The following is a 57,671-nucleotide window of genomic DNA, read 5'->3' on the forward strand; positions in this document are numbered from 1 at the left end:
AAGATGTAATTTTGTCACACTAACCATTTTTAGTTACCCAAATCCAAGGGGGTCAATATGACCGGAATGAGGGGTCAACATCACCGGAATATCTAGTAATTCCAAGACTTAAACCATTTAAAACAAAATCAAGTTTTTGATCTAATTTAAAGTCGGTTGTAATTTTTGTTTGAGTTTGTTTTTCCAAACCATTACGTGCTAACTCATAAACAGAGTTTGGCTGCGCAGCAGCATGTGGTGAATAATATCCCCAAATACCATATGACTCATAAAAAGGAACCATTGCATCTGGTGCAGTAAAATATGCAGCTTGCCAAGGTCCGCTACCACTAAAACCCCATGGTGTTTGTTTAACACCGTTAGTTCCAAAAAGATTAGAACTAAATTTAGTGGTTTTGGTTAACTGAAAATCAAGGTTACTTCTAACATTAATTCTATTATAGCTGAAACCCGGAGTATATCCTTGTCCGTTTTCAACTGTTTTAAATAAGTCACCTTCATTTAAAATATCAACTGCAGCAAAATATTTTGCAAGTTTCGTTCCACCAGAAACATTGGCACTTGCATTATACGACATGGTGTAATCTTTAAAGAGTACATCTTCCCAATCGACATTTGGGTATCTTTCTGCCTCTGCTGCGTTGGCTGGATAACGAAACTTGTTGATTTGTTCCATTGGATAATAATCTGCCCAACTAGCCTCTGAAACAGCCATTTCCCTTTCTATAGCAAGGTTACGTAGCATTAAGGCATCATAAGAATCGTATTTCGCAGGTAGTTTTGATGGTATTTTCATAGTTGCATTACCACGAACCTGAATACTTGCTTTACCTTCTTTACCTCGTTTAGTAGTAATCAAAATAACACCATTTGCCCCCTTAACACCATAAACTGCAGTAGCAGAAGCATCTTTTAACACAGAAATACTTTCAACTGAAGAAATATCCACATCACTCATTGAACGCTCAACTCCATCTACCAGAATATATGGCTCACTATTATTCCATGATGTTCTTGTACGAATAATAATACTAGGATCTTCTTCTCCAGGTTGACCTGAAGATTGAGTAGTAATTACACCAGGAAGTTGTCCTGTAAGAGCTGCAGCCACATTAGTTACACCTCCGGAACGCTGAAGCGTTTCACCTGTTGTTTGTGTAATAGATCCTACTACACTCTCTTTCTTCTGCTGGCCATAACCAACCACAATTACATCCTCCAAAAGTTCAGTTTCTGCAGCTAAAACAACTTTAAATGTTGTTTTACCGGCAAGAGCTATGTTTTGGGTTTGTAATCCAATAAAGGAAATTACAAGTGTTGTAGCATCATTAGGAACATTTAATGAAAACTCTCCATTAAAATCAGTAATAATACCTACAGTTGTTCCTTCTACAACTACTGTTGCTCCAACAACAGGTTCATCTTGTTCATCAGTCACTACTCCTGTTATAAGCCTTGTATCCTGCCCATAAACGGAAGTAGAAAAAATTATAACCATAAAAAAGGCAATGCTTTTTAACAGGTTACTCCCATATTTATTCAATAAGGGTAATTTTTGAGACAATAAATAATTCATATTTTTCATTTCATCCTCAAATTATAATTGCTAAATCATTCAAAGTTTTTACAAAGGGATCTACACTCTTCCTTTTTTAAATACTCATAAACACCAACACCTCTTGGTTTATTAACAACTTCAAAAAAAGAGAATTGAATACAACTCCTTCCTTTTTTGAGATTAAATTTTTTCATACGCTTTAATTTAGATTTATAATTAACATTATTATTTATATGTAATTTTCATTCTTATATCATCATATCTAAAGTCTAAAAGAATTATAGTGTACTTTTAGCACACGTCGCATCAGGTCCTAATTTTGTTCTTTTTAAACCACCTGCATCAATTACTATTTTTTGTAAGACTAATCCTGGTGACAATACATGAAACTTGAGTGTATTATTTCCTGATTCCTTTATTTCATGTTCTGAAAGACAAATATTTAAATTATCAGTAACTACTCTACCCCAATTAAAAGTTGATTGATCATGTACATTAACCACCTCTGGAGTTTCATCATTTAAAGACATTCCATACTTTAATCCTTCACCTCCTTTAAAATTTAATGTAGGGGAAAAATAAGCGTACACTTTTACTTTGCCGGGACTCTTCATCCATACATTATATTCCAAAAATGTACTATCCAACACTAATGTATCATTGTAAAGCCTTGGTATTATGGTAACTCCATCTCCTGTTAAACCTATATCAGGTATGGTCATCCAGTTAAAGTTATTATCAGTAAGGCTAGAAGTATAGTCAGATGCTTCAATAGATATGTAACCATTACTTTCTACAAATCCTTTCATTTGGCTTTTTACCTCCTGAGAAGGATTAAATATCTTAACCCCAACTTTATATTCTTTATCTTCAGCATTTACTGTAATAACATTACTATTATTGCCTTTTGGTGCCTTTGACCAGTCGATTGTTACATATATTCTTTTCTCATCAATTACTTTTCCTTCCGAAACAGAAGTTTTAATCCAATCAGCAGCTGGTTTTAACTTAAAGTCAAATTCCTGACACCCTTTGTTAAAAATCTCGAAGAAATAAGTCTGATTTTTGAACACATCAAATTCTGGCAACTCATATGCATTAGTGCTATCATTTATTTCTGTACCCTCAACATATATCTGAGGTTCGATATCTGATTTTACCACTAAACGGTTAACCTTTGGCATAATTTCTTTACGAGGGGTATTCCATGATCTGTATCCAGTTTTTATCTCATTCATCATATGATTCCACTTACCACCACTGATGTCCTGATGATATTGCAGTTTTAGTATAGAATCTCTTTTAAAGTAATAGGCAACACTATCAGCCATTAAATTCGTTGCAGATCTTTTTTGATGATAATAGATATTGTTTTTAGCCTGTACATGATACAGGTTATATAAATTCGATAAGGCTTCTACAGGATATTTTACCAGCTGAAAATAAGCATCTTTATATTTATCGTTTAACTTACTTTCTACATCAAGAACTTCTTTACATAATTCATTTAACTCATTTGTTACACATTCAAATTCTTTATAATTAACTGATGAGTATGTAAACATATTTAATTGTTCCGGTTTAATGCGGGAAGAATATTTTCCGTAACGATCAAGTATAGATCCTATTTGTACAGAATATTCTTTACCAAATTGCTGAGCTGCCCATTTTTTAGTATAACTTTTTAGTTTAGAGATATCCATTTTATCCGGATCCCATGCTAAATCTAAATAAAACTGAATTGGCAATTCCATTGGTTTTAAATCACCTACATTTACTACCCAAAGTTTTTCACCACCATAATCATAGGTTAATTTATTCTGCTCCCATATTTTTGGCAGATGATTGGTATTGATCCACTTATAACTTCTCGGACCACCTACATAATCAAAATGATAGTACATTCCACTTCCACCTTTTCTGACTCTTTCTTTTTCGGTTGGTAAACGACGTACATTACCCCAGTTATCATCACAATATAAAAGTGTGATATCATCATCTACACGCATGCCTTTATCGTAATATTCCTGAACTTCTTTATATAATGCCCATACTTGAGGAACTTCATTTGCAGGCATTCCCGTTTCTTCTTCAATAATTCTTCTTTGATCCTGTACAATCTGAGTTAAAAGGTCAATATTACGATCTTCGCTCATTGGCTCATCTCCATCACCACGCATTCCTACAGTAACCAAACTTTCTTTACCCAAATTGCGCTGTATGCCCTCTCTCCAGAATTCCTGTAATTTCTTTTTATTGGTAACATAATTCCAATCACCTTCTCCATACTTACTCCATTCTTTATGCGACCTCATCATTGGCTCATGATGCGAATAACCAATTACCACTCCATATTCATCAGCTAAAATTGCATTTTTAGGATCATCATCAGCAAAAGCTTTTCCCCACATGGCTGGCCATAAATAATTACCTTTCATTCTAAGGATTAACTCAAACACCTTATCATAAAACTGAGCATTAAAACCGCCAAAAGTTTCACGTACCCAAGGACCTAATGCTGGTTCTTCATCATTTAAGAAAATTCCACGATACTGTACTTTAGGTTCTCCCAAATTATAGCTCCCGGCTTTAACATAAACTTCCTGATGGGATTCAACAGGTACATCTGCCCACCAATACCATGGAGATACACCCATCTGTTTTGACAATTCAAATAATCCAAAAATAGCCCCTCGCTTATCGCTACCCGCTACAACTATTGCATTATCAACACCTGGAAATGGATTTTCTACGGTTACAATTAATGAATTTTCCCATTTACCTTTAATCTCATCCAGGTTGATTTTACCTACTTCTTCTAATTGTTTTAAGAACTTACATTCACCAACAACTCCAACAAGAACAACATTCTTAGAATCTTTCGGAACGGTATTAACCACGTTTAGCTTTGTGCTTGTAACATTTAATACATCCTGTTGAAACAGATACAACACCTTTTGAACACCTACACTTGATGATGAGTCAATTAACAAAGAAGCTGTTGCATCCTCTGAAACGATTGCAAACTGATTGTCTTTATTATCAAATGACACAAACTTTAACTCGCCATCATCCTGAATAACATCCTTGCTGCAACTGGAACAACTATTAAATAACATTCCTAAGTAGGCAGTAAGTACTACTACTAAAACAAAAGCCCTACTTTTTCCACCTAAGAAAATCTGATTTGCCCTTTTCATAAAAATCTCAAATATTGTTTTTATTAAAATTGTTTGCTTATTATTTCACGAAGACTAAAGTATTTGCTTTGTAACACAAGGGAGGGTAATTTTTTGTATTAATAGGATACATTTTTACATCTTGTTATATTTTTTAACAATTGCATATTCCTGCTTCATATTTTTACTCTTTTGTCTTATTTTTTCCTCCTGGAACTTCTGAACAGAATAACAACTAAAGCACTATATATCTATATTTTACACTAAATAATACATTAATTTTTAGAATTACCTTAAAAAAATAACCCCTTTATTTAAGAATGAATAAAGGTCCCTTATTTCAGAAAAACATAAAAATAACCCTAAAAAAAACAGAGAAACATACCCCAATTGACAAAATCCAATACTAATAAATAGATCTACATACTATGAATGAAATATTAACTCCAGATCAATTACACATCATTACCAATCATATACATCTACGCTTAAATAGGTAGAGTTTATAAATAAATTAAAATGTCACTCATACAAAAGAATCGAACATTTACCTTTAGAATAGGATAACGTTACAATGATAACAGCAGTTAATGTATAGAAACAAAAAAAGGACGGTAATAAAAATTACCATCCTTTTTTCTTTAGAATCAAAACTATTATCTATTCCCCGTAACAAATAATTTCTTGCCATCTACAATATAGATACCTTTATTTAATCCATTTGTAGCTTCTATATATTTAACCTTACTTTTAACTAACGCACCTGTTAAGCTATATACATTCACCAACCGATCTGGATCTTGCATTACTTTAACATTTTCTATAGCATTCGGAATGTCATTTAATGCCATTATGCTATTCACTATAAATTCTTCAGTTGCTGTTATATTAGATGAATTACCATCCCAAGAAGCTGGAGTCTTGATTCCCCAAACTTTATTAGTTTCAAATCCATCTGTTGAGAAATTAAATATTACTGTTATATTTTCAGTAGCAATATTTACGCTTTTATAAATACTTTTTGCAGATAAATTATTTCCAAAATAAACAACCCTAAGTACTGCTGTTTTTCCAACATCTCCAGAAGAAAAAGTTAAATCAAACTTAAGTCCAACATATGAAGTTAAATCCCAATACCTATCACCATTAACACCTTCATGAGCATAGTCTGAAAGAGGGACAAAAACATTTCCTCCAATTTGTGCAACGGGACTAGTAAATGTATAAGTAGTTGTCGTTGATGGATCCTCAGTTTGGAATGTTATAGTTTGCAAATCCACCTGTGCAAATGTAACCATACTAATCAGGCATAATACCCATAATAGTAAACCTTTTTTCATAATATAAATTTTTAAGAGTTAAATAAATTAAGAAAGACATTGTGTCTTATCTTATCAACAATTCAAATTTATTGAGGAGAAATTCGAAGGAGGAGTATATTTTTATATAAAGTGTGTAATTTTTAACAACTTAAAACAAATCATGCTTTTTTTTTAATAAATAAATGACTACAGTTCAGTTTTATCTACTTCAGTGCAATTTTTTACACCATCTTTTAATCATTAGTATCAAAAACGTATGATAACTACAGACGAATTTTATAAATCCATACAAAAATCTCCATTTATAAAAGTCATTATCTAAAAATTCCCCCTTTATATCTAAAAAAATAACCTTCATTTTGTCTAATTCCATTTTTCTTTACCTCCACAAAAATCAAATGCGGTCTCTTGATTATTTAAAGGAGCTTTCAACACCTTAATAAATCTTTGAAAATGAAATCGATTAAAATTATATTCTGTATTACAATATGTTTAACAGCCTTGTTTTCTTGTAAAAACACTCCTGTTACAAACACGATTAGCATGGAAATTACAAATCCAATACTACCAGGATTTTACCCTGACCCCAGTATTTGTAAAGGAGCTGATGGTTATTATATGGTAACATCTACCTTTGGATATTTTCCTGGCATTCCAGTTTTTTATAGTCCGGACATGGTTCATTGGGAGCAAGTAGGAAATGTACTCAACCGCATAGATCAATTACAAGTAGATAGTTTAGGCATTACCGATAAAGGAACCTACGCTCCTACAATTGAATATCACAACGGTACCTATTATGTAGCCTGTACAGAAGTTGGTAACAGAGAAAACTACATTGTTACAGCTAAAGATCCCCGAGGTCCGTGGTCAGCCTTAAACGTATTTCCTGAAGTAATTGGTTTTGATCCATCCCTTTTCTTTGATGAAGATGGAAGAACATATATAATATATAATAGTGAAGCACCTGATAACAAACCACTATATACAGGACACCATACCATTCGCATCAACGAAATTGACATTAACAAAATGGCTGTGATCAGTGATAACGCAATTCTGGTAAACGGCGGTGTGGATCTATCAAAAAAGCCTATTTGGATTGAGGGTCCACATATGTATAAAGTAAATGAGTATTATTATGTTTTTGCCGCAGAAGGTGGTACTTGTGAAGACCATTCGCAGGTTATTTTCAGATCTAAAAATGTAATGGGACCTTTTGAGCCATGGGATCAAAATCCAATCTTAACACAAAAAGGGTTAGATCCAAATAGGATTGATCCTGTTACTTCAACTGGTCATGCTGATATGATTCAGGATTTAAATGGAAACTGGTGGGCCATATTTTTAGGTTGCAGACCATACACTGGAGATCATTATAATTTAGGACGTGAAACATTTATGGCGCCGGTGAAATGGCAAGATGGTTGGCCCATTATAAATCCGGATTTTGAACCGGTTCAAAATAGTTATGTATTTAGTGGTGCTTTTCCAACTTCTGAAGACTATACCCCTTTAAATGGAGCTTTTTCTATTTCTGAAAACTTTAAAGCCGATTCGCTTGATTTTACCTGGCTAACGATTCGTGCCTCAAACAATAATTGGTACAATATTGATACAACTGCAGAAGGTTCCTTAAATATGGATGTATTACCATACAAATTAATATATACAAACACGCCATCCTTTATAGGAAGACGTCAACAACATAAAAAAGGCTTTGCTTCAACTCAATTATATTTTAATCCGGAAACTGAAGCCGACAAGGCCGGATTGGTAGTATTTCAAAATATTGGACATTATTACTTTTTATGCCAAACGATAAAAGAAGGTAAACCAGTAGTTCAGTTATTAAAAGCCGAAGGTGATTCATTTGTAGAAATTAGCTCTGAAACTATTGCTAATACTGATCATATCCAGTTAAAAATTGAATCAGATGTGGATGTGTACAGATTTTTCTATGCTGAAAAGGAAAATAATTGGAATGAGATTGGTCCTGAATTAGATGCTAAATTTTTAAGCACCAATACCGCTGGTGGTTTTACCGGGTGTTTATACGCCATGTATGCCTTTACGGATAATGAGAACAAAGATCTTAAAGTTAAATACCATTGGTTTAAATACTCTGGAAAATAAACTTATAACTACTTCTCTAAAACTCTTAATTATCATCTAATGTATTCTAAAAAAAATCTAAACAACCTAAGCGTCAATACACTTACGCTACTCATATTTATTTTAATTAGTGCACCAAATACTATTGCACAATCTGATATTTGGGTGGGCACATGGAGTTGTGCTCCTTATGCAGCAGGTTCGGGCAATACTCCTCCATCACCTTATATTAAAAACAATACTTTACGACAAGTGGTTCGTGTTTCTATTGGAGGAGAAAAGATACGAATGAAATTCTCCAATAAAACCTGCTCTACCCCGGTTACCATGAAATCTGTTAAAATAGCAGTATCAACTGGAGGTAGTTCTATTGATGCTTCTACAATTAAAGAATTAAAGTTTGATGGCAATAGTTCTGTTACTATGGATCCATACGGTTCCATTTATTCTGATCCTATAGATTTTTCGCTTACTCCAAGTATGAGAGTGGCCATTACAATTTATTATGGAGAAGCAGATTCAAATACTGACATTACCAGTCATGTTGCCTCACGCACTGACTCTTATATTCTTGCAGGCGATCAGTCGTCTTCTGAAAGTTTTAGCGGAGCTATTGTCACAGCACACTGGTTTCATATTAACACCATTGAAGTGTTGTCACCCTCAACTTCTGGATGTGTTGGAATTATAGGAAACTCCATAACTGATGGCTATGGTCTTTCTGGTGGATTGCAAAATCGTTGGACTGATATTTTCTCAGAAAAGCTTTTAAACAACGATCAAACAAATGATGTAGGTGTACTTAATTTAGGAATCGGTGCTACTTTGGTTTCAGGATCAAGTCCCACAGCAGGAATTAACAGATATAAAGATGATTTACTAAAACAGTATGGTCTACGATGGATTATCATCTTTTATGGAACTAACGATATTGCGTATGGTGGAACTACTTCAGGTATTATTAATGCTTATCAAACAATAATTGATGATGCTCACTCCCGAAACATAAAAGTATATGGAGCAACCATTACTCCTTTTAAAGGAAGTGGTCATTACTCTGTTGTCCATGAAAACATGAGAACTACTGTTAATAATTGGATTCGTACTTCAGGTCAATTTGATGCTGTTATTGATTTTGATAGCGCAATAAAAGATCCTGCTGACCACGAAAAACTTATTACACAATACTCAAACGATTGGTTACACCCAAATACAGCAGGATATGCCTTTCTTGGTAACTCTGTTGATGTTAATTTATTCACTAATATTGAAAATAATTATCCTCTTATTGCTGATGCTGGTAAAGATCAAACTGTTATTGATTACAATGCTACGGGTAGTCAAACTGTTGTTTTAGACGGATCCAACAGCTTTGATTTTGGGAATGATATTGCTAAATATGAATGGAGCATTGATGGAAATATAATAGCAACAGGGAAACTGCCTTTAGTTGATTTACCTTCTGGCATTAATACAATAACGCTTACTGTAACAGATATTGATAATAATACTGCAACTGATGAAGTCGTTATTTCAATCAACGAAGGATCAGGAATATGGCTAGAGGCAGAATGTGGTACTGTTGGTTCCTTATGGGACATTAAATCTGACAACAATGCCTCTAATGATTCATATGTAACTATTAAAAATGGAAACAACAGTACATCCAATGCAACTTCGGATAATTCAGGATTATTGAGCTACACTTTTAGTGTAAACACAGCAGGTACCTATACCTTATCTACTCGTGTGTTTTGCCCAAGTGCAAACGATGACTCCTTCTGGATTAAAATGGATAATGGTAATTTTAGTATGTGGAATGGCATTTCAGCTCCTTCATGGAAATGGGTTAACTATCCATCTACTTTTTATTTAGCAGAAGGCGAACACACGTTAACGATTGCTTATCGTGAAGATGGGGCATTTTTAGATAAACTGTGGATTACAAACAATCCTACAACAATATTAGATTTAGGTGGTACCGCAACAAACTGTGGTACAACAGCTGTTTTTAAAGAAAAGACAGTACCTGTTAGAATTTACCCAAATCCAGTTACAGATCATGTTCATATTGAAGCTGAGAGTTCAAATTTTCAACTAAACATTTATGATAATGCAGGTTGTAAGCTAACAAGTGAAAAAATAATTTCAAATAGCACAAACTTGAACATTTCAGATTATTGTTCTGGCATTTACTTTGTAGAGATCATTCAAGACAAAAAAACTATTGTTCATAAAATATTAAAGAAATAATCCTACTCTCTAAATTTGGATTATTGATTCCCTTGTCCTTTTCTTGAATTTTAAAAATTTGAGAAAAGGACCTTTTTTTTGTAAAAAAAAATGCCAAAACCTAAACTTAGATTTTGACACTTTTTTCTTTAAAGCAAAATACAGAAACTATTTAACTAATGAATATTTCTCTAATATTTGCTTCACTCTATCCTGTTGGTTTGGAAATAAACTTTTTAATTCTTCGATTGGACCTAATTTCTCTGAAACAATAAACCTTGCACATGTAGAATTATCACCCAAACAAAATTTTCTTTTATATCCAGCTGCAGTTGCTGGCATATTTTTCATTTTTACATTAAAAAATGGACATCCCTCCAATTTTTCACACTTCTTTTCCATAACTAAAATATAATTTTCCTCTTTTAATTACGGGGGGAGCACAAATGTAGAATGTTTTGAATTATCGAGTCAATTGTTTTGATAAACCATCAAGATTCAATAATGAAATATGCTTTTGCGTTGATATTAAGAATTATTAACTTCCCTTTAATAACGTAGCATGTAATTATATTTTCCGTAGTCATTTTTGTAGGAATCTCCTATCTACTTTAAATAAAAAGCAAGTAAGTATTATATCAATAAATAAAGATTTATATATTTGAATATCACTGAAAATCCGATACATGAACGATATTATAATTATTGAAGAACTACAAAAACAAATATCTAAAAAACTTAAACAGTTAGACAAAACTGTTTGGTTTTTAAAAGGATTTCAATGTAATACAGATGGAAATGTTACCCATATTAGCATTCAAAAAACCAGACTAAAAGGACAATGGCCTGAAGCTATTTTTAAACTAAAACACCTTGAGTATTTAAATATTCAGGATAATGAATTGAAATGTATTCCGGAAGAAATTTCTGCGTTACAGAATTTAAAGTGCTTAGATATCAGACTAAATCAACTTAATACATTACCTGAATCACTTGTTGAATTACAATATTTAGAGAAGTTATACTTAGGAAATAATGAGTTTAAATCCATTCCAGAATCCATTAAGGATTGTAATGCATTAAGAGTAATTGACTTTACCGAAAATCAAATTACTGATGGATGTGAGAACATTCTAAAGTCAGATTCAATTAAAAACATCTATTTAAAGAGCAATCAATTAAAAACATTCCCTTTTAACCTAATTAGGGATGGTCAGATTGAAGAATTAAATCTACAAGAGAATTTAATCAGCTCAGACCATCCACAACCGGTTAACGTAAAACGCTTTTATATTTAACTGTAGTTAATTAACAACCACAAGCTTATCTTTTTTTGAAACCAATTCTCCAAAACAAGAAGTTTCAATCTCATTTTTATTTAATAATAGCTCAACTTCAGAAGCATGTTCTGGTTCAACAGCTATCAGGAGTCCTCCACTTGTTTGCGGATCGCACAACAGTAGTTTCAATGATTCGTCATCTAACTCAATTTTATGACCAAAACTATCCCAGTTTCTATGCGTTCCTCCCGGAATACAATCTTTTGCAATATATTCCTCTACCACTTCAAAACGTGGTATTTGGCGGTAATTAATTTGAGCGCTTAAGTTACTCCCTTCGCATAATTCACATAAATGCCCCAATAGACCAAAACCAGTAACATCAGTCATTGCTTTTACTCCTGGTATTTCAGCTATGTCAGCACCAATACTATTTAATTTACTCATTGAATCCGGTGCTATATTCTCATGAGCTTCTTTAAGTAACCCCTTCTTTTGAGCGGTAGTTAAAACTCCAACACCTAATGGTTTTGTCAGATAGAGTTTACAACCTTCAGTTGCTGTATTGTTTTGCTTTAATTTAGTTAATTCAACTTTTCCGGTTACTGCCAAACCAAATATTGGTTCCGGGCTGTCAATACTATGACCTCCGGCTAATAAAATACCGGCATCTTTACAAGCCTCTCTGCCACCATCTAAAACCTGCTGAGCAATTTCCGGTGCTAATTTATTAATAGGCCAGCCTAAAATAGCAATAGCCATTAATGGTTTACCACCCATAGCATACACATCACTAATGGCATTTGCGGCTGCAATACGGCCAAACTTAAATGGATCATCAACAATAGGCATAAAAAAGTCGGTTGTACTAATAACAGCAGTCCCATCTCCCATATCATAAACCGCAGCATCATCTCTGCTATCATTTCCTACAATAAGATTATGATCCTGAATTGGATTGATATTGCTCACCAACATTGAATCTAAAACCTTTGGTGATATTTTGCAGCCACAACCCGCTCCATGACTATATTGAGTTAATTTAATATCTTGCATCACAATAAATTATTTATCAAAATATTCTTCAACTATATTTTTAATATACGCTGCATTGGTTTCAGGGTCTGCATCAGACAGTTCTATTTTAAATACTTTATTATTATCACGTCGTAACATGCCCCTCATATAACTTTTATCGTAATAATTTAAAGTAAACATAGCCACCTGAAAATAATCATTCTTCTCCAAGGCCTCTAATGCAAGGTTAGTTACATAACCTCCCAATCTCTTAGAGATATTTAAGATCCCTTTTTTTAGCAACTCATTATTAACACCTGCATAATCCTTCACCAAAATATTTGCTCTCATTTCTTTAGGAACTTCAAGGAAGAACAAATCTGCATTACGAATTTGAGTGTATAAATTCATAGGAAGTTTTACCTTACCTATATTGTGACTTTCGTCCTCTATATAAATAGGTTTATTGTAGTCAAGCTTTCTCCACTTATCGAACAACATATTCTCGAAGTGCTCTACCGAAGGCTGCTCTTTCTCGCCTATTGCACCAAAAGCAGAGCCTTTATGGTTCGCCAGACATTCCAAATCAACAACCTGACAACCGGCATTTGCAAGACTCTTAAGAATATAGGTTTTTCCGCTTCCTGTATAACCTCCTAACACCTTTAGTTCAGCTTGAATATCAAACGAACTCAATACATAATTCCTGAAACTTTTGTATCCTTTATCAATTACCAAAACATCATTAAATCCATTTTCTTCAAGATGTTTTGCAAATGAATGACTACGCATTCCTCCTCTCCAACAATGAACTACAACTGTTTTATTTGGAGCCACTTTCAGAGCCTCATCAACATACCATTGTAGCTTAGGTGTAACATATTTATACCCTAACTCAATTGCATCTTCCTTACTTTGTTGCTTGTAAACGGTTCCAATATGGGCACGTTCATCATTATCAAATAAAGGAATACTATAAGCTCCGGGAATATGTCCTTTGGAATATTCTCCAGGTGAACGAACGTCAATAATAGGAAGTTCTTCATATTTTTGATAGTACGTTTGAATATTTATGTCTGTCATGGAACAAAAATAATGTTTTTTAAGCCACCATGATTTCTGAAATAAAAGAATTATTTAAAATAACCAATAAGGATCCCGATCCTGTTTTGAATATTTTTCCTCATAAACATAATTACTTATTCAATTACCATTGAAAAACATAGGATAATGCCGTAACTTTAATTTATGGCTGATTTATCTGATATACAAGCAAGGTTTTTTGAAACAATTAAAGAAAAGTTGGATTCAAATTTTTCTTTGGTTCATGAAGTTTCTGAAAAATTGGGCATTTCATATGATAGTGCCTACAGAAGATTACGAGGTGAAAAAAAACTATCTCTGGAAGAAGCCATTCTTCTTACTCAACATTTTGGTATTTGTTTAAACGACTTGTTATTACCACAAAACAACACCTTTGTTTTTAAATCATACCATGTTGAACCAGGCAAATTCAATGGCGTATCCTGGTTAGATTTTATATTAACAAATATTCAAAAGATAAATCAGGCTCCGGAAAAGCAAATAGTATATGCAGCTAAAGATCCACCAATATTCCAGTACTTGCAATTCCCCGAAATTGTTTCCTTTAAATTCTTCTTTTGGGAAAAGACCTTATTTTACGCTCAACATTTGGTAAACAAAAAATTTAAAGCAGGAGCAATTTCTGATGAAATGAAGAAACGGTGTAATTTAATTACTGCGCTGTCGCTAAAAATTCCAACTATTGAGATTTGGAATGAAGACACCTTTAGAATTTTAATGCGCCAGATTGAATATTATTGGGTTTCCGGCTATTTTGAATCTCAGGAAGATCTGGAAATATTACTTGATAAGCTTGAACAGTGGCTAATCCATAATAAAAAAGAAGCAGAATTAGGTTATAGATTTCTTTATGATTCAGAACCTAAAGGTATTGAAGGATCTTATATTTTATACGAAAACGAAATTGTTATTAATGACAACACCATACATGTAACTGTTGGCAATAAATGCTACACCTACTTCACTTATAATGTACTCGGACTCTTGTGTTCTGACAGCAAGGTGTTTTGTGACGGGGTATCAAATTTTCACAAAACGATTATGTCTAAATCTAATTTAATCAGTTCGGTGGGCGAAAAAGAAAGAAATAGATTTTTCAACAAACTCCACCGAAATATTGAGCTATTCAGAGAGACGCATAACCTTTAAATTTTAAAGTCATGGCACCATTAAACTCATCTTATCTCGTTTTTTATATTGCAATAGCTTTTGCTTTAATTTTTGTGCTTTCCTTTTTCATTTTAAACAGGCCTGTTGACCATGATAAAATTAAAAAAATCATTTACAGCCGTTTTATAGGAGCATTTCTACTTGGCGCATTGCCATTTATTATTGTAAAATTCATAGGTAACGAAGGAAATTTTTATATCACAACACAGTATTCCTTAAACAGAATGATTATTTCATTAATTGTTGTTATACCTTTTATTTTATTCTTCAACCATGCTCTATCACAAAGACCCAGCCATCAAAGATTATACCCTATAATCAGAGCACATGATTGGAGTATTAATTTATATATGATGAATTTGGCTAGCTGGTTACTTTACTTATTTGCCTACGAATCTCTTTTTAGAGGATTATTGCTTTTTACCAGCATGGAAATATATGGTGTTTACGTTGCCATTGGTATCAATACCTTACTTTATGTGATTGCTCATATTCCTAAAGGAAAATTTGAAACACTTGGAGCCATACCATTGGGAATTGCATTTTGTATTGTAGCCATCTACACTGGGACCTTTGTAACAGCATTTATACTTCATTTTACAATGGCTGTTTCAAATGATATTTTCTGTTTAAATAGAAATCCTGACATGAAGTTATCACATCATCAACATATCTAATAAATAAATCCTCAATGATGTATTTTAATATAAAAAATAGATCATTGGGGTTATTATTTTGCCTAAGTAAACTTCAATTCTTTTAAAGGAACTGCTGAATCCACTGCTGATATTTCATTTTTAACAGCCTGTGAAACCATCGGTATACAGATTGATTTTGGTAGGATTTTTAACAACAACCAATTTATCTTTGTTATCAATCCTGGTATTACTACTGATTTATGACGGAACAAAGCATCAATACCTATTTGGGCTAATTGGGTTGGCGTTTGCAATCCTGCTTTTACCCACCATCCTTGTTTTTCAATTCGATGACTTACTTCACTATTGGTTTTTATTGGTCCGGGTAGTAAAACACAAACATGAACCCCAAAACATTTAAGTTCTTCAGCTAAACTCTTTGAAAAAGAATAAACAAAGGCCTTTGATGCAGGGTAAACAGATTTATAGGCTATGGGACAGCACGATGCCATACTGGCCACATTTAAAATGTAGGATGAAGTTTGATTCTTAAGTTTGGATATCAACAATCTGGTCAGCATTACTAACATTCTAATATTAACCTGTAAAATAGAGTCTATTCTTTGAATGTCTGTCTGATCAAAAAACATAGAACCTCCAATACCGGCATTATTAACCAAAATATTTACATTCAGATTTTTTAGTTTATCGGCAACTGTTGCTAACGATTCCTCCTGAAGAAAGTCTACTTCAACACAATGAATCTTTACGCCATATTTTTTAGTAAGAAACGCTCCAAAACCAAATAGATCCTCTCCTTCTTTAGCCAATAGAACCAGGTTTTTATTTCTTCGGGCTAATTCTACAGACAAAGATTTACCTAAGCCCTTTCCTGCTCCTGTTACAACTGCATATGTATCTTTTGGTTTCATAATTTTTAATTTAAACAGGTTTAAACCACGCAATATTCCGGATGATGATGCTCGGGCATTTGTCTATTTAATATTCTGTAGCTCAATGTCCGAGGAATCATTTTCATTAAGTTATAAACCATCTTATTAACAAATCCAGGAATGCATATCACATTGCTTTTGCTTAAAGATTTAATACTATAAGCCACAACGGCTTCCGGGTTCATCCATAATAACTTTTCTTTGAATCCCTTTTTATCATTTTCAACACCCATTTTTGAATGAAATTCGGTATGAATAAATCCCGGACATAAAGCCTGAACCATAATATTAGAATGTAAAAAATCAATATGTAAACATTCTGTAAACGAAACCATAAAGGCTTTTGATGAACAATAAAAGTAATTTAATGGTGCCGGAATAAATGCCGACATTGATGCCACATTTATAATAGATCCTTTGTTTGCCTTGAGCATTTTTGGTACAACCTCATGTACAATTTTTGTTGCTGCAGAAACCAGAACATTCAACATATTAACCTGATTTTCGTAATCTTCTTCAAAAAAACCTTCCCTACTACCATACCCAGCATTATTAACTAACAGATCAACATGAGAACAATTTTTAATGGTTTCCAACAGATCATTAAATTGAATTTCATTATTAAAATCGGCAATACATATTTGCACCTCAATATGATACTTCTGCTCTAAATCTGATTTTAACTGGAAAAGTATCTTTTCTCTACGACCGGTTATTAATAAATTCCAACCACACTTGGCTAAGTATTTTGCATAAGCTTTACCTAAACCACTCGTGCCTCCTGTTACTATTGCAAATTTTGTTTTCATGTGTCTTAAATTAGTTTTCTTTTGCCACATGGAACTCGCCTAAATAGTCATCGTTATGAGCAAGCAAAGACTTCTTCAGGCAAGTTTCATTTACTTATTTTTCAATTGACAGAGCAAGGTTTTAAGAGCCTTTCTTAAACTGATCTTTCAAACGTAAAAGATTCTGATAAAAGACCTTTTTTAATACAGGTTCCTGAACCCACTGAGGAAATAATGGTGGTTCTGCAGAAAAAACCTGAAATTGAATTTGTACTTTCCCCTCATCTAATTTCGTTAATTTCCACGTAGCATCATAATTTTTTATTCGAACAGTATTTTTTTTCTCAATATCATTATAAGTATCGCTACTCATCCTGATCACACAATTATCGGGCCCTGTTTGCGTAACAGAATACTTCGCAACCAAATCTCTATCTGAAAATGGCCAGGGAAGATTAATAACTATGTATAATAATTCCTCATCTTTATGAACCACTAACCGGACTTCTTTAATACCTTTCATCCATAATTTTACAGTTTTAGGATTACTTAAAAACGAAATAACCTCATCCATTGAACCATCCACAACCATAATTCCTTTTCGCTCTCTTACACTTAACGATTCATTTACTTTAACCCATCTTTCGTGTAACGCAATTCCATTATCTTCCTTTACACATACCCATTCAGAAACATATAATGAAGAGGCATTTAATTCTTTTATCTTCATATTCATTGTATTATCCGATAAAAGCATTCGAAATAACATATAAACTAAAAGTACCATCTCACTAATTTTTAATTTAACAACACAATCCTATTTACATGTTAAAGGTATTTGCATATCTCTTGCAATTGAAACGGATATAAGAACATGAAGAACCGGATTTGCAGCACAATGCACTAAACAATTTGGACCTACAATTACTATTTGCATTAAATACTAAAGTCTCGTAAATTGAATCAATTATCAATTGATATTTGCAAATAATGAATTAGGCTTAATGCACTATTTAGTATAATTCCATATATTTTAATAGGAGTTATTTTCCTATTAATCTGATGTAATTTGAACTTACTTTTATCCTTTATGTTCTTTACTTAACAACACAAACAAATTGATCTCAAAATACTTACTAATGAAAATAAAGATTCTAATTGCTGCTTTAATTCTTTTTTCCTCATTTGCCATTAAAGCTCAAAGTGTAAAAGAAGTTAATTATGAGCAGTTTAAACCGTATTTAAACAATCCATCCGACACGGTATATGTTATTAATTTTTGGGCAACCTGGTGTAAACCATGCATTGAAGAACTTCCTCATTTTATGACTGTTGCTCAAGACATGCGCCACAAACCTGTTAAGTTTATTTTCGTAAGTCTGGATTTTCCAAAATATAAAGAAAGTAAGCTCATTCCTTTTATTAAAGAGAATGTAATTAATGAAGAAGTATTACTACTAAACGATCCAAACAGTAACTTTTGGATTAACGATATTAATAAAGAATGGTCAGGTGCTATCCCTGCCACAATCATCTATCGTAAAAATCAGAGAAGTTTTTTTGAAGGTCAGGTATCATACGAGGAGCTCACTGAAAACATTGAAGGTAAATTATAACAATCACATTTATTCAACATATCAAAAACAAAATTCATGAAAAAAGCAGCTGTATTACTATTCGCATTTGTATTAAGCATATCTGCATTTTCACAAGGATATGCTCCTGGTGATGAAGCAATTGATTTTAAACTAAAAAATATTGATGATTCTTATGTGTCATTAAAAGATTATGATTCTGCGAAAGGTTTCATTGTTATTTTTACTTGTAATCATTGTCCTTATGCTGTAGCATACGAAGATAGAATTATTGCACTTGACAAAAAGTTTAAAAAGTCAGGATATCCTGTAATTGCAATTAATCCTAACGATCCTGTTGCCTATCCATCAGATTCTTTTGAAAAAATGAAAGAGAGAGCCAGTGAAAAAGGCTTTACATTTCCGTATTTATTTGATGAAACTCAAGAAATAGCTAAAACCTATGGAGCAACCAAAACTCCACATGTTTTTCTTTTGCAGAAAGAAAAGTCAAAACTGGTTGTAAAATACATTGGTGCTATCGACGATAATTATCAGGACAGCGAGGCTGTTAAAGAGAAATTTGTAGAAAACGCTATTTCGAGTATTGTTGACAATAAAGATGTTGCTGTAAATTCAACGAAGGCTATTGGATGCAGTATCAAATGGAAAAAATAAATCAGACTCTTTACTATTTTTAAAATTGTTTATACAAAAAAGCCCGTTTTTCAAATTTCGAAAAACGGGCTTTCCACTTTCTATCAAACTATAGAGCTATTGGTATTCCTTTATAAAAATCAAGTATCTTAATTCGAAGTATATATGAATATTTTGCTTGTAATAAATCAGACTGTGCTCTGATAAAATCTGTTTTAGCTACATTATAGTCAACTGAGTTCACCAATCCCACATTAAACTTTTGTTCTGTATATCTAAATGATTCTTTATATGATTCTACAGCTTCGTTACTAGACAAATAATTATTGTATGCTGCTAATGCATCAGCGTAAGCTTGCTGAATTTCTTTTCTTAAATCAAGTTTTTGTTGTGCCAATGAGTATTGAGCATCCAACACTCCAACTTTAGCTGTTTTAACTCTATTTCGGGTTTGAAATTTATTGAAAATAGGAATACTCAACGATGCACCCACATAAGTATTTTTATTATCACTAAACTGATCTGAGAATGGTCGGTTATAATCATACTTATCATTCAAATACCAGTTTCCATTGCTGGTAAAACTATAATTTAAACTAAGGCTGGGTAAATAACCACTTTTGGCAATTTCAACATCCAACTCTTTACTTTCAAGACTGTATTGAGATGCTTTTATTTGAGGCATAATACCCATTGCTGTATTAAATACACTTTTGGGGTCTTCCAGATTTATTTGTTCTACAGCTGGTATTTCCGGAAAAACAACATCGAAATTTGAAACATCCTCCAAATCTAAAAGTTGAGCTAAATTTAAAAGTGAAAGTGCCAGGCTATTTTCTTGCTGAGTAACATTTAAAGCTTCTTTGGCTGCTTGCGATTTAATTTCAAGATAACTTCCCATTGCCTGACTACCTGCATCAACAAGTTTCTTGGTTCTATCTACCTGTTGTTTACTTACATTATATTGCTCTTTTGAAACATTAAGCAATTCTTTATCAAATAAAACTTGCAAGTAATAACTGGTAATCTGTAAAGAAATATCATTACGAATACGTTCTGCTTCAGCTTGTAAAGACAAAAGATCTTTTTCACTCTTTTTAATAGCGTTTCTCTGAGAAAAACCATCAAACACAGGCAACGATCCTCCGACTCTTAAGGATAAGCTATGAATTGGGTCTGTTGTAAAAACATAATCATTACCATCTCTAACTCCTGTTTCTCCAAAGTTAAATCCGTAATTTGAACTGGCATTTATATCAGGAAGTCTGTTAAGTTTATTTTGGTTCAACTCATTTTTTTGAACTTCAACACTAATCTCTTGTCTCTTAATTGTTAAATTATTTTCGAATGCATGATTGATACATTTTTCAAGACTCCATGCATCCTGAGCATTTGCACCAACAAAGCTGATACTTAAAAGACATAAAATGATTGAAATATTTTTTCGTAACATTTGAATTTTATTAGGCATTATTATTTCCGCATTAAGTTAACTAAATCTTCTTATGATTGTGGAACTTTTATTTTATCATCCTTAGTCAATCCTTGCTTAACTTCAATCTGAATACCATCTGAAAGGCCTGTTTCAATGAATTTCTTTTCAAAAATTTGGTCTGCCACTTCCACTTCAATAAAGGCAGTATCATTACTAAATTGAAGTAGCTTTTCATTGATTGCTAAAACTCTATCTCTCTTATCTAAAACAATATCAGCATTGGCACTATAACCAGCTCTGATAAACTGACCTTCTTTTAGGTTTACATCAGCCTTAATCTCAAATTGAATAGCACCATTTTCTTCAACTCCCTTTGGTGAGATATACTCAAGTTTGGCATCAAATTTTTCATTTTCAATGGCCCCGATTGACAAAACTAAATCCATTCCTTCTTTAATTTTACCAACCTCTGTTTCATCCACTTTTCCTTCAAAAATCATTTCGCCCATATCGGCTAAAATAGCAACCGTTGTACCATCGTTAAAAGTGTTACTTTTAATTACCGAGTTTCCAACTTCTACAGGAACATCAAGCACCATACCTTCAATTGTAGCTTTGATGATAGTATTGGTATGAGCACCCATTTTTTTTGTAACCCCCTCTTTAATCAATTGTAGATTATTATCGGCTGCTTGTAAATCAACTTTAGCATTGTCGTATGCCATTTGTTCTTCCAGGTAAACAGACTCTGCAATAACGCCACTTTTATATAATTCTTTCTTTCTATTAAATTCAAGTTCAGCATTTTTAAATCTGATCTGTGCCTTTTCCAATTGACTTTCTGCATTATTCACCTGAACCATTTCTGGAATAATCTGAATTTTGGCAATCAAATCACCTTTTTTCAATTTATCACCTGGTTCTACATAAATCTCTGTAATAATGCCTGACTCCTGAGGTTTAATTTCTATTTCCTGACGAGGAACAACAGATCCTGTAGCAACAGTTTTCTTTACAATATCTGTAACTTTTGGTGATTCAGTTTGAAATACGACAGGAGACTTCTTACTTTGGTTATATAGATAAAATACTACCCATGCAAAAACTGCAACCATAAGTAGACCTAATACTATTTTAAAAAACTTCTTCATTTGTTTATTTTTTAGATTTTATCGTTAATGACTATTTCTTAAACATTTAATTATTCATGCCTTAAGGCTTCTATCGGTTTAATTTTAATTGCTTTTAGGGCTGGAATCAATCCGGCAATAAATCCAGCAACAAGGAGCATCATTAATGCAGAAACTGCGATCTGTAAACCAATCTCCGGATTTAGAAAAAAAGTGGCATCATCTGTTGTCGCTGTTGCTCGTGAGGCATCTACTGCCATATCTACCAGATAAAGGACAAATGTGCCTAAGGCCAATCCCAAAAATCCGGCAATTGTAGTTAAAAACACTGATTCGGTTAATATTTGACCTATTATAACTGTTGGTTTTGCACCTATAGCTCTTTGTACACCAATCTCTTTGGTACGTTCCCTAATAATAACCAGCATAATATTACTAATTCCTACTACTCCAGCAATCAATGTTCCTATACCCACAACCCATATTAGAATATTAATACCGAGAAAAACATAAAACATAGTTTTAATCTCATTTTCAATATCCACTTTTCCTATTGCCTCCTGATCATCTGGTGAAATCTTGTGGTTTTTATGCAGAATCGGAACGATCTTATCCAGTACATTTTTTACCGGTACACCATCTTTTGCAGTGAATCCAAAAAAGTGTACCTGATCACCATAATTAAACGTTTGCTGCATACTTGTAAAAGGAAGATAAACTGTTTCTTTTTTATTACTTCCTATATTAATATTAGGATTATTGGATTGGAAAACACCAACAACCATAAAGTATACTACATTTACTCTGATGTACTTACCAACAGGATCTTCATCCTTATCAAACATAACCTCATATACCTTCTCACCAACAATACATACTTTCCTTCTATGCTTAATATCTTCATCATTAATATAACGTCCCCACAACATCGTACATGGATCTATTTTTCTGTAAGTTGGATAATCTCCCATAACATTAAAAGCTCCGGATTTCTTTCCTCTTACAATATTTTCTCCATCCCGTAAATTCCATCCATTTAATCTGGGTGATATCACACCAATCTCTGGTACTTGATCTTTAATAGCCTGAATATCCTGATTATTAACATACCAGTATCTTCCTCTATTATATCCTTCATAGGCAATTGTTGTCTTTTCTGACCACATGAAAGCACTATTCGTGGCAAAATCTTTTAGTCCATCGGTAATTCCATTTTTTAAACCATTACCTGCTCCTGTCATAACAACAAGCATAAATATGGCCCAAAAAACACCAAAAGCAGTTAAAATACTCCTTAGTTTGTTCTGTTTTATGGCATTGAATATTTCCTGCCATCTGTCTCTGTCAAACACTATAATATCTTTTTAAATTCAACATTAATCATCATGTAATGCTTCAATTGGTCGAATAGCAGAAGCCTTTCTGGCAGGAACATAGCCGGCAATTAACCCTGCTATAATTAAAATAGCCAAAGCCCATAACGCTACACCTAAATCAGCAGAAGGATTCCAGAATGCTCGCTCTACCTGCGAACCAGCCTGCTCTAACGCCATGGATACAATAGACAACAGTCCCATACCAGCCACAAGTCCAAAGAATCCGGAAAATGCAGTAATGAAAATAGATTCCGAAAGCACTAATCTAATCACAGATAACGGAGTTGCACCTATTGCTTTACGTACACCAATTTCTTTAGTTCTTTCCTTAACTAATATTATCATGATGTTACTAACTCCTACAATACCAGCAATAATGGTCATTACACCAATTACCCAAATAAATATTCTGATGCCTGCAAATATACCCTGAGACTGCTTAAAATGTTCTAATGTATTCCATACTCCAAGTGCTTGCTTGTCATCTGGTGAAACTTTGTGACGTTCAGCCAAAAGTAATCTGACATTCTCTTCAATCTTTTTATTTTCTTCAACAGTAAGAGCATTAGTTGCAATAGCAATTTCACTCAACTTATTATTTCCATTAAACACTCTTTGTGATGTACTTAGTGGTATATAGGCTTTTTTTCTTTCTTTATTTTCCAGATCTTCATAAGTCCCAACAACTAAGAATGGAACTTTATTTATTTTCACATAATGACCAATTGAAGTAGAGTCTTTAAATAATGCTTTTTCAACTGGATCTGAAATTACTACAACTTTTCTGTATTCTTGAATATCTAAATCATTGATAAATCTGCCATCTGTGTGGTTCATGATAGATATTTTTTTGAAAGTTGGATTTACCCCTTCAACCCTGAATGTACCATATTCATTATCGTATGTAAAACTAGCTTCACCTCCTATACTGTATCTCCCAGTGATGTCATCAAAGTCATCCGAAAATTTCCTATCTAATGCTGTCACATCCTGATTATTAAATTGGATGCGCCTGCCAGCTTTCAATCCATCATAAGCAACCTGAGTTCTTCTACTCCATATCCATAAGGCATTTTTAGATGATCCTTTAAAATTGTTTTCCATCCCATTTTGCAGACCATTCCCTGAACCAAGTAATAATATCAGCATAAAAATTCCCCAAGCTACACTAAATCCGGTCATAATTGCCCGTAATTTATTTTGCTTCAGCGTTGAAAATATCTCTTGAATATTATCGAACATAATAATTGTAATTATATTAGCTTTGAATAATTGGTTCGCTAATGGTATTATAATCAGCAACAAAGTTGTTTGATTCAATAAGACCATCTTTCAGACGGATAATTCGCTGGGTTCTTTCTGCAATATCATTTTCGTGCGTAACAATAACAACTGTGATTCCACTCTTATTCACATCCTGAAGTATGTCCATTACATCATATGAAGTTTGTGTATCAAGAGCTCCTGTTGGCTCATCGGCTAAAATTACTTTGGGATTAGAAATTAACGAACGAGCAATGGCCACACGTTGCTTTTGACCTCCAGACATTTCACTTGGCAAATGCTCTGCCCACTCTTTTAATCCCAAGCGATCCAGATATTCAAGTGCTAGAGTATTTCTTTTTTTTCGACTTACACCCTGATAATATAAAGGTAAGGCCACATTTTCCATTGCATTTTTAAATGAGATCAAATTGAATGACTGGAAAATAAAACCGATATATTGATTACGGAAATGAGCTGCTTTTTTCTCACTCATCTTTTGAATCAAGATATCATTTAAATAGTAACGCCCTTTATCATAGTTGTCTAATATTCCAAGAATATTTAACAATGTAGATTTTCCTGAACCGGAGCTTCCCATAATGGAGACCATTTCTCCTTGTTTAATCTCCATATCGACACCTTTAAGAACATGAAGGGAATTTGAACCTGTTCTGTATGATTTATGCAGAGATTCTATTTTTAAGACACTTTTTCCCACCTATTTAGAATTTAAGGTTAATAATATATTGACACAGCCTGTATTACAAGCGTCGTTCCAAAATATATAAAACCCTAAACTACAATCAACTAAACAAATAAACTTAAAATTAAAGTGTTCATTATTGAAAAGAAGGCGTACGATAACGTACATATATTCATTGTAATAATGCTGAATAAGACGAAATAACTTACTTATAATGAAAAATGGCTTTTTTGTCCATAAACGAACAGAAAAGCCAACTATATAACATCAATAAAAGCAGCAATACTAAATTTTAGCCAAACTTGAAACTTTCCAGTAGTTAGAAATTATAGATAGGAAAGATAAGAATAGCGCACTTATAAAAAATGATAGTAATGTAATATCAAATTCAACTTTAGGCAAGGCATAGCGAGTTAACATAAACTTATAACTGGCAGAAATAACAAATTCTACAAAATATGCTCCTAAGAAAATGAATACGATAAAAAATATTACTCTACATATTATTTTTAGAATCATCATAAACATATTTAACTATTGATTTAACTATAACAATATTAAGTATTTTAAAATGTAGTTAAGATATATTTAACGTGACAAATGCGTGACAGCGGCTTATTTCACTTGTCACGCGGGCATTTTAGGCCATATGTAAGAAATCGACAACTATTTTTTAGAACTGTACGAAAATTAATGGTATTGTTTTCTAATTAACTAAAAGTTCCACTTTAATCGAAGATAGGTTGCCACTGATTTATTATCATTGGCAAATGAAAAATATTGAGAGACTAATGAAAAGTTGAGATTATCTGAAATTGAATATTCAACAGTTGGTCCTACATAGTAATTTTTGAACACAGGAAAACCAAAACCCATATAGGCCATTGAAACATTTAGTAAAGGATTAACAGGCCATGTTAATGATAAAACGTATGAGTTTTTATCTATACTCAGATTTTTCACTGACGATTGTGCATAAAATAATGAACGATATTCTAAATCATAGTCACCTTGATTTCCTGAGTATAAATACTCTGTGGTTAGCATCAGAGTATTTTTGAACATATAATTTCCTCCAATAGAGAATAACAACACATCATCATCAGAGTTATCCATATTCATTAAATAAGAAACTTCGCCATAGAACCCGGCATTAAACAAGCTACCACTATAGCCCCCTCCAATTACCCAGTCTTCCTGCTCTAGCTCTCCTGCTATAAACTGAATATCATATCCTTTTAAAGTTGTTGCATATAAAGCAGCTGCAGTTACATTACTATTGCTATTAACTTTGACTACAGCTTCAATACTTGAAGCTACTCCGGTATAATATTGCATTCGTACACCGTCCATTCCCGGGCGTTCGGGATAATCAAAATCAAAATAGGAATATGAATTAAAGATATCATTAGGATTCCAGATCATGGTTTTACTCCAATTCACCCTTTGTCGTCCAAACTTTACCTGAAAATTGCCACTTATATACTCCAACCACAACCGATCTACATTTGTATTTAAAAGGTAATTACTTCGAGATTCCCAGTTAAAGCTCATATCGAGCCACCCTGGATCATTGGAAATAATATATTTAAAGATTGGCATCGACCTAACTGTTTCTCCCCAAAACATTCTATTTCGAAAACTTATCTTAGAATTAAACTTTTCATTAATTTGATAATCCAGATTAATCCTGTTATGAATTAAATTGTCGAATACAGTTTCTTTTGATTGGTTATTATAGCTGGCAGATGGCATTAAAGAAACGTAACCTGAAAAAGACAATTCTTCTTGAGAAAAACCATTGATACTAATGGCTAATATTAAACATACAAATACACAAAACTGCTTATTCAAAATTCTCATCTTTAATTACTTTTCCATCTTCAAATGTAATAACTCTCCTCGCTTTTTTAACTACACGTGCATCATGGGTAGCAAAAATAAAAGTAATATTTTCCTTTTTATTTAATTGCAACATAATATCCAACAAATTTTCAGTTGATTTCGAATCCAGATTTGCGGTTGGTTCATCTGCCAAAACAAATTTAGGTTTTGAAGCCAATGCTCGTGCAACAGCAACCCTTTGCTGCTGTCCTCCACTCAACTGCATCGGACGAATATTGGCTTTATCTGGTATACCTACAGCTTCCAACAATTCCATGCTTCGTTTCGCACGTTCTTTTTTACTAACACCCTGTAGCTCCATAATAAACTCTATGTTTTCAGCAGCTGTTAATACTGGAATCAAATTATAAGCCTGAAAAACAAATCCAATATTTCGCAGCCTGAACTTTGTTTTTTCAGAAGCCGATAAATTATCAATTCGAACGCCATTAATTTCTATTGTTCCATTAGTTGGTTCATCTAATCCTCCGAGCATATTTAAAAATGTAGTTTTCCCTGCGCCTGAAGGAGCAACCAAAGCGGTAAATTCGCCTTCTTCAAAACTTAGATCTATTCCATTTAAAGCTTTAACGGGTATACGTTTAGGATTATATATCTTTTCTAATTTTTTAATTTTAATGATCGCCATAACAAAAACATTTATGTTTTAAACAGATTGAAGTGCTTGCGAAGGATGTAGTTTTAACGCCTTCCATGCCGGATAAATAGCCGATATAAGTCCGGTAGCAATAACCAATGCTGACACCGACAACACCATTTGCAAATTATATTCGGGATAAATCACACTAGCATAGCCCATCTCAGAAAGTCCCTCTGCCCACATAGATAAATCAATTCCGGTTTGAGCTGTTAATTTTGTTGTTAATACTCCTATAGAAATACCTATAAAACCACCAAACAACGACAAAAACAATGTTTCAAATACGATCATAGAAAATATTTGCTTGCGGCTCATCCCAACCGCCATTAACATGCCCAATTCATGCACTCGTTCCATAACAACCATTAACATTGTATTTACAATACTAAACCCAAGCGCCAACAATATAATGCCAACAAAAACATACATATAAGCATTCATCGTTTCAGTAAGATAACCCAACTCAGGAGAAATTTCCTTCCATGATTCAACCTGCAAATTTTCTACAAATCCATCAATCTGATTTTTCACATCATCAACAATTGTGGGATCAGCACATCTTATAACCACTTCATGAATCTTTCCTGCCGGTAAATTAACCAATAAAGCAAGATCACTTTTTTGCACAAACACATTCGCTTCATCATAACCCGTATTATTCGTTTTAAATATTCCGGCCACACGAAAAGCTCCCCCTGTAAAATCGCCTTTACAATTCTGAAAGCGAAGAATAATTTTTGACCGTAACTTTAGTTTTAGTTGTTCCGCTAATTTTTGTCCAATTACAACCGGATTTCTATTGATTCCTTCAAACCATTTTCCCTCTACTATTTTCTTTGAAACATCAACAACCATAGAATCTTTTATTGGATCGACCCCAATTATTTGAATGCCGGTGGCTTTTTCTGCGGAAGCTGCCATTGCAGAAACAATAATCCTACCTGATGCACTTTTCACATCTGGCAATGTTTCAATTTTATCTAGTAATTGATTTTCATCGAAGTATTTATTTATATCTTCAGCCAACCTAAAACCTGGCTGATGAATTTGAATATGCGAAGTTTCTGTTTCAATTCCGGCTCTTAGTCGTTGCATCATCCATCCATACATAAATGTAGTTGAAAAAACACCTGCATACATACCCACAATTAAAGCTCCGATAACAATCCAACTTCGAACTGGATTCCGCCAAATATTTCGCCATGCTATTTTTAGTATCATCTTTAGCTTATCCTTTAAGTGCATTAATACCACTCATTCTTACTATTCGAACAAATGGAAATACCGATATGAGTATAGTTATAAAAAACACTACCAACATTTGATTAACAAACACTTGGGCATCCCAGGCAAAAAACATAAAAGGTTCAAAACCCAAATCGCTCATCCACTCTGCTACTTTACCAGTTAAAGGTATTGGATGATAAAAAAAGTAACCTACCACAGGCATACTTCCTAAAAAACCCATTACTACACCCATCAATCCCATAAATAAAGTTTCGATAAAAACTGTAAATGCCAATTTAGACTTCTGCATTCCTACAGCCATCATTACACCAAATTCTCTTTTTCGCTCGGAGATCATCATCATTACTGTTCCAAAAATTCCAAACATAATTACAATGTAAAGTATTGCTTTCATTACCATGGCAGAAGACTTGTCACTTTCGATTTGTTGTAAAAGAACCGGAAACATTTCTTCCCAACTTTTTACCTTATATGGAGATGAAACTTTATCTTTTAATGAGGGCAATAGTTCTTTAGCTACCTTATTGTCTTTCACCATTACTACATAGGAGGTTAAAATTTTATTCCCTCCATAAAAACGTTGAGCATTACTTATCTCAAAATAGACCAGTCGCCTGTTTAAATTTGGATTTGATGATTTAAATAACCCCCGAACAGGATACTTTCCGGCAGCGGTAACACCATGATAACCTTGTCCAAGTAAGACCACAGTATCGCCAACCTCAATTTTTAATTTTTCAGCTAACTTAAATCCAAGTAAAACCCCATCATCCTTTTCTTGTAAATAGTTTCCCGCAATAATCTTATCTCCAATTGAGGTTAAATTATTTTCCTTTTCAGGATCCACCCCCATCACCATGGCACCTTTAGTTAATTCGCCACTGGATACTAAAGCAAAACTTTCAAGGCGAGGTAAAATATATTCAACCTGATCCATCGCGGTGATCGCCTTTTCTAAAGAATCACTCTCTAAAAAAGAATTATTAATATTCTTGTCTTCCCAATAATCCTCGTTATGAATTTGAATATAGCCGGAGTAAAAGTTAACCACATTTTCTATCATATTATTGTAAGATCCCTGTTGCATTGATCCCATCAGAGAACACAGAATAACACCAAGAAATATAGAAGAAACTGTAATCAGGGTTCGCTTTTTATTTCGCCACAAATTTCGCCATGCAATAACAATCAATTTCATTGTAACTCATTTTGCTATAAAAAATAATGTCTCATTTTATTTTTTTCATATTCTGAATGGAGAAAAAACTATCATTAATGGGCATATCAAACTTTACATTGGTAAATTCCATAGTAGTTTTCTGCTCTTTCTTTTCCTCCGGCACAATTTCAAAATACGTAGGCATCAAACGGTCTCCAACTTGTTTAATTTTAGAAAGCGTTTCTGTATTAATTAAAAAACCATCCTCATCGTAATACTCATTTCTTAGGGTCATATATCCTTTTTTTGTTACCCAGGAAACTATTTTACCCCAAACTACAATCGCATCTTCATTGGGAATTAATTCAATCACATAACAATCATATCCATCCAATTTTTCTTCTTTAATAATTTGATGAGAATAATCTTCAACTATAGACGCACCTTTTACCAGGTCATCATTGGTCATATCTGAGCCCATCCACGACTGCATCATCATACTGGGCGGAATTTTTATCATCTTATCAATATCCGGAATATAGTTCCACATTTCTTTTTGACGCTTCAAAAATACCTGTCCTTTTTCTTTTGCCGGATAGGTTATTAATATTAATGAATAATCAATTCCTTTTGACCATGCTTTAAACTTTAAGGTACGCTCCCATTTAGCTCGGATCACTTTCATTTCCATTTCAGAATAACTTGTTTTTCCGCGTAATAATTCATTGGCATGATCTATAATTTCTTTGGCTGTTACTTGTGATGAAACACTTAATGCAGAAAATATAAATAAACTTAGAAGCGAAATTTTAAGGACATCAAATAATTTCATAATCATCAGATTTTATGATGGTGACTTTATTTTAGATACATTGTTAATATTCTGGATTTTGCTTTTGCTAATGGATAATTTTCAGAATCCATTATATAATTCATGTAAATACCATCCAGTATCGAGATGAAAAATCGGGTTTCAGAAAGAGGATCTTCAAAACCTTTATTCTTAAAGTAAACGGACATCCTTTCAAAAACATTATACGCTTTTGCCATGATTTCCTTTTCAAATAATTTCATTACACTTGGCTGCATCAGAATCCCGAAATAAATTTGTAAGAATGCTCTGTTAATTTGTACCCAATCAAAATAATCACTAATCATCTTTTCAAATGATTCATCAGTTGGATTTATTCCCAAGCTAACTTCAGCTATTCCAAACATTTCATCAATTGTATCCAGAATCAGAAATCGCAACAACTCTTCTTTACTTTCAAAATAAGTGTATATCAATCCTTTTGACACTCCAGCTTCTTTAGCTATTTTTGAAATTGAGGTAGATTGAAAACCTTCTTCAGAAAATAATTTTAACGCAGCCTGTGTGATTACCTTTCGCTTTTCAGCCTTATGTTTTATTAATTGTTCTTCTGTTCTTGGTGACATTTTAATTATTTTACGACTGACCGGTTAGTCAAATTTAAAAGCAATTTCTTTAAATTCAAAGTATTTTTAGAAACTTTTAAGTCTTTAGGCTCATAACTATCAGTTATTTTTATCATTTTTACATTTCAAAACAACACAATAACATCTATTAAACAATTAGGCATTGAAAACAGGTATCGTATTTAAATCAACAGGTAGTAGATATTTAGTAAGAACTTCGGAGGGAGAGTTGATTAATTGTACCATTAAAGGTAAATTCAGACTTGATGACATAAAAAGCACCAACCCTATTGCTGTTGGCGACAATGTTACTTTTACAATAGATGAAACGGACAATATGGGTGTTATTGCCGAAATAAAAGAAAGAAAGAACTACATCATCCGAAAAGCATCAAACTTATCGAAGCAATCACACATAATTGCATCAAATATTGATCAGGCATTGTTGTTAGTTACGGTAAACTACCCTATTACAACAAATGTTTTTATCGACCGATTTTTAGCATCTGCTGAAGCTTATAATATTCCCGTAAAAATAGTTTTCAACAAGGTTGATCGATACGACGCCAAGCACATGGCTACACTTGATAACATGAGAGCCATTTATGAAAAGATTGGTTATGAAACATATACCATTTCTGCAAAAATGAATGATGACTTAAGTGTAATTGTTGATTTATTAAAGGATAAGGTTAGTGTCATTTCCGGTCATTCAGGTGTTGGAAAATCAACGCTCATCAATAGAATACAACCGGGATTAAACTTAAAAGTAGCTGAGATTTCAGATATTCATCAAAGCGGAAAACATACCACCACATTTGCTGAGATGCACGAACTTAATTTTGGAGGATACATCATTGATACACCAGGTATCAGAGGCTATGGATTAATCAACATCGATAAAGATGAAATCTATCATTACTTTAAAGAAATTTTCAAACACTCTCACGATTGTCAATACAGCAATTGTACTCATATTCATGAACCTGGATGTGCTGTAAAAAAAGCCATCGAAGAAGAAGAAATTTCATTACAGAGATACCAAAGCTATTTAAGTATTTATGAAACTAAGCAAGAAAAGTACAGATAAAACCTTTTATTCTTTTTTTCGTATCTAACTTATTATGAAAAAACCGCTTGCCATTGTAATCTCCTGCATAGCATTTTTAATTGTTTGCAATATATACTATTTCAGAGATACCTATTTATGGCAGATAGACACTCAAAAAACTATTTTAGCCAAACAAATTAATTCCTGCCATAAGGAAAGTAACAACTTTATAGCCGAAATAGAATCGAATTCAACACTATTGTTCCAGGAAAAAGACCTTGGAAAGCTATTTGATTTAGACCTTGAATCTCAAATTACAAAAGAACGTATTGAGCTTATTTACAACAGATATTATTCTCTATTAAATAAACTTACCGTAATTGATGTAAAAGGCAATTCTTACAGCCTGTTAAAAGGAGCAAATCAATCTACAATATCAAAATTTAGTAAAACTACGCGAAAAGAGAATTTTAAAAGAGATATTGTTATTGATAAAAATGCGAACAGTTTTATTATTAACCAACCCCTTTACAATAGCACTCATATATATGGATATTTAATATTTGATTTTGATTTAGAACAATACTACCATAAAATATTTAAAGGATTTAACATACAAGGACATCAATTTCAATGGATTGCAGACCATCATTTTAATTTATTATTTTCGACAAATAAGAATATAACCTCCCTTTTGACATCTGAAATAAAATTTATAAGTGATTCAACCACTCTGTATGCCATTCACCCCATAAAAATAAATAATATTAATACTAAAACATTAACGGTTTTTAAACAATACAAACTAAGTCCAAACCAAACAATAAATATGGCATTTTCCATGCCTATTAAACCCATTACAAATTCTATAATAAAGAATTCATTTATTGTTGCATTTATAAGTTTTGCTATCATTTTAATGATCGTTTATGTTTTTTACCAATATATATCGAAAAATAAAATCAGTCAGGAACGATTATATCAGTCGGAAGACTCCCTTCGAAAGATCTTGTATTATACTCCAGTAGGAATTGTGCTGGTTGATTCTGAGAATAAAATTCAATTGGTAAACAGGTTTGCATTAAAATTATTCGAATACGAAGACGAGGATTTATTGCTTGATCGTGAGGCTTCGGAGAAAGTTTTATTTGAAAAGAAAAAAACGTTGGTTAGATCAGATATCTCTGAGTCTACAAAAAAATATATTTTTAACGATGCAACACAAAACAAACAGGTTGTTTTAAAAGATAGAATTCCTTTTTTCAATCAAAACAATAAATATTATATTCTCCAATTTGTTGAATTAACACCATTTGAACTCCAACCCACCGCTCAGGAACATAATCAATCTGCTCAAACTCGTTTTATTGCTAATATTAGTCACGAACTGCGCACTCCTTTAAATGCCATAATCGGAATGACTGATATGATTTTAACCTCAACAACAATTGATAACACAGATAAGGATATGCTTACTGTTGTTAAGCGTTCGGCTGACACGTTATTAGCTTTGATTAATGATATTTTAGATTTCTCAAAAATTGAGGCGGGTAAACTTGAAATAGAATCCATTCCTGTTAATCTTGAAAAAGAAATTAAGCAGTCTCTCGATGACTTTATTAAGCTATCAAAGGAAAGATCTATTGATTTAAGCTGGAGTACAGATGTTAAATTACCAGATCATTTTTCAACGGATCCGCTACGCTTAAAACAAATACTTAATAATCTGTTGGGAAATGCAATAAAGTTCACGCCTTCAGGCAGAGTTCATCTACATATTTCTGAATCCAAAACTTTAAATGGTGGTAGTGCATTACAGTTCAAGATTTCTGATACCGGAATAGGAATTAGAAAAGAAAAACTAAAAATCATTTTTAATTCCTTTTCTCAAGAAGATGAAAGTACAACCCGTAAATTTGGAGGCACAGGACTTGGAACTTCCATATCTAAGAACCTTGTAAAATTAATGGGTGGTGAAATATGGGCAGACAGTCCTTCATCTATTTCAACAAATCCTGAATATCCAGGAGCTGAGTTCACATTTACAATTCCGTACAATAACAAACAAAAAGTAAAAAACTTAGACTATTCGTATGTACTATCATACACACAGATAAATGCATTAATTATTACTGACGAGGCCATATTTGTACAAAATATCATTAAAAATATGATGGCTCTGGGTATTAATTATAAAACAATGGCTCCGTCACAGGAAACCATCCAAATGCTAAGTGAAAGAAACAATATACAGTTAATTATTATTGATCAGCGACCAGATTTTAATGGAATTGACTTTTTGCAACAACTTTATAGTCACAACTTGTACAAAAACTTTTTAATACTATTACAAAGTTCTGATTATGAATTAATGAATAACAGTTTGGGGAAAAAGTTAGGTGCAGATGCATACTTAAGAAAACCTGTAAGTTTATCCACACTACAAAACTTATTACTGAAACATTTTAAATCTATTAAAAACCCAATCAACACTATTGGTAAGATTGTTCCTAATGACATCCGAATTCTTGTGGCCGAAGACAACTTATTTAATCAAAAAGTTGCTCAAAATTTATTTAAAAAAGTTGGTTACGAAATAGATTTAGCAAACAACGGAAAAGAGGCTATTCAAAAATTTAAAGCCAATAAATACCATATTATTTTTATGGATTTGTTAATGCCAGAATTAGACGGCTTTGATGCAACTAAAGAATTAAAATGTTACGATGAAAGTTGTCCTATTATTGCGATGACTGCCAATAACGATGACTCACAAAGACAACTGGCCTTTAAAGCAGGAATGGATGACTTTATAACAAAACCTGCCCATAAAGATGAAATTACAAGAATGATTATAAAATATTGCTCTCAATAATAATTTCACCCTCAAAACTAAGTCAGCTTATTATATTATTAAAAGTACCAAAACAATAAAAACTATATCTCGTGCGTTGTATTACTCGTAGCAAATCAATTTATTTTCGAATGCAGCATTACACCCACAAGAGAAGATATAAACTCATTATCTTTTTAGGAACTATTATTATAGGTACTTTATCTTCAATATATACAAAGTCACTTGTTGACGAACTAAAAAACGAAGAACGAAAAAAAGTTGAGCTATGGGCTGAAGCAACCAGGCAACTTGTTGAACCGGGAGATAATGATAACAGCGTGAGTTTAACACTTGAGGTGCTAAAAAACAACACTACAGTTCCTGTTATTCTTGCTGATGCAAACGATAAAATTCAACACTACAGAAATATTAAAGTTCCTTCAAATAATTCTGAAATATATCTTCAGAAAAAACTTGCAGAACTTAAAGAAGGTGGCAAGTTTATCGAAATTAATCTTGGAGATGGGGAATTACAGTATTTATATTACCAAACCTCAACTTTACTAATTAAGCTAACCTGGTTTCCTATAATTCAATTAATTATTGTTTCGATATTTGTTTTTATTGCTTACCTGGCATTTAGCAGCTCCAGGAAAGCTGAACAGGAACAGGTTTGGGTGGGTATGTCAAAAGAAACGGCTCACCAATTAGGTACCCCAATCACCTCATTAATGGGCTGGGTTGATTTTTTAAGCCTTAAGGATCCCCATTCGGAAGCTCTGAGCGAAATTAAAAAAGACGTTTATCGATTACAGAACATTGCAGATCGCTTTTCTAAAATAGGATCAAAACCCATTTATAAAAATCTGAATTTACACGAACTTACAACCAATAGCGTGAATTACCTAAAAACACGCTCATCTGATAAAGTGAAATTTTCGATCCAAATTGATCCAAATATTTCCATTGTTGCAAACCAAACATTATTGGAATGGGTATTTGAAAATTTAATTAAAAATGCAATAGATGCTATTAAAGGTGATGGCCTCATCCATATAAATTCTGAAATTATAGATCATTCTATTGCTATTGACATCACAGACAATGGAAAGGGAATCCCGAGACAAAACTTAAAAACGGTATTTGAACCTGGATTTACGACTAAAGAAAGAGGATGGGGATTAGGTTTATCACTAACTAAAAGAATTGTAGAGGATTATCATAAAGGCAAAATATTTGTAAAAGAATCTGAACCCAATAAAAAAACAACATTTAGAATCTTATTAAACCAATCATAAGAAACTATATAACAACACTTTAAAAATACAAAAATATCCAACTGCTTTATTCCTGAAATTATTTTCATTTTTTCTTCTCTTCTACTATTTATTTTTATACTTTTGCAAAGTTTTTATTTGAAGTGAGATGGATAAGCTAAAAGATTACAGCATAGCCTTTAAGGGTTTAAAAGAAGGTAAACATCATTTTCACTATAAATTAGGCCAGTCTTTTTTTGAAGCTATTGAAGATTCAATAATCGAGAAAGGAGATTTTGAAGTTAATGTGGTTTTATTAAAAAGATCGCAGATGCTTCAGTTGGATTTTGAAATCGCTGGAAATATTGAAGCGATTTGCGACAATTGCTTAGGTAAAATTACTTTACCAGTTTCGTACGAAGGAACATTATATATTAAATTTGGTATAATGTACGATGAGCCAAGTGATGAAATCATCATCCTTCCTCACGAAGAAAACGAGCTTAATGTTGCACAATTGTTGTACGAGTATATTGTGGTAAGCATGCCTCTAAGATCTGTCCATGAAGATCCGGAAGCTTGTGATCCGGAAATGATTAGCAAACTCGAAGAGTTTTCATCCGAACACCACGATCAAGATAAAAAATCAGAAGAAGCTATTGACCCTAGGTGGGAAGCTTTGAAAAAATTAAAAGATAATAGTTAATACGTAAAGTTGTTATAAAATGGCACATCCTAAAAGAAAGATTTCTAAAACTAGAAGAGACAAGAGAAGGACCCATTACAAAGCTACTGCTCCAGCATTAGGAGTATGCTCAAACTGTGGTTCTGCTGTGAAATTACATACTGTATGTGGTGAGTGTGGTTATTACAGAGGAAAACTAGCTGTTGAGAAAGAAATTACAGCATAACTTTTTATTTTTAAAAGTACTTTTTAAATTTGCCTTGCTTTGCAAGGCAAATTTTGCTTTAGGGCATTTCTAAATCGAAAAGGGTAATGCCTGAACCTTCAGATTGATAGTAGTTCTATTTTTCAAATTAAGAATAACCATATTCTTGATAACAGGGAAGATATAGCTATTTCTAACATTTGACTGCCACAAATACAGTCGAACAATTATTTTAACATGAAAAAGATTAACGCAGTAATCACTGGTGTAGGAGCCTATTTACCGGATTATATCTTAACCAACGAGGAACTCAGCACAATGGTCGATACCTCCGACGAATGGATCATGACCCGTGTAGGTATTAAAGAAAGACGCATTCTTAAAGGAGAAGGCAAAGGTGCATCTGACATGGGTGCCGAAGCCGTTAAAGAATTGTTGAAAAAGACCGGAACAAAACCTGAAGAGGTTGATTTATTAATTTGCACCACAGTTACTCCTGACCATATGTTCCCTGGAACATCTGCTATTATTTGTGACAAAGTTGGAATTAAAAACATCCAGAGTTTTGATATGAATGCAGCCTGCTCCGGTTTCTTATTCGGACTTGATACTGCTACAAAATATGTTCAATCAGGAAGTCATAAAAAAGTTGTTGTTGTTAGTGCTGAAAAGATGTCTTCAATAACTGACTATACAGATAGAACAACCTGCGTTTTATTTGGAGATGCAGCAACTGCAATCATGCTTGAACCAACAGAAGAAGAAATTGGCATTCAGGATACCATTTTAAGAACAAACGGTATTGGAAGACACCACCTTGTTATGAAAGCGGGTGGATCAGTTAAACCTGCTTCTCATGAATCTGTTGATGCAAATGAGCACACAGTTTATCAGGAAGGTCAAGCCGTTTTTAAACATGCAGTTTCAAACATGGCCGACGTAGCTGTTGAAATCATGGATAAAAACAACCTTACATCAGAAGATGTAAAATGGCTTGTTCCACACCAGGCAAACCTAAGAATTATTGATGCTACTGCCAGACGAATGGGCGTAAGTAAAGATCAGGTTATGATTAACATTGAAAAATATGGTAACACAACCTCTGCTACAATTCCATTATGTTTATGGGAGTGGGAAAAAGATCTTAAAAAAGGCGACAACATTGTATTAGCAGCATTTGGAGCTGGTTTTACCTGGGGTGCTATTTATTTAAAATGGGGTTACGATTCTAAGTAGATTCTTTGAATCCAAACAATATAAAAAAAAGGGTGATTTCAATTGAAACCACCCTTTTTCATTATTATATTTTCACAGTCTTAATTAAGATTTTCAACTGCTTTATTAATTCTAGAAATAACCTCTTCTTTTCCTAACAATTCCGCAATCAACATCAAGTCAGGTCCAAATCCTCCTCCAACTAATGCCAATCTAAAAGCATTCATCACCAGGCCAAAACCAAGCTCTTTTTCTTCAATTTTAGCCGAAATAACAGCTTTAATATCATCAGCAACCCAATTGTTCACATTCTCCAAAGCGCTTGTTAATTCCCCCATAAAAGCAGGCACATCCCCTTTCCATCTCTTCTTAACAACTTTTTCATCATATTCAGTAGGGGCCACAAAAAAGAACGAAGACTGCTCCCACAAATCAAATACAAAATTAATACGCTCTTTAACCGATCCAACAACCCTTACAACTAATTCTGAATCAGCAACAATACCTTTAACATCCAGTTCCTTTTTAAAAGATTCAGCTAATTTCTCATCGCTTGTATTTATCAGATACTGATGATTAAACCACTTTGCTTTTTCAGGATCAAAACGAGCTCCAGATTTATTAACACGCTCAATAGAAAATGCACCAACAAGCTCTTCCAAAGAAAATATTTCTTGCTCTGTACCAGGATTCCATCCTAATAAAGCTAATAGATTAACTACAGCTTCTGAAACATAACCAGACTCTCTGTATCCTGAAGCAACTTCACCTTCTGGAGATTTCCACTCCAATGGAAACACAGGAAACCCGGCTTTATCACCATCTCTTTTACTCAACTTACCTTTTCCTGTTGGTTTCAATATCAACGGTAGATGAGCAAATTCAGGACGTACATCCTCCCATCCTAAAGCTCTGTAAAGCATAATATGAAGTGGCATACTTGGCAACCATTCTTCACCACGTATTACGTGCGTAATTTTCATTAAGTAATCATCTACCACATTTGCCAAATGATATGTTGGCAAACCATCTGATTTAAAAATTACTTTATCATCTAATATGGCAGTATTAAATTTAACTTCACCTCTGATCATATCGACAGCAGAAACCTCAACATCTTCCGGCATCTTGAATCTAACCACATAAGGTACTCCTTCATTTTTCAACTGCTCAACTTCTTCGGCTGATAACGACAAGGAATTACGAAGCCCCATTCTGGTTTTCATATCGTATGAAAACTTTGTTTTCTCGGCTTCTGCCTTTTCTCGTAATGCCTCCAATTCTTCAGGAGTATCAAAGGCATAGTAAGCCCAACCATCCAAAATTAATTTATCGGCATATTGTATATAAATTTCTCTACGCTCTGACTGTTTATATGGACCATATGCTCCACCTTGAACAACTCCTTCATCAACAGTCAATCCAAGCCACTCTAACGACTCATTGATATATGCCTCAGCCCCTTCAACAAAACGAGTCTGATCAGTATCTTCAATTCGAAGAATAAAATCACCACCATGTTTTTTTGCAAATAAATAATTAAACAGAGCTGTTCTCACGCCTCCTATATGCAAAGGTCCTGTAGGACTTGGGGCAAATCGCACCCTAACTTTTCTATCAGTCATTATTCAAAATTTTTTCTGCAAAGATAATATATTACACAATAGTTTATAATTAAAGAAACAAAAGACAAGACATAAAAAAAAGCGAGCAAACCAATGGTTCACCCGCTTTGAAGTAAAAAAGTTATATAGGCAAAACTTTATCCACATTTTGAAGATCCACAATCAGGACAAATTAAACATCCTTCCTGATAAGTCAGATTCTCTGAACCACATGATTCACAAGCTCCTTTTTTAGCTTTTGTTCCGTTTGGAATATATTTTTTAAGTGCTCTTTCAACACCATTTTTCCAGGTATTAATTGATTCGCTATCCAATTGTAGTCCGGATACTAAATCTATAGCATCTGCAATGGCCATACCATGACGCAATACACCAGAAATTAATTTAGCATAGTTCCAGAATTCTTTATCAAATTTATGACTCAATCCCTCAATAGTAGTTTTGTAACCTCTCTTATTCGTGTATTGGAAATCATATCTTGACACGCCCTCTTCATCTCTGCTTTTGATAATTAAACCTGTATTTACAGATTTAGGAATAAGAATACCATCCTCATCATCAGCTAATCCTGTAAAGATTTCATATGGACGACCATCCATTAGACCTACAAATGCGATCCACTTTTCTTTATTATTTTGGAATCTTACTACATCAGCATTTAACTCATCTGGTCTCTTCTTTGAGAAACTAACCTTTGTCTCATCCTCTTTCTTATCAGTATCAGCAACAAGAACTCCGGCACGCGAACCATCTCTGTAAACAGTAACTCCTTTACAACCACTTTTCCATGCCTCAACATACAATTCTCCAACTAACTCTTGAGTTGCAGTAGCTGGAAGGTTAATTGTAACACTAATTGAATGATCAACCCATTTTTGAACTCCTCCTTGCATTCTTACTTTACTTACCCAATCTACATCATTAGATGTTGCTTTGTAATAAGGAGATTCCTCAATCAATTTATTCAATTCTTCCTGAGTATAATTTTTAGTAGTAGAATGTCCTTTTGCTTCCATCCATGTAACAAATTTATGATGGAAAACAGTATATTCTTCCCAGCTATCACCTACCTCATCAATAAAATCCACACGAGTTTCTGGATCATTTGGATTTACCTTTCTTCTTCTTTTATAAACAGGTAAAAATACAGGTTCAATACCTGAAGAAGTCTGAGTCATTAAACTTGTTGTTCCTGTTGGAGCGATTGTTAAAAGCGCAATATTTCTACGTCCATGCTTTTTCATATCCGCTGCTAAAGATGGATCCGCTTCAAACAATCTGTTAATAAATGGATTATTAATTTCTTTTTTATAATCATATATTGGGAAAGCACCTCTTTCTACTGCCATTTCTACAGAAGAACGGTATGCCGCTAAAGCAAGATTTTTATGGACTTCAATAGAAAAATCAACTGCATTTTCACTACCATATCTTAGGTTCAATGCTGCTAACATATCTCCTTCAGCTGTTATACCAACACCGGTTCTACGACCTTCCTCTGCTTTCTTACGAATATTTAACCAAAGGTTCTTTTCAACTAACTTAACCTCATCAGTTTCAGGATCTTCATCAATTTTATTTAAAATACCATCAATCTTCTCTAATTCAAGATCAATAATATCATCCATAATACGTTGTGCATAACCAACATGCTTTTTAAACTTATCAAAGTTAAATTTAGCTTTATCAGTAAATGGATTTTCAACGTATGAATATAAATTTACGGCTATTAATCGGCAGCTATCATAAGGACACAAAGGAATTTCACCACAAGGATTTGTAGAAACAGTTTCATAACCTAAATCAGCATACGAATCAGGCACTGATTCACGAATAATGGTATCCCAGAAAAGAATTCCAGGCTCTGCAGACTTCCAGGCATTGTGCACAATTTTATTCCAAATTTGACCTGCATTAACCTCTTTTGTATACTGAGGATTTTCAGATTTTACTGGATATTGCTGTTGGTAAGGAACTCCATCAACAACTGATTTCATAAAATCATCATCAATTTTCACAGAAACATTGGCTCCAGTTATCTTACCCTGCTCTAATTTAGCATCAATAAACGACTCTGAATCAGGATGCTTAATAGAAACACTTAGCATCAAAGCACCTCTTCTTCCATCCTGAGCAACTTCTCTTGTAGAGTTTGAGTATCGCTCCATAAAAGGAACAATACCTGTAGATGTTAATGCAGAGTTTTTAACAGGCGATCCTTTAGGACGAATATGTGACAAATCATGACCAACACCACCCCTACGTTTCATCAATTGAACCTGCTCCTGATCAATTTTCATAATTCCACCATAAGAATCCGAAGCTCCATTATTTCCAATTACAAAACAGTTTGACAACGATGCAATTTGAAATTGATTTCCAATTCCTGCCATTGGTCCTCCTTGTGGAACGATATATTTAAACTCTCTAAAAAGTTCAAACAACTCTTCTTCCGTCATCGAATTTGGATACTTCGTCTCTATTCGAGCAATCTCTTTTGCCAGTCTTCTATGCATATCATCAGGATTTAATTCGTAGATGTTTCCATCTGAATCTTTCAATGCATATTTATTTACCCAGACACGAGCAGCAAGCTCATCTCCGTTAAAATATTTTAAAGCGGCATTATACGCCTCATCATTTGTGTAAATCTTCTTCAATTCCTCAACTTTTTGCTCGATTTGTGAAACAGCCATAGTCTTATAAAATTTTAAATACCTTAATACCTAGAGGTTATGATTTTTTGTGCTTTATTTTCTACGAATGTAAAATTAGAAAAGAGATCTTTTTCAGACAAGAAATACTTATGAACACACACGAAAGTTGTCCAATTCAAACAGCTTATCCACTGAATTTGAATATATTAACTTTTGTAAAAAAGTTTAAAGTTGTCCAAAAAAGATTTTTTTATTAACAATTTGATTTTTATAACGTCCATCAATTGGAATGTTCAAATCGCTTATTATATAGTCATATTTTTAACGAATTGTCAGCTAAAAAAGAAAAGTTCCCAATTTTGGAAAGATTCATTCAAATAATGGAATATTAATGAACAAGTAATTAACAATTAACAAGAGTATTTTTTACTATCAATTCGTTATCTCCTTGATTATTAGACCAGTTGCACCTCTCATCTTTTCAACATATTCATTAGATGCCTCAGAAGCATCTTTATAAAAAGCCTCATCCTGAAAAAGATGATTCATTATCTCATTAAATTCGGTTTGGTTACTAATTGTATACCCACCTTTAGAGGCAATTAAATCACAAGCCTCCTTATATTTTTTATAATTAGGTCCAAAAACAACAGGTAAACCAAAAGTAGAAGCTTCAATCGTATTATGAATCCCACTCCCAAATCCTCCGCCAATATAGGCAACATCACCATATCTATACATTGAAGATAACATACCCATTGTATCTACAATCAATACTTTTAAACTTGTTAAATCCACGCCATTTAACTTCGTATATCGAGCTGAAGAAACCGGCAACATTTCTTCAATTTGCTTAATATGCTCTTCATGTATTTCATGAGGAGCCAATAGTAATTTTATCTCAGTATTTAGTTTAAGATATTCAGCAATAAGTTTTTCTCCGGCAGGCCATGAACTCCCCCCCACCAATACTTTACTTCCTCTTGAAAATGCTTCTAAAACAGGATATTCTTTTGAAGCTTGAGCTATTTCCCAAACCCGATCAAAGCGGGTATCGCCAGATACACAATAGTTCGTAATTCCAATTCCCTTCAATAATTCAGCAGACTCCTCATCCTGAATAAACAACTTTGTAAAGCAAGTAAGTATATTTCTATAGAAACCTCCATACCATTTAAAAAATACATGTTCATGTCGAAATATGGCAGAAATAATATAAGTTTTGATGCCTGAATTTTTGAGATATCTTAAATAATGATGCCAGAATTCATACTTCACAAAAATACTGACTTCAGGATTGATAGCATCTACAAACTTTTTTACATTCCTTTTTCTATCAGAAGGTAGATAAAATATATAATCGGCATATTCATAATCCTTACGAACTTCATATCCCGAAGGAGAAAAAAATGTTAGTACTAATTTCTTATCCGGATCTTGTTTCTTAATAGCTTCAATCACCGGTCGACCTTGCTCAAATTCACCCAAAGAGGCACAGTGCACCCAAATCGTTTTCTCTGTTATATTCAATTGCTTTATTGAGCACATAGTTGCCTTTCTTCCCATCAACAACAATCGCCCTTTCTCATTAAATAAAGAGAATAATCTGATAGCTAAATTATAGAATAATATACCTGTATTATATAAGTACAACATTGTATCGATTTAAAAATTCATGCAAAGATACAAGTTTAACCAGAGCAATAAACATATTCTGATTCAGAAAATTCTTTATTATATAAAACAAAAAACCCGCAAGAAAAATCTTGCGGGTCAATTATATTATTAAAGAATATTACTATTCAGTAACAGCTTTTACTCCTGGTAACACTTTTCCTTCTAAATACTCAAGAGAAGCACCACCTCCAGTAGAGATATGACTCATTTTGTCAGCTAATCCACTTTGATTAACTGCAGCAACTGAATCACCACCCCCAATAATTGAAATTGCGTCAGAAGCAGCAACTGCCTCACAAACACCAAATGTACCTTTTGAGAAGTTTGGCATTTCAAAACATCCCATAGGACCATTCCAAACTACAGTTTTAGCTTTAGCAATTTCAGCAGAATAAGCTTCAACAGTTTTAGGACCTACGTCAAGAGCCATTCTTCCTTCTGGGATCTCAACACCTACAACTTGGATATCTGCATCATCAGCAAATTTATCTGCAGCTAAGTTATCAACTGGTAACATGAAGTTTACTCCTTTAGCCTCAGCATCAACTAAAATTTGTTTTGCAGTCTCAATTAAATCATCCTCAACTAAAGAACCACCGATTGAGTGTCCTTGAGCTTTAAGGAATGTATATGCCATACCACCACCAATTAAAATAGTATCAACTTTTTCAATCAATGATTTCAACACTTCTAATTTTCCTGAAACTTTTGCACCACCAACGATAGCAACAAATGGCTTCACCGGATTAGCAACAGCACCTCCTAAAAACTTAATTTCTTTATCTAATAAGAAACCAGCCATTTTATCCTCAAAATATTGAGCAATAATAGTAGTAGAAGCATGAGCACGGTGAGCAGTTCCAAATGCATCATTAACGTATACATCAGCTAAGTCAGCTAATTCTTTAGAGAATGCTTCATCACCATCAGTTTCCTCATTGTGAAAACGTAAGTTTTCTAACAACATTACTTCACCCATTTTTAAGTCATCAGCCATAGCTTTAACTTCTGCACCAACACAGTCAGGAGCCATTTTTACATCTACGCCTAATTTAGTTGATAAATGAGCAACAACGTGCTTTAATGAAAATTTATCTTGAGCTTCACCTTTTGGACGACCTAAGTGAGACATTAAGATTACAGCACCACCGTCAGCTAACACTTTTTTGATAGTAGGAAGTGCAGCAACAATACGAGTGTCGTCAGTAATTTCAAATTTATCGTTTAAAGGCACGTTAAAATCCACACGGATAATCGCCTTTTTTCCTGAAAAATTGTAAGTATCAATTGCAGGCATGTCAATAAAATTATATGGTTTTTAAAAAATTTAATTCAATTATTGCGCATCATATAACCAGTATGTTATTTTTGCGATCACAAAGGTAAGAAAAAATTAAAATTACAACTGAATTAACAAGGTGTTATGCAACAAATTGTAATATTTTGATCCAATATGGTAAATAAATAATAGTAAATCAGAAATTTGATTTAGAAATCAGCATAAGCAATTGTTCTTCAGAAACTTTTTCTCCTGCAACAACAAACCATGCATTCAACAACTCTTGTCTATTATAATCAAATCTTGCCTGAGTTTTCCAATTGATAAATTTCATGCCTGCTCCCTCAGCCACAGCTTGCCCTGCAGCTGTATCCCATTCCATTGTTGGTCCTAATCTTGGATAAACATCAGCACTTCCCTCAGCTACTTTACATATTTTAATGGAACTTCCTACCGACATAAAATCAGTTTTTCCATACTCATCTTTCAAGATTTCTGTAAATTCTTCTGTTTCTTTGGATAGGTGACTAACACTTGCAACAATTCGAAAAACATCACCACTTTTTCCTAGAGGTAATTTTTGGGTGTTCCCTATATCTAGTTTCTTAATATCTGTTACTCTCCAATCGTCATTCAATTGCACCTTATACGATGAGCTTGCGGTACCTCCATAATATAAAACACCTGTAGCAGGAACAAACACAACACCTAATACAGGATAATTATTTTCTATTAAGGCTATATTTACTGTAAACTCACCAGTCTTCTTAACAAATTCCTTTGTTCCATCTAATGGATCTACAATCCAAAGTTTATTCCACCCTTTTCTTATCTCAAAATCTTCATGTTTGCCTTCTTCACTTAAGATAGGCAGATCGGTAGTAAGAAGACATTTTTCAATAATGTTGTGCGCTGCTTTGTCTGCTAAAGTTAAAGGCGAATTGTCAGCTTTCTTTTCTACACCAAAATCGCCATTTTCAAATATATCCATAATTGCTTTACCAGCTTCAATAGAAGCATCAATAGCAACCTTTAATAATTTATCCATAATATTTTTTAGTAGATACTATACAATCAACTTTATCTTAGCTGATCCCGTTAACCTCATTGTTTCATAATTCATTCCTGAAATTGCTATTATTCCTGGTCGTTTCCCAACCTCCAGACTCCCATACTGATCATTTACCTCGAGTATAGAAGCATTCTCAATTGTATATCTCATCAACGAGTCAACTCCGGACTTATTAAACTTCAGAAAATCAAACAATGAATTATACTCATTATTTAGCATAGAGCATTTATTACTGGTTTTAGTAAAAGAGATACCTCTTGTTCGATATTTTATAATATCGGAATAATCATCTTCAGAAGCACCCAATACTTTAATTCCTGAAATCACCTGACGATTTATATATTTTTGTATCTCAACGCTCTCATTTTGTAGAATTGCAGTTCGGAAGAAGTCTACAAAACCAGGACACAGAAATCCATTAACCAACTCCAACGAAGGCTCTTCAATAAAACTGGATCTTTCTCTAATTTCAACTATAGTTCCATCTTGATCAAAAACTATAACAGGAAATTTCCCTACAGAACCATCTGGATGCAAAATAAAATGAGCAGCTATCTTTCTCATTATTTGGTTAAAAGTTCTTGAGGTGCATCAATCGATATTGAATCAATTCCAATTGGAAGATATTCAAATTCTATGTTTTTAATTCGAACATTTACAACATCATCCGTATCATGCTTAAGTAAGTATCCTTGAATTTGTAATATTTTAAGTGAATCTTCAGAAGCAACAATTACTTCAGACTTTCTACTTCCAAATGTAACCGGAATTTTATAATTAATCGTATCATAACTGCTATCCTCATACATTGGAATAATCTCCAAATTTACTTCTTTCACCATATTCCCTTTTAAGAATTGATAAAAAGCACTGATCCTATATCCTGATTCGTTAATCGTATCGACCCCAATATTAAAAGGAATTCTTCTATCAAATGTATCTTTAGGCTGAACAACTAAAGATCTTTTTTCTTTTTCCCAAATATTTCGGGCTTCCTTTAAAGCTCTTTGTCGCTCAATTTCTTCCTTAATATCCTTAACTTCGAGCTGCCATGTAGCTTCTTTCTCTGTTAAAATAGCTACCACATCATCATAAACTTTGGAATAAATTTCCGGGTGAGCAGTATACCAAGATACGATTGTATCAAATTTTTCCTGAGTAAGATTATATTTCGACAAAACAGTATGATAGCAACCATTGGCTACATCATTCATACTTCTTTGTTTTAATCGCATCTGCGAAATCACGGATTCTGTAAAATGCACATCAGCCAAAATTTGAGCAAACTCCTTTTCTTTGGGAAATTCATTAGGAACTCGATTTTCCAGGTTACAACTTTGTAATAAAATCAATAACAAAAGCGTTAACCTTATTGATCTAAATGTGTATTTTTTTGATATCATTCCTATTATAAATTAATGCCCATCAGCTATTATCATTGTCCTGATGGTTTTTAAGAAAATCACAAAATCTAACTTCAATGACCAATTGTCGATGTATGCTAAATCCATTTTCATCCATTCTTCAAAAGGAATATCATTCCTACCAGAAACCTGCCAGGTACAGGTTATCCCTGGTTTCATGGATAAACGCCTTAAGTGCCAACGCTCATATTCCTTAACTTCCTGTGGTACCGGAGGACGTGGCCCAACCACTGACATATCCCCCATCAAGACATTAAAAAACTGAGGTAATTCATCTAAACTTGTTTTCCTTAAGAATCGGCCAATTTTTGTAATACGAGGATCATTTTTCATTTTAAACACCGGCCCATCCATCTCGTTTTCTTCCATAAGTGTTGCCTTTAGTTCTTCCGCATTTACTACCATCGTACGAAATTTATAGGCATAGAACTTCCTACCTCTTAACCCAACTCTTTTCTGCTTAAAGAAAATAGGTCCTTCTGAAGTAAACTTCACCAATAGCGATAACGTTATAAAAACTGGTGACGCCAAAACAATAACAAAAAATGAGAAAATAAAATCAAAAATTGCTTTCACTTGTATTGCCAAATAATCTGTTGGAATATTTGCGATAGTGAGCAATGGCATTGTATTGTAATGATGGATGTGCGCTTTACTTTTTAACATGTTAAAGAATGGAGAATACATTCTAAAAATTACTCCAACTTCAGAACAAACATGAGCCATTTCCTCTATTTCTTCAACTTCCATATGTTCCTTGATAAAAATGACTTCATCAATTGTTTTATTCTCTATTAAAGAAGCTACATCATAATCAGGCCCCAAAACGGGAGCAATACCGCCATATGTTTTGGATAATACTTCATCTCCAATTATAGAAACAATTTTATAACCCCATTCTTTATATTTAATAACTTGCTCTATAAAAGGAGCAGCAGTATAATCACCCACAATGACAATGGCTCTAGAGTTTCTACCATGTTTTCTGGCTCTTTTAAAGAATTCATATAGACTCATTTTAAAGCCAAACATTAATACTAAGTTAATTAGCGCAAAATAAACTAAGGGTTCGAAACCTATATAATACAGATTAAAAACCAATACAGATAATCCAAGTATCGAAGTCCCGGTTAATACAAGTGCCAGACAATTAAATAATATGGCTGAATAGGGTCGGGAGCGATGGACTTGAGCCAATCTGAAATACTTACCCAGCAAATACCAAAATAAGGCAATAATTAAGTGTAGAATAATTGAATCTTTATACTTTATAAAGGAAAAATGACCAAAATAAAGGAATAAGGATGCATTAAAGGATAACCAAGCAATAGCAACCTCAACAAACGCTAAAAAGTTATTTACAACTTTCTCTTTTTCTCTTAACATGCTGTACAAGTGTTTTTTTTGATTTAGAGCGGTACAAAGATAATTATTTTACTTGAACTACTATTCCAAACATTATTCCAAAGGCATCATATAAATCTCCGGAGTCATATGATATTGATGTTTTTAAGTTCAAGTTTTCCAAATTCTTATTATGATAAGATAAACTCAAATTAGAATACCATTGTGATTTTCCTCCTCGATAATAGAACTCAGGATCCTTTTCCCAGCTGTATCTTCGAATGTATTCCTCCCCATAACTTCCATAATTTTTTGAATAGGTAGACTTAAATAGATAATTAAATCCATCGAAAATAGTTCCATCAATGCCAATATGAAAACCTTTGACTCTATTATTAACAAATATTACAGAATTATTCGGCTCCCACTCCTGAGCGTAGGCCTTAGCTAAATAGTAGGTATGATACAACGGCATTCCCATAGGCTGACCAAAATAAGTCCACCCATTATAATACATGCCATTATTGTTATAATCATCTCTTTCTCCATATCTATTTCCTCTGTTCCAATTCTCCATTAAATAATCCTCAAACTCTTCATCTGTCCATCCATGTGTTTCAATACCGTAAGTATTCATCATAAAAGCATCATAATCTTTTATTCCTTTTATAAAGATGATATTGCCATCTGGATCAATTGGATCAGGAAGTCCACCCCCTGCCTGGAAATTTGTTTTAAACAATTCTACAGATACATTTTTTATAAACTTTAAATTAAATATATCAGCGAACATCCCAATTTTATAATCATGATTACGAAATCGATATAATTTCAAACCTGTCCTATCAGCAAAAGGCTTTTGTATATAAAATTGAAACTTCCCTAATTTATTTTGGTATGAAAATCCAAAATCCCAGAATCCATCATGACCACCTGCCACATTTGTTGCATCTCCACCTCCAACTTTTTCTGAAGGCTGGCCAAAAAAGGTAGCCCAATAATCTACCGGTATTTTTTCTCCATTAGCTCTCTCTCCTCCTAATAAAGCTGCATGAAATAAACCTATATAAGGTTGATATTTATTTTTATTCCATTTAAGATATACCCACTTTTCATGAATCTGTACATTTCTAGCGGCATTACTTCTTCCTCCATCCAGTCTATTATCATTCAATAATCCATGAGACAAACCTCCTTTTATTGCAAACAACTGATTAAAAAACGGCACTACTTTATAATCAAAAATACCAATTTGAGCTCTTGGCACAGGCCGGACATTGGCATTTCGCATAAAGGTACCCACCATTAAATCTTCATGTGTTGAGATGGGAGACCAAGCCTGTTTACCAATACTTAAATCTATTAAATTAAAAAACTTCGCATTTAAATAACTCTCCTGAAGAAAGCTTTCCTCTGTTTTGTTTTTAAATACTCCAGAAGTACCTATTAATAATTCAATTCTTTTATTGGTTGTTATATTGTACTTAAAACTCCCTAAAACCAATCCTTGTGTTTGCTCAAATGGATCAATAATTCCCCAATTATTTGAATATTGGTAATGTGGTTGTATATTCTTATTGGAAGAAGTTAAAAACTGAGATTCAACATTAATATTTATTTTTTGTTGAGCCCTTAAATTCATACTAAACAAACAATACAGCATCAACAATATAATAATCAAACGATATTTCATTCTAAAAATAATTCTATCAGTATTAAAAAAGATCCCAAAGATACACTGAAAAATTTACAATCATAAAAAAAGCTCACCTGGTATAGTGAGCTTTAAGAGAAATATAAACTAATATATCTTATTGAATTGAAGTATACCATTGGTACATCTTTTCAATCCCTTCTTCAATATCTATTTTATGTTGCCATCCTAAATCATGAATTTTAGATGGATCAGTTAATTTTCTCATGGTACCATCTGGTTTATCAGAATTAAAATAAAGTTCACCGTTAAATCCTACTTTACTTTTTATTGCCTCTGCAAGTTGCTTTATAGAAACTTCTTTACCAGTACCAATATTAATATGGGTATTTTTTATTTCCTTACCTTCAGTATGCGTATCCTTAAAGTCAATCTTTTCCATAGTATAAACACATGCTTCTGCCATCTCTTCAGACCATAAGAACTCCCTCATTGGTTTTCCTGTGCCCCAAATCTCTATAGAAACTTGCGAATTACTCGAATTATTACGATTTATTAGAATACCATATTTTTTTAAGATAGCAAGTATCTCTTCTTCAGTATTGTTTCCATTCACACCTTCGATTGGGTTTTTATCCAAATCAGACCTTAAAGCTGCCCAATCATTTTGCTCCAAACATTTGCCAAGATGGTTTTTACGAACTAATGCAGGTAATACATGAGACTTTTCCAAATCAAAATTATCGTTTGGTCCGTAGAGATTAGTTGGCATTACAGAAATAAAATTAGTGCCATACTGAATATTGTACGACTCACACATTTTTATTCCTGCGATTTTAGCTATGGCATATGGTTCATTGGTATACTCCAAAGGCGATGTTAATAAACAATCCTCAGTCATGGGCTGTGGAGCTTCCTTAGGATAAATACATGTTGACCCTAAAAATAATAATTTTTTAACACCTGATTTATAGGCATGATGAATCACATTATTCTGAATCATCAAATTTTCATATATAAACTCTCCACGATAAGTATTGTTGGCAACAATACCTCCAACTTTTGCCGCAGCAAGAATTACATATTCAGGTTTTTCTTGTTCAAAAAAAGTTTCAACAGCCAGCGTATCTCTCAAATCCAACTCAGAACTACTTCTTCCAATTAAATTTGAGTATCCTTTTTCTGTTAATATTTTCCAAAGAGCAGAACCAACAAGCCCCTTATGGCCAGCCACATATATCTTACTTGTATATTCCATATACATGCGAATTTCTCTAATTAATACTTATTATGCGAATTATAAAGATTACGAATAAAATGAATTACTACAAATCATTCAAATTTTTGTGAATAGGATGAATTTAGAATTCTTTTGTGTGTTAAAGAAGATGTACCAAAATTTACTAACAACCCTAATTTGTAATTAATCGCACGAAGATAATTTCCTGTTTGATTAAACTGATCTCTATAAAAACCGTTAACAGCCTTTATCTCAAGAATAATTTTACCGTAACATACAAAATCAGCTACGTAATACTTCCTTAACGCTTTACCCTCATAAATTATGGTTAACTTCTTTTGTCTTTCAAAAGGTATATTCTGCTTCTCAAATTCCATTTCCAAAGCCTCTTGATAAACAGCTTCTAGAAAACCAGGACCTAATTGGGAATGAACATTAAAACATGCTCCAATAATTTGATAACTTTCATCCTTATAAATTATCTCAACCACAACTTAAAATTCGGATAATTCGTTTCTTTTATTCGGGTAATTCGCATTACTCAAAGTAATTCAGTGTCTTATATCCTCCTTCTCTCAAATACTTATCTTTCTTCATTAATTCAACATCAGAGGCCATCATATCTTTAACCAAACCTTCAAGATCATATTCTGGTTCCCAACCTAATTTTTCTTTTGATTTTGTTGGATCACCTATAAGCAACTCAACTTCTGTAGGTCGGAAATACCTTGGATCTACTTTAACCACTTCTGTTCCGGCTTCTACCTGATAATCCGGATTGGTACAGTTTTTCACTACTCCAATTTCATCAACACCTTCACCTTTAAATTCAAGTTCTATACCAACTTCAGCAAATGCCATTCTTACAAAATCTCTAACCTTTGTAGTTACACCTGTTGCAATTACATAATCTTCAGGCTTTTCCTGTTGCAAAATCAACCACATGGCTTTGATGTAGTCCTTAGCATGTCCCCAGTCCCTTTTCGCTTCCATATTACCCAGATATAAACAATCCTGCATTCCTAATGCAATTTTAGAAACAGCTCGGGTAATTTTTCTGGTTACAAATGTTTCTCCTCGTAATGGACTTTCATGATTAAATAAAATACCATTACATGCAAACATATTATATGCTTCACGATAATTTACTGTAATCCAGTATGCGTACATTTTAGCAACTGCATAAGGACTTCTTGGATAGAAAGGTGTTTTTTCTGACTGAGGAACTTCTTGTACTAACCCATAAAGTTCAGAAGTTGATGCTTGATACACTCTGGTTTTATCTGTCAATCCTAATAATCGAATCGCTTCAAGAATCCTTAAAGTACCGATCCCATCAGCATTTGCAGTATATTCAGGAGTTTCAAAACTCACCTGAACATGACTCATCGCTGCCAAATTATATATTTCATCAGGTTGCACTTCCTGAATAATACGAGTCAGGTTCATACTATCTGTTAAATCTCCATAATGTAAAATCAAATTACGATTTTCCACATGAGGATCTTGATACAGGTGATCAATACGGTCTGTATTAAACAATGATGAACGGCGTTTTATACCATGCACTACATATCCCTTTTTCAATAAAAATTCGGCTAGATAAGCGCCATCTTGTCCTGTTATTCCTGTAATTAAAGCAACTTTATTACTCATAATTTAAATATTATTTTTTTTCAAATACCAATCTACTGTCAAAACGATCCCAGATTCAAAATTTTCACTTGCTTTCCACCCTAATTGATTTTCAATTTTTGTTGCATCAATAGCATAACGTCTGTCATGCCCGGCCCTATCTTGAACAAAAGTAATCAAATCCTTATAAGAAGAACTATCAGCTTTAGGTTTCTTCTCATCAAGGATAGAACAGATATAATTTACAATAAACAAATTATCACGTTCATTGCGTCCTCCAATATTATAGGTTTCTCCAGCGATTCCCTTATGATAAGCCAAATCAATACCTATACAATGATCTAGTACATATAACCAATCCCTAATATTTTTACCGTCACCATAAATAGGAATATTTTCACCAGCCAATGCTTTTCGGATAATCGTAGGGATTAATTTTTCATTATGTTGTTTAGGGCCGTAGTTATTACTACAATTACTCGTAGTCACATTCATTCCATAGGTATGATAATATGCACGTACAATTAAATCTGAACCTGCTTTCGAGGAAGAATACGGGCTATTGGGTGCATAAGGGGTATCTTCTTTAAATAATCCCGTTTCCCCTAAAGTACCATAAACTTCATCTGTAGAAATATGATGAAAACGGCATCCTTCATAACCATCTTTATATTTAAAAGGTGAATCCATCCAATATTGACGGGCTACATCTAATAATGTAAAAGTACCATTAACATTGGTTTGAATAAATACCTCTGGCCCACTTATCGAATTATCAACATGGCTCTCTGCAGCAAAATGGAATACTCCTTTAATATCATATTTTTCAAATAGATATTGAACCAGTTCACGGTTACAAATATCACCTTTCACCAATTCATACCTGTCTGAATTTTCTACTTCTTTTAAGTTTGTAATATCTCCAGCATAGGTTAACTTATCAAGGTTTATTATTTTATATTCACTGTACTTCTCTAAGAAATAAGGAACAAAATTTGACCCTATAAAACCAGCTCCTCCTGTAACTAATATTGATTTCATCTGTTTAAATTTGATTTTTATTTGCCAGATGGAACTCGCCCAAAAGTTAATAATCCTCGTGCTTGAGATTTTCTTATAGCTCGTTTCATTCGTTTAGTTTATTTAAATGGTTAAATGGATGTCCATAAGCTATTCGTATTTAAAGACGTTTAGTCTGGACTATACATATATACTCTTTTTTTAGTTTGATTTTTCGATTTCATAAAGACAGCTTCTCAATGAATCACGCCAGTATGGTATTGAAATATTAAAATCGTTTTTTATTTTCTTTTTATTAAGAACCGAATAATATGGTCTTTTTGCTGGTGTTGGATATTCTGATGCTTCAATAGGATTGACGATACATTTAATACCTGATAATTCAAAAATTGCTAAAGCAAAATCATACCAAGAAGCAACTCCCTCATTACTATAATGATAAACCTTTCCCTTTTTATCCAACTTTTCATTACTATTAATAATACTCATTATAGCACCTGCTAAATCCGCTGCATAAGTTGGTGTACCTACCTGGTCAAAAATAACACCTAAAGACTCTCTTTCTACACCTAATCTCATCATTGTTTTAACAAAATTATTGCCGAAAGAAGAATATAGCCAAGATGTTCTAATGATAATTCCTTCTTCATTAGAGGATACAACATACTGTTCTCCCTCTAATTTTGTAAGCCCATATACACCTAAAGGTATTACTTGATCAGATTCCTTTAATGGACAAAATGCTTCTCCATTAAAAACATAATCAGTAGAGATATGAATTAACTTGGCAGAACTTAATTCACAAGCTTTTATTAAATTTTTAACAGCTGTTGCATTTATAATTCTAGCTCGTTCAATATCTGATTCCGCCTTATCAACCGCTGTATAAGCAGCACAATTAATAATTAAACCAACATTATGTTCCTCTACATAACTAATAATATCATCTTGATTTGTTATATCAAGCTCTTCAACATCGGTAAACATACAATTCAATTGAGGATATTGAAATGCGATATGCTTTAACTCCGAACCTAATTGTCCGTTTCCCCCTGTTACTAAAATATTCATCACGATATCTTATTTTAGATAATCAGCCATTGTAAATTCTGAAGGTAATTCGATTCCAGCTAAAGGTTTTAACTCTTTATCTTTTGCTGATAGAAGAACTGACTCTGCACTAATATTCCAATCAATAGCTAGTGCCTCGTCATTCCAGGCAATACCGGAATCATGTTCTGGGGCATACCAATTATCAACCTTATAAGAAAAAATTGCAGACTTACTAAGCACCACAAACCCATGAGCAAATCCTCGGGGAACAAAAAACTGTCTTTTGTTTTGGTCAGATAAAACAACAGAAACATGTTTTCCAAAAGTAGGTGAATCTTTACGTAAGTCTACAGCCACATCAAGAACTTCACCTTCTATACACCTTACTAATTTTGCCTGATTAAACGGAGGCCTTTGAAAATGTAACCCTCGCAACACTCCATAACTAGATCTGGATTCATTATCCTGAACAAAATTAACTGGGCCTATTTTTTCTTCAAATTGCCTTTGATTAAAGGATTCGAAGAAATAGCCTCGGCTATCTCCAAAAACTTTAGGTTCTATAATAATTAAACCCTCAATATCTGTTTTAATAAACTTCATGCTTATAAATAGTTTAATAATACCACATGCCATTTACCAATAATGAGCAAGGCATACTAATGGATTATTTCATACGAATATATTATTTTCAAAGGACAAATTGAATTATCGAATAATTTAATTATCCAATTCAATATTAGTTGCTTATTGCCTTTTTGCTAACGACAATAAATATTGTCCATATTGATTCTTACTCAATTTCTCACCTAGCTTAATTAACTGTTCTTTATTTATCCATCCATTTAAATAAGCAA

General features: G+C 33.2%; 49 protein-coding genes (1 of these 49 running past the window's edge). 13 read left to right on the forward strand and 36 right to left on the reverse strand.

The features are described 5' to 3' along the window. Positions 1 to 52: 52 nt before the first annotated feature. The 3 genes from OM075_RS09540 to OM075_RS09550 all read right to left on the reverse strand — a co-directional run bounded on the left by OM075_RS09540 (position 53) and on the right by OM075_RS09550 (position 6,077). On the reverse strand, positions 53 to 1,585 hold the full coding sequence (locus OM075_RS09540; protein WP_301190274.1) for a SusC/RagA family TonB-linked outer membrane protein: 1,533 nt from the start codon (positions 1,583 to 1,585) through the stop codon (positions 53 to 55). A gap of 251 nt (positions 1,586 to 1,836) precedes the next feature. Continuing rightward, entirely contained in the window at positions 1,837 to 4,758 is a 2,922-nt protein-coding gene (locus OM075_RS09545) for a glycosyl hydrolase 115 family protein (protein WP_301190275.1), read from the reverse strand. 635 nt (positions 4,759 to 5,393) lie between these two features. Beyond that, positions 5,394 to 6,077 carry a hypothetical protein gene (locus tag OM075_RS09550; protein ID WP_301190276.1) on the reverse strand — a complete coding sequence of 228 codons (684 nt, stop codon included), beginning with the start codon at positions 6,075 to 6,077 and terminating at the stop codon, positions 5,394 to 5,396. A 435-nt stretch (positions 6,078 to 6,512) separates the two neighbouring features. Between OM075_RS09550 and OM075_RS09555 the strand changes: the two genes are divergently transcribed. Further along, on the forward strand, positions 6,513 to 8,195 hold the full coding sequence (locus tag OM075_RS09555; RefSeq protein ID WP_301190277.1) for a glycoside hydrolase family 43 protein: 1,683 nt from the start codon (positions 6,513 to 6,515) through the stop codon (positions 8,193 to 8,195). Between the two features lie 39 nt (positions 8,196 to 8,234). Beyond that, entirely contained in the window at positions 8,235 to 10,427 is a 2,193-nt protein-coding gene (locus OM075_RS09560; RefSeq protein WP_301190278.1) for a GDSL-type esterase/lipase family protein, read from the forward strand. A 147-nt stretch (positions 10,428 to 10,574) separates the two neighbouring features. Here OM075_RS09560 and OM075_RS09565 read toward each other — a convergent pair whose 3' ends face one another. Then, the gene (locus OM075_RS09565) at positions 10,575 to 10,808 is read right to left on the reverse strand and encodes a hypothetical protein (RefSeq protein WP_301190279.1); all 234 of its coding nucleotides are present in this window, start codon (positions 10,806 to 10,808) and stop codon (positions 10,575 to 10,577) included. 284 nt (positions 10,809 to 11,092) lie between these two features. Between OM075_RS09565 and OM075_RS09570 the strand changes: the two genes are divergently transcribed. Next, positions 11,093 to 11,704, forward strand: a complete 612-nt coding sequence (locus tag OM075_RS09570) for a leucine-rich repeat domain-containing protein (protein WP_301190280.1) — start codon at positions 11,093 to 11,095, stop codon at positions 11,702 to 11,704. Between the two features lie 6 nt (positions 11,705 to 11,710). Here the strand turns inward: OM075_RS09570 and selD are convergent, their stop codons facing one another. Continuing rightward, entirely contained in the window at positions 11,711 to 12,745 is a 1,035-nt protein-coding gene (selD, locus tag OM075_RS09575; RefSeq protein WP_435873472.1) for a selenide, water dikinase SelD, read from the reverse strand. Positions 12,746 to 12,751: 6 nt separating this feature from the next. Further along, on the reverse strand, positions 12,752 to 13,786 hold the full coding sequence (gene mnmH, locus OM075_RS09580; RefSeq protein ID WP_301190282.1) for a tRNA 2-selenouridine(34) synthase MnmH: 1,035 nt from the start codon (positions 13,784 to 13,786) through the stop codon (positions 12,752 to 12,754). 165 nt (positions 13,787 to 13,951) lie between these two features. Between mnmH and OM075_RS09585 the strand changes: the two genes are divergently transcribed. Together OM075_RS09585 and OM075_RS09590 are read left to right on the forward strand one after the other, a co-directional pair. Further along, a complete protein-coding gene (locus OM075_RS09585; RefSeq protein ID WP_301190283.1) occupies positions 13,952 to 14,956 on the forward strand; it encodes a hypothetical protein in 1,005 nt (334 codons plus the stop codon). An 11-nt stretch (positions 14,957 to 14,967) separates the two neighbouring features. After that, positions 14,968 to 15,654 (forward strand): CPBP family intramembrane glutamic endopeptidase, encoded by a 687-nt coding sequence (locus tag OM075_RS09590; protein WP_301190284.1) that lies wholly within the window; start codon positions 14,968 to 14,970, stop codon positions 15,652 to 15,654. Positions 15,655 to 15,716: 62 nt separating this feature from the next. On the opposite strand, the gene OM075_RS09595 is transcribed toward OM075_RS09590, so the two are convergent. The 3 genes from OM075_RS09595 to OM075_RS09605 all read right to left on the reverse strand — a co-directional run bounded on the left by OM075_RS09595 (position 15,717) and on the right by OM075_RS09605 (position 18,086). After that, on the reverse strand, positions 15,717 to 16,547 hold the full coding sequence (locus tag OM075_RS09595; protein ID WP_301190285.1) for an SDR family NAD(P)-dependent oxidoreductase: 831 nt from the start codon (positions 16,545 to 16,547) through the stop codon (positions 15,717 to 15,719). A gap of 20 nt (positions 16,548 to 16,567) precedes the next feature. Further along, positions 16,568 to 17,377, reverse strand: a complete 810-nt coding sequence (locus tag OM075_RS09600) for an SDR family NAD(P)-dependent oxidoreductase (RefSeq protein WP_301190286.1) — start codon at positions 17,375 to 17,377, stop codon at positions 16,568 to 16,570. 121 nt (positions 17,378 to 17,498) lie between these two features. Continuing rightward, positions 17,499 to 18,086 (reverse strand): SRPBCC family protein, encoded by a 588-nt coding sequence (locus OM075_RS09605; protein ID WP_301190287.1) that lies wholly within the window; start codon positions 18,084 to 18,086, stop codon positions 17,499 to 17,501. Positions 18,087 to 18,495: 409 nt separating this feature from the next. Between OM075_RS09605 and OM075_RS09610 the strand changes: the two genes are divergently transcribed. Further along, on the forward strand, positions 18,496 to 18,972 hold the full coding sequence (locus tag OM075_RS09610) for a TlpA family protein disulfide reductase (RefSeq protein ID WP_301190288.1): 477 nt from the start codon (positions 18,496 to 18,498) through the stop codon (positions 18,970 to 18,972). Positions 18,973 to 19,008: 36 nt separating this feature from the next. Further along, on the forward strand, positions 19,009 to 19,608 hold the full coding sequence (locus OM075_RS09615) for a thioredoxin family protein (RefSeq protein ID WP_301190289.1): 600 nt from the start codon (positions 19,009 to 19,011) through the stop codon (positions 19,606 to 19,608). An 88-nt stretch (positions 19,609 to 19,696) separates the two neighbouring features. Here OM075_RS09615 and OM075_RS09620 read toward each other — a convergent pair whose 3' ends face one another. From OM075_RS09620 to OM075_RS09670, 11 genes are all read right to left on the reverse strand, one after another. Next, complete coding sequence (locus OM075_RS09620; protein WP_301190290.1) at positions 19,697 to 21,040, reverse strand: TolC family protein; 1,344 nt, start codon at positions 21,038 to 21,040, stop codon at positions 19,697 to 19,699. 50 nt (positions 21,041 to 21,090) lie between these two features. Further along, positions 21,091 to 22,173 (reverse strand): efflux RND transporter periplasmic adaptor subunit, encoded by a 1,083-nt coding sequence (locus OM075_RS09625; protein ID WP_301190291.1) that lies wholly within the window; start codon positions 22,171 to 22,173, stop codon positions 21,091 to 21,093. Between the two features lie 50 nt (positions 22,174 to 22,223). Further along, positions 22,224 to 23,504 (reverse strand): ABC transporter permease, encoded by a 1,281-nt coding sequence (locus tag OM075_RS09630; protein WP_301190292.1) that lies wholly within the window; start codon positions 23,502 to 23,504, stop codon positions 22,224 to 22,226. 24 nt (positions 23,505 to 23,528) lie between these two features. Continuing rightward, entirely contained in the window at positions 23,529 to 24,770 is a 1,242-nt protein-coding gene (locus tag OM075_RS09635; protein ID WP_301190293.1) for an ABC transporter permease, read from the reverse strand. 16 nt (positions 24,771 to 24,786) lie between these two features. After that, on the reverse strand, positions 24,787 to 25,512 hold the full coding sequence (locus tag OM075_RS09640) for an ABC transporter ATP-binding protein (RefSeq protein ID WP_301190294.1): 726 nt from the start codon (positions 25,510 to 25,512) through the stop codon (positions 24,787 to 24,789). Positions 25,513 to 26,211: 699 nt separating this feature from the next. Then, on the reverse strand, positions 26,212 to 27,360 hold the full coding sequence (locus tag OM075_RS09645; RefSeq protein ID WP_301190295.1) for a hypothetical protein: 1,149 nt from the start codon (positions 27,358 to 27,360) through the stop codon (positions 26,212 to 26,214). Beyond that, complete coding sequence (locus OM075_RS09650) at positions 27,344 to 28,030, reverse strand: ABC transporter ATP-binding protein (protein WP_301190296.1); 687 nt, start codon at positions 28,028 to 28,030, stop codon at positions 27,344 to 27,346. Before OM075_RS09650 ends, OM075_RS09645 begins: the two co-directional genes overlap by 17 nt. Before the next feature lie 18 nt (positions 28,031 to 28,048). Beyond that, entirely contained in the window at positions 28,049 to 29,263 is a 1,215-nt protein-coding gene (locus OM075_RS09655; RefSeq protein WP_301190297.1) for an ABC transporter permease, read from the reverse strand. A 7-nt stretch (positions 29,264 to 29,270) separates the two neighbouring features. Continuing rightward, positions 29,271 to 30,488, reverse strand: coding sequence for an ABC transporter permease (locus OM075_RS09660; protein ID WP_301190298.1), 1,218 nt, complete (start codon positions 30,486 to 30,488; stop codon positions 29,271 to 29,273). A gap of 31 nt (positions 30,489 to 30,519) precedes the next feature. Continuing rightward, the gene (locus tag OM075_RS09665; protein ID WP_301190299.1) at positions 30,520 to 31,281 is read right to left on the reverse strand and encodes an outer membrane lipoprotein-sorting protein; all 762 of its coding nucleotides are present in this window, start codon (positions 31,279 to 31,281) and stop codon (positions 30,520 to 30,522) included. A gap of 26 nt (positions 31,282 to 31,307) precedes the next feature. After that, on the reverse strand, positions 31,308 to 31,886 hold the full coding sequence (locus OM075_RS09670) for a TetR/AcrR family transcriptional regulator (protein ID WP_301190300.1): 579 nt from the start codon (positions 31,884 to 31,886) through the stop codon (positions 31,308 to 31,310). A 163-nt stretch (positions 31,887 to 32,049) separates the two neighbouring features. Here OM075_RS09670 and rsgA point away from each other — a divergent pair, with 163 nt between their 5' ends. From rsgA to OM075_RS09700, 6 genes are all read left to right on the forward strand, one after another. Beyond that, positions 32,050 to 32,976, forward strand: a complete 927-nt coding sequence (gene rsgA / locus OM075_RS09675; RefSeq protein WP_301190301.1) for a ribosome small subunit-dependent GTPase A — start codon at positions 32,050 to 32,052, stop codon at positions 32,974 to 32,976. A 34-nt stretch (positions 32,977 to 33,010) separates the two neighbouring features. Beyond that, positions 33,011 to 35,812 (forward strand): response regulator, encoded by a 2,802-nt coding sequence (locus tag OM075_RS09680; RefSeq protein WP_301190302.1) that lies wholly within the window; start codon positions 33,011 to 33,013, stop codon positions 35,810 to 35,812. Between the two features lie 110 nt (positions 35,813 to 35,922). Further along, positions 35,923 to 37,071, forward strand: a complete 1,149-nt coding sequence (locus OM075_RS09685; protein ID WP_301190303.1) for a sensor histidine kinase — start codon at positions 35,923 to 35,925, stop codon at positions 37,069 to 37,071. A gap of 127 nt (positions 37,072 to 37,198) precedes the next feature. Then, positions 37,199 to 37,735 carry a YceD family protein gene (locus OM075_RS09690; protein ID WP_301190304.1) on the forward strand — a complete coding sequence of 179 codons (537 nt, stop codon included), beginning with the start codon at positions 37,199 to 37,201 and terminating at the stop codon, positions 37,733 to 37,735. Positions 37,736 to 37,754: 19 nt separating this feature from the next. After that, a complete protein-coding gene (gene rpmF / locus OM075_RS09695; protein ID WP_301190305.1) occupies positions 37,755 to 37,940 on the forward strand; it encodes a 50S ribosomal protein L32 in 186 nt (61 codons plus the stop codon). A 216-nt stretch (positions 37,941 to 38,156) separates the two neighbouring features. Further along, positions 38,157 to 39,155, forward strand: a complete 999-nt coding sequence (locus OM075_RS09700) for a beta-ketoacyl-ACP synthase III (RefSeq protein ID WP_301190306.1) — start codon at positions 38,157 to 38,159, stop codon at positions 39,153 to 39,155. An 80-nt stretch (positions 39,156 to 39,235) separates the two neighbouring features. On the opposite strand, the gene gltX is transcribed toward OM075_RS09700, so the two are convergent. The 16 genes from gltX to rfbA form a co-directional block, all read right to left on the reverse strand. Continuing rightward, complete coding sequence (gene gltX, locus OM075_RS09705; RefSeq protein WP_301190307.1) at positions 39,236 to 40,759, reverse strand: glutamate--tRNA ligase; 1,524 nt, start codon at positions 40,757 to 40,759, stop codon at positions 39,236 to 39,238. Positions 40,760 to 40,896: 137 nt separating this feature from the next. Continuing rightward, positions 40,897 to 43,455, reverse strand: coding sequence for an adenosylcobalamin-dependent ribonucleoside-diphosphate reductase (locus OM075_RS09710; protein WP_301190308.1), 2,559 nt, complete (start codon positions 43,453 to 43,455; stop codon positions 40,897 to 40,899). Between the two features lie 393 nt (positions 43,456 to 43,848). Then, positions 43,849 to 45,072, reverse strand: coding sequence for a 3-deoxy-D-manno-octulosonic acid transferase (locus OM075_RS09715; RefSeq protein WP_301190309.1), 1,224 nt, complete (start codon positions 45,070 to 45,072; stop codon positions 43,849 to 43,851). A gap of 142 nt (positions 45,073 to 45,214) precedes the next feature. After that, on the reverse strand, positions 45,215 to 46,390 hold the full coding sequence (locus OM075_RS09720; protein ID WP_301190310.1) for a phosphoglycerate kinase: 1,176 nt from the start codon (positions 46,388 to 46,390) through the stop codon (positions 45,215 to 45,217). A 178-nt stretch (positions 46,391 to 46,568) separates the two neighbouring features. Beyond that, positions 46,569 to 47,420 carry a 3'(2'),5'-bisphosphate nucleotidase CysQ gene (gene cysQ / locus OM075_RS09725; RefSeq protein ID WP_301190311.1) on the reverse strand — a complete coding sequence of 284 codons (852 nt, stop codon included), beginning with the start codon at positions 47,418 to 47,420 and terminating at the stop codon, positions 46,569 to 46,571. A gap of 18 nt (positions 47,421 to 47,438) precedes the next feature. Beyond that, positions 47,439 to 48,008: a hypothetical protein gene (locus tag OM075_RS09730; protein WP_301190312.1), complete on the reverse strand. Its 570-nt coding sequence runs from the start codon at positions 48,006 to 48,008 to the stop codon at positions 47,439 to 47,441. Further along, a complete protein-coding gene (locus tag OM075_RS09735) occupies positions 48,008 to 48,847 on the reverse strand; it encodes a DUF4296 domain-containing protein (RefSeq protein ID WP_301190313.1) in 840 nt (279 codons plus the stop codon). The genes OM075_RS09730 and OM075_RS09735 overlap by 1 nt, the downstream gene beginning before the upstream one ends. Positions 48,848 to 48,859: 12 nt before the next feature. Next, on the reverse strand, positions 48,860 to 50,254 hold the full coding sequence (locus OM075_RS09740) for a sugar transferase (protein WP_301190314.1): 1,395 nt from the start codon (positions 50,252 to 50,254) through the stop codon (positions 48,860 to 48,862). Between the two features lie 43 nt (positions 50,255 to 50,297). Next, positions 50,298 to 51,905, reverse strand: coding sequence for a hypothetical protein (locus OM075_RS09745; RefSeq protein WP_301190315.1), 1,608 nt, complete (start codon positions 51,903 to 51,905; stop codon positions 50,298 to 50,300). Between the two features lie 118 nt (positions 51,906 to 52,023). Next, positions 52,024 to 53,124, reverse strand: coding sequence for a GDP-L-fucose synthase family protein (locus OM075_RS09750; RefSeq protein WP_301190316.1), 1,101 nt, complete (start codon positions 53,122 to 53,124; stop codon positions 52,024 to 52,026). 74 nt (positions 53,125 to 53,198) lie between these two features. Beyond that, complete coding sequence (locus OM075_RS09755) at positions 53,199 to 53,597, reverse strand: GxxExxY protein (RefSeq protein WP_301190317.1); 399 nt, start codon at positions 53,595 to 53,597, stop codon at positions 53,199 to 53,201. 46 nt (positions 53,598 to 53,643) lie between these two features. Continuing rightward, entirely contained in the window at positions 53,644 to 54,762 is a 1,119-nt protein-coding gene (gene gmd, locus OM075_RS09760; RefSeq protein WP_301190318.1) for a GDP-mannose 4,6-dehydratase, read from the reverse strand. A 3-nt stretch (positions 54,763 to 54,765) separates the two neighbouring features. After that, the gene (gene rfbB / locus OM075_RS09765; protein ID WP_301190319.1) at positions 54,766 to 55,782 is read right to left on the reverse strand and encodes a dTDP-glucose 4,6-dehydratase; all 1,017 of its coding nucleotides are present in this window, start codon (positions 55,780 to 55,782) and stop codon (positions 54,766 to 54,768) included. Positions 55,783 to 55,962: 180 nt separating this feature from the next. Next, positions 55,963 to 56,832: a dTDP-4-dehydrorhamnose reductase gene (gene rfbD, locus OM075_RS09770; protein ID WP_301190350.1), complete on the reverse strand. Its 870-nt coding sequence runs from the start codon at positions 56,830 to 56,832 to the stop codon at positions 55,963 to 55,965. Positions 56,833 to 56,841: 9 nt separating this feature from the next. Then, a complete protein-coding gene (gene rfbC / locus OM075_RS09775; protein WP_301190320.1) occupies positions 56,842 to 57,417 on the reverse strand; it encodes a dTDP-4-dehydrorhamnose 3,5-epimerase in 576 nt (191 codons plus the stop codon). Positions 57,418 to 57,561: 144 nt separating this feature from the next. After that, positions 57,562 to 57,671: the 3' portion of a glucose-1-phosphate thymidylyltransferase RfbA gene (gene rfbA, locus OM075_RS09780; RefSeq protein WP_301190321.1), read on the reverse strand. Its footprint extends 769 nt past the window's final position; 110 of the gene's 879 nt are visible here — the last part of the coding sequence; its start codon lies beyond the right edge, outside the window; it ends in the stop codon at positions 57,562 to 57,564.

This window comes from Plebeiibacterium sediminum, from assembly GCF_026013605.1.
GTDB lineage: Bacteria > Bacteroidota > Bacteroidia > Bacteroidales > Marinilabiliaceae > Saccharicrinis > Saccharicrinis sediminus.

Coding starts and splice junctions, on each gene's coding strand:
- OM075_RS09540 (WP_301190274.1), bottom strand. CDS start 1,585: ATGAAAAATATGAATTATTTATTGTCTCAAAAATTACCCTTATTGAAT.
- OM075_RS09545 (WP_301190275.1), bottom strand. CDS start 4,758: ATGAAAAGGGCAAATCAGATTTTCTTAGGTGGAAAAAGTAGGGCTTTT.
- OM075_RS09550 (WP_301190276.1), bottom strand. CDS start 6,077: ATGAAAAAAGGTTTACTATTATGGGTATTATGCCTGATTAGTATGGTT.
- OM075_RS09555 (WP_301190277.1), top strand. CDS start 6,513: ATGAAATCGATTAAAATTATATTCTGTATTACAATATGTTTAACAGCC.
- OM075_RS09560 (WP_301190278.1), top strand. CDS start 8,235: ATGTATTCTAAAAAAAATCTAAACAACCTAAGCGTCAATACACTTACG.
- OM075_RS09565 (WP_301190279.1), bottom strand. CDS start 10,808: ATGGAAAAGAAGTGTGAAAAATTGGAGGGATGTCCATTTTTTAATGTA.
- OM075_RS09570 (WP_301190280.1), top strand. CDS start 11,093: ATGAACGATATTATAATTATTGAAGAACTACAAAAACAAATATCTAAA.
- mnmH (WP_301190282.1), bottom strand. CDS start 13,786: ATGACAGACATAAATATTCAAACGTACTATCAAAAATATGAAGAACTT.
- OM075_RS09585 (WP_301190283.1), top strand. CDS start 13,952: ATGGCTGATTTATCTGATATACAAGCAAGGTTTTTTGAAACAATTAAA.
- OM075_RS09590 (WP_301190284.1), top strand. CDS start 14,968: ATGGCACCATTAAACTCATCTTATCTCGTTTTTTATATTGCAATAGCT.
- OM075_RS09595 (WP_301190285.1), bottom strand. CDS start 16,547: ATGAAACCAAAAGATACATATGCAGTTGTAACAGGAGCAGGAAAGGGC.
- OM075_RS09600 (WP_301190286.1), bottom strand. CDS start 17,377: ATGAAAACAAAATTTGCAATAGTAACAGGAGGCACGAGTGGTTTAGGT.
- OM075_RS09605 (WP_301190287.1), bottom strand. CDS start 18,086: ATGAAGATAAAAGAATTAAATGCCTCTTCATTATATGTTTCTGAATGG.
- OM075_RS09610 (WP_301190288.1), top strand. CDS start 18,496: ATGAAAATAAAGATTCTAATTGCTGCTTTAATTCTTTTTTCCTCATTT.
- OM075_RS09615 (WP_301190289.1), top strand. CDS start 19,009: ATGAAAAAAGCAGCTGTATTACTATTCGCATTTGTATTAAGCATATCT.
- OM075_RS09620 (WP_301190290.1), bottom strand. CDS start 21,040: ATGTTACGAAAAAATATTTCAATCATTTTATGTCTTTTAAGTATCAGC.
- OM075_RS09625 (WP_301190291.1), bottom strand. CDS start 22,173: ATGAAGAAGTTTTTTAAAATAGTATTAGGTCTACTTATGGTTGCAGTT.
- OM075_RS09635 (WP_301190293.1), bottom strand. CDS start 24,770: ATGTTCGATAATATTCAAGAGATATTTTCAACGCTGAAGCAAAATAAA.
- OM075_RS09645 (WP_301190295.1), bottom strand. CDS start 27,360: ATGAGAATTTTGAATAAGCAGTTTTGTGTATTTGTATGTTTAATATTA.
- OM075_RS09650 (WP_301190296.1), bottom strand. CDS start 28,030: ATGGCGATCATTAAAATTAAAAAATTAGAAAAGATATATAATCCTAAA.
- OM075_RS09655 (WP_301190297.1), bottom strand. CDS start 29,263: ATGATACTAAAAATAGCATGGCGAAATATTTGGCGGAATCCAGTTCGA.
- OM075_RS09660 (WP_301190298.1), bottom strand. CDS start 30,488: ATGAAATTGATTGTTATTGCATGGCGAAATTTGTGGCGAAATAAAAAG.
- OM075_RS09665 (WP_301190299.1), bottom strand. CDS start 31,281: ATGAAATTATTTGATGTCCTTAAAATTTCGCTTCTAAGTTTATTTATA.
- OM075_RS09670 (WP_301190300.1), bottom strand. CDS start 31,886: ATGTCACCAAGAACAGAAGAACAATTAATAAAACATAAGGCTGAAAAG.
- OM075_RS09680 (WP_301190302.1), top strand. CDS start 33,011: ATGAAAAAACCGCTTGCCATTGTAATCTCCTGCATAGCATTTTTAATT.
- OM075_RS09685 (WP_301190303.1), top strand. CDS start 35,923: ATGCAGCATTACACCCACAAGAGAAGATATAAACTCATTATCTTTTTA.
- OM075_RS09690 (WP_301190304.1), top strand. CDS start 37,199: ATGGATAAGCTAAAAGATTACAGCATAGCCTTTAAGGGTTTAAAAGAA.
- rpmF (WP_301190305.1), top strand. CDS start 37,755: ATGGCACATCCTAAAAGAAAGATTTCTAAAACTAGAAGAGACAAGAGA.
- OM075_RS09700 (WP_301190306.1), top strand. CDS start 38,157: ATGAAAAAGATTAACGCAGTAATCACTGGTGTAGGAGCCTATTTACCG.
- gltX (WP_301190307.1), bottom strand. CDS start 40,759: ATGACTGATAGAAAAGTTAGGGTGCGATTTGCCCCAAGTCCTACAGGA.
- OM075_RS09710 (WP_301190308.1), bottom strand. CDS start 43,455: ATGGCTGTTTCACAAATCGAGCAAAAAGTTGAGGAATTGAAGAAGATT.
- OM075_RS09715 (WP_301190309.1), bottom strand. CDS start 45,072: ATGTTGTACTTATATAATACAGGTATATTATTCTATAATTTAGCTATC.
- OM075_RS09720 (WP_301190310.1), bottom strand. CDS start 46,390: ATGCCTGCAATTGATACTTACAATTTTTCAGGAAAAAAGGCGATTATC.
- cysQ (WP_301190311.1), bottom strand. CDS start 47,420: ATGGATAAATTATTAAAGGTTGCTATTGATGCTTCTATTGAAGCTGGT.
- OM075_RS09730 (WP_301190312.1), bottom strand. CDS start 48,008: ATGAGAAAGATAGCTGCTCATTTTATTTTGCATCCAGATGGTTCTGTA.
- OM075_RS09735 (WP_301190313.1), bottom strand. CDS start 48,847: ATGATATCAAAAAAATACACATTTAGATCAATAAGGTTAACGCTTTTG.
- OM075_RS09740 (WP_301190314.1), bottom strand. CDS start 50,254: ATGTTAAGAGAAAAAGAGAAAGTTGTAAATAACTTTTTAGCGTTTGTT.
- OM075_RS09745 (WP_301190315.1), bottom strand. CDS start 51,905: ATGAAATATCGTTTGATTATTATATTGTTGATGCTGTATTGTTTGTTT.
- OM075_RS09750 (WP_301190316.1), bottom strand. CDS start 53,124: ATGGAATATACAAGTAAGATATATGTGGCTGGCCATAAGGGGCTTGTT.
- gmd (WP_301190318.1), bottom strand. CDS start 54,762: ATGAGTAATAAAGTTGCTTTAATTACAGGAATAACAGGACAAGATGGC.
- rfbB (WP_301190319.1), bottom strand. CDS start 55,782: ATGAAATCAATATTAGTTACAGGAGGAGCTGGTTTTATAGGGTCAAAT.
- rfbD (WP_301190350.1), bottom strand. CDS start 56,832: ATGAATATTTTAGTAACAGGGGGAAACGGACAATTAGGTTCGGAGTTA.
- rfbC (WP_301190320.1), bottom strand. CDS start 57,417: ATGAAGTTTATTAAAACAGATATTGAGGGTTTAATTATTATAGAACCT.